The sequence below is a fragment of the Kitasatospora sp. NPDC058478 genome (genome assembly GCF_042720345.1).
In the GTDB taxonomy this organism is placed as follows: domain Bacteria; phylum Actinomycetota; class Actinomycetes; order Streptomycetales; family Streptomycetaceae; genus Kitasatospora.
The window spans coordinates 1-56,818 of the sequence record NZ_JBHXML010000073.1 but is presented as its reverse complement, the minus strand read 5'-3'; the positions used below and the strand labels follow the sequence as shown (position 1 = coordinate 56,818).

The 56,818-nt window shown below is 72.6% G+C and carries 32 protein-coding genes; 16 read left to right on the top strand and 16 right to left on the bottom strand.

Going from position 1 to position 56,818, the window contains the following annotated elements; all coding sequences use genetic code 11:
• Positions 1-75: 75 nt before the first annotated feature.
• The gene (locus ACFWPT_RS32700; protein WP_380486205.1) at positions 76-714 is read right to left on the bottom strand and encodes a hypothetical protein; all 639 of its coding nucleotides are present in this window, start codon (positions 712-714) and stop codon (positions 76-78) included.
• Positions 715-1,270: 556 nt separating this feature from the next.
• Between ACFWPT_RS32700 and ACFWPT_RS32695 the strand changes: the two genes are divergently transcribed.
• Positions 1,271-2,014, top strand: a complete 744-nt coding sequence (locus tag ACFWPT_RS32695; RefSeq protein ID WP_380486203.1) for a TNT domain-containing protein — start codon at positions 1,271-1,273, stop codon at positions 2,012-2,014.
• A 129-nt stretch (positions 2,015-2,143) separates the two neighbouring features.
• On the opposite strand, the gene ACFWPT_RS32690 is transcribed toward ACFWPT_RS32695, so the two are convergent.
• The 9 genes from ACFWPT_RS32690 to ACFWPT_RS32650 form a co-directional block, all read right to left on the bottom strand.
• Complete coding sequence (locus ACFWPT_RS32690; RefSeq protein ID WP_380486201.1) at positions 2,144-3,349, bottom strand: hypothetical protein; 1,206 nt, start codon at positions 3,347-3,349, stop codon at positions 2,144-2,146.
• 124 nt (positions 3,350-3,473) lie between these two features.
• Positions 3,474-4,838, bottom strand: a complete 1,365-nt coding sequence (locus ACFWPT_RS32685) for a sugar porter family MFS transporter (protein WP_380380410.1) — start codon at positions 4,836-4,838, stop codon at positions 3,474-3,476.
• A gap of 255 nt (positions 4,839-5,093) precedes the next feature.
• Positions 5,094-6,446, bottom strand: a complete 1,353-nt coding sequence (locus tag ACFWPT_RS32680; protein WP_380486198.1) for a phosphomannomutase/phosphoglucomutase — start codon at positions 6,444-6,446, stop codon at positions 5,094-5,096.
• A 10-nt stretch (positions 6,447-6,456) separates the two neighbouring features.
• Positions 6,457-7,653 (bottom strand): glycosyltransferase family 4 protein, encoded by a 1,197-nt coding sequence (locus ACFWPT_RS32675; RefSeq protein WP_380486195.1) that lies wholly within the window; start codon positions 7,651-7,653, stop codon positions 6,457-6,459.
• Positions 7,654-7,661: 8 nt separating this feature from the next.
• Entirely contained in the window at positions 7,662-8,393 is a 732-nt protein-coding gene (locus ACFWPT_RS32670; protein WP_380486193.1) for an NDP-sugar synthase, read from the bottom strand.
• An 11-nt stretch (positions 8,394-8,404) separates the two neighbouring features.
• Positions 8,405-9,415 carry an NAD-dependent epimerase/dehydratase family protein gene (locus ACFWPT_RS32665; RefSeq protein WP_380486191.1) on the bottom strand — a complete coding sequence of 337 codons (1,011 nt, stop codon included), beginning with the start codon at positions 9,413-9,415 and terminating at the stop codon, positions 8,405-8,407.
• Between the two features lie 270 nt (positions 9,416-9,685).
• A complete protein-coding gene (locus ACFWPT_RS32660; RefSeq protein WP_380486189.1) occupies positions 9,686-10,888 on the bottom strand; it encodes a hypothetical protein in 1,203 nt (400 codons plus the stop codon).
• A gap of 357 nt (positions 10,889-11,245) precedes the next feature.
• Positions 11,246-12,646, bottom strand: coding sequence for a TolB family protein (locus ACFWPT_RS32655; protein ID WP_380486187.1), 1,401 nt, complete (start codon positions 12,644-12,646; stop codon positions 11,246-11,248).
• 188 nt (positions 12,647-12,834) lie between these two features.
• A complete protein-coding gene (locus tag ACFWPT_RS32650) occupies positions 12,835-15,090 on the bottom strand; it encodes an RICIN domain-containing protein (RefSeq protein ID WP_380486185.1) in 2,256 nt (751 codons plus the stop codon).
• Between the two features lie 242 nt (positions 15,091-15,332).
• On the opposite strand from ACFWPT_RS32650, the gene ACFWPT_RS32645 reads away from it, so the two are divergent.
• The 8 genes from ACFWPT_RS32645 to ACFWPT_RS32610 all read left to right on the top strand — a co-directional run bounded on the left by ACFWPT_RS32645 (position 15,333) and on the right by ACFWPT_RS32610 (position 24,670).
• Positions 15,333-16,220 carry an SIS domain-containing protein gene (locus ACFWPT_RS32645; RefSeq protein ID WP_063345963.1) on the top strand — a complete coding sequence of 296 codons (888 nt, stop codon included), beginning with the start codon at positions 15,333-15,335 and terminating at the stop codon, positions 16,218-16,220.
• Positions 16,221-16,321: 101 nt separating this feature from the next.
• Complete coding sequence (locus ACFWPT_RS32640) at positions 16,322-17,272, top strand: ROK family protein (RefSeq protein ID WP_380486182.1); 951 nt, start codon at positions 16,322-16,324, stop codon at positions 17,270-17,272.
• The gene (locus ACFWPT_RS32635; protein ID WP_380486180.1) at positions 17,269-18,219 is read left to right on the top strand and encodes a 1-phosphofructokinase family hexose kinase; all 951 of its coding nucleotides are present in this window, start codon (positions 17,269-17,271) and stop codon (positions 18,217-18,219) included. Before ACFWPT_RS32640 ends, ACFWPT_RS32635 begins: the two co-directional genes overlap by 4 nt.
• A 25-nt stretch (positions 18,220-18,244) precedes the next feature.
• On the top strand, positions 18,245-19,105 hold the full coding sequence (locus tag ACFWPT_RS32630; protein WP_380486179.1) for a ketose-bisphosphate aldolase: 861 nt from the start codon (positions 18,245-18,247) through the stop codon (positions 19,103-19,105).
• A gap of 50 nt (positions 19,106-19,155) precedes the next feature.
• Complete coding sequence (locus ACFWPT_RS32625; protein WP_380486177.1) at positions 19,156-20,937, top strand: beta-galactosidase family protein; 1,782 nt, start codon at positions 19,156-19,158, stop codon at positions 20,935-20,937.
• Between the two features lie 460 nt (positions 20,938-21,397).
• Entirely contained in the window at positions 21,398-22,711 is a 1,314-nt protein-coding gene (locus tag ACFWPT_RS32620; protein ID WP_063345958.1) for an extracellular solute-binding protein, read from the top strand.
• Between the two features lie 94 nt (positions 22,712-22,805).
• A complete protein-coding gene (locus tag ACFWPT_RS32615; protein ID WP_079135325.1) occupies positions 22,806-23,762 on the top strand; it encodes a carbohydrate ABC transporter permease in 957 nt (318 codons plus the stop codon).
• Positions 23,759-24,670 carry a carbohydrate ABC transporter permease gene (locus tag ACFWPT_RS32610; protein ID WP_380486174.1) on the top strand — a complete coding sequence of 304 codons (912 nt, stop codon included), beginning with the start codon at positions 23,759-23,761 and terminating at the stop codon, positions 24,668-24,670. The genes ACFWPT_RS32615 and ACFWPT_RS32610 overlap by 4 nt, the downstream gene beginning before the upstream one ends.
• A 77-nt stretch (positions 24,671-24,747) precedes the next feature.
• Here ACFWPT_RS32610 and ACFWPT_RS32605 read toward each other — a convergent pair whose 3' ends face one another.
• A complete protein-coding gene (locus ACFWPT_RS32605; RefSeq protein WP_363378426.1) occupies positions 24,748-25,506 on the bottom strand; it encodes a DeoR/GlpR family DNA-binding transcription regulator in 759 nt (252 codons plus the stop codon).
• A 187-nt stretch (positions 25,507-25,693) separates the two neighbouring features.
• On the opposite strand from ACFWPT_RS32605, the gene nagA reads away from it, so the two are divergent.
• Positions 25,694-26,848, top strand: coding sequence for an N-acetylglucosamine-6-phosphate deacetylase (nagA, locus tag ACFWPT_RS32600; protein ID WP_380486207.1), 1,155 nt, complete (start codon positions 25,694-25,696; stop codon positions 26,846-26,848).
• Here the strand turns inward: nagA and ACFWPT_RS32595 are convergent.
• The 4 genes from ACFWPT_RS32595 to ACFWPT_RS32580 are packed head-to-tail and all read right to left on the bottom strand — an operon-like array spanning position 26,790 to position 31,262.
• On the bottom strand, positions 26,790-28,607 hold the full coding sequence (locus tag ACFWPT_RS32595; RefSeq protein WP_380486172.1) for an ABC transporter ATP-binding protein: 1,818 nt from the start codon (positions 28,605-28,607) through the stop codon (positions 26,790-26,792). The two genes, nagA and ACFWPT_RS32595, sit on opposite strands and share 59 nt — an antisense overlap.
• A 38-nt stretch (positions 28,608-28,645) precedes the next feature.
• Positions 28,646-28,906: a lasso peptide biosynthesis PqqD family chaperone gene (locus tag ACFWPT_RS32590; RefSeq protein WP_380486170.1), complete on the bottom strand. Its 261-nt coding sequence runs from the start codon at positions 28,904-28,906 to the stop codon at positions 28,646-28,648.
• A gap of 38 nt (positions 28,907-28,944) precedes the next feature.
• Positions 28,945-29,379 (bottom strand): lasso peptide biosynthesis B2 protein, encoded by a 435-nt coding sequence (locus ACFWPT_RS32585; protein WP_371515516.1) that lies wholly within the window; start codon positions 29,377-29,379, stop codon positions 28,945-28,947.
• Entirely contained in the window at positions 29,376-31,262 is a 1,887-nt protein-coding gene (locus ACFWPT_RS32580; protein WP_380486167.1) for an asparagine synthase-related protein, read from the bottom strand. Before ACFWPT_RS32580 ends, ACFWPT_RS32585 begins: the two co-directional genes overlap by 4 nt.
• A 401-nt stretch (positions 31,263-31,663) precedes the next feature.
• Here ACFWPT_RS32580 and ACFWPT_RS32575 point away from each other — a divergent pair, with 401 nt between their 5' ends.
• Entirely contained in the window at positions 31,664-31,837 is a 174-nt protein-coding gene (locus ACFWPT_RS32575) for a hypothetical protein (RefSeq protein WP_380486165.1), read from the top strand.
• 172 nt (positions 31,838-32,009) lie between these two features.
• Here the strand turns inward: ACFWPT_RS32575 and ACFWPT_RS32570 are convergent, their stop codons facing one another.
• Positions 32,010-32,588 (bottom strand): MarR family winged helix-turn-helix transcriptional regulator, encoded by a 579-nt coding sequence (locus ACFWPT_RS32570; RefSeq protein ID WP_380379068.1) that lies wholly within the window; start codon positions 32,586-32,588, stop codon positions 32,010-32,012.
• 752 nt (positions 32,589-33,340) lie between these two features.
• Here ACFWPT_RS32570 and ACFWPT_RS32565 point away from each other — a divergent pair.
• From ACFWPT_RS32565 to ACFWPT_RS32545, 5 genes are read left to right on the top strand one after another with little or no spacing between them, the layout of a single operon-like run.
• Positions 33,341-34,348, top strand: a complete 1,008-nt coding sequence (locus ACFWPT_RS32565) for a LysR family transcriptional regulator (RefSeq protein WP_380486163.1) — start codon at positions 33,341-33,343, stop codon at positions 34,346-34,348.
• 9 nt (positions 34,349-34,357) lie between these two features.
• On the top strand, positions 34,358-35,203 hold the full coding sequence (fabD, locus tag ACFWPT_RS32560) for an ACP S-malonyltransferase (protein WP_380486161.1): 846 nt from the start codon (positions 34,358-34,360) through the stop codon (positions 35,201-35,203).
• Positions 35,204-35,206: 3 nt separating this feature from the next.
• Positions 35,207-35,458, top strand: coding sequence for a phosphopantetheine-binding protein (locus ACFWPT_RS32555; RefSeq protein WP_063345952.1), 252 nt, complete (start codon positions 35,207-35,209; stop codon positions 35,456-35,458).
• Between the two features lie 11 nt (positions 35,459-35,469).
• Positions 35,470-37,464: an asparagine synthase (glutamine-hydrolyzing) gene (gene asnB / locus ACFWPT_RS32550; protein ID WP_380486159.1), complete on the top strand. Its 1,995-nt coding sequence runs from the start codon at positions 35,470-35,472 to the stop codon at positions 37,462-37,464.
• The gene (locus ACFWPT_RS32545; protein ID WP_380486157.1) at positions 37,461-56,768 is read left to right on the top strand and encodes an SDR family NAD(P)-dependent oxidoreductase; all 19,308 of its coding nucleotides are present in this window, start codon (positions 37,461-37,463) and stop codon (positions 56,766-56,768) included. The genes asnB and ACFWPT_RS32545 overlap by 4 nt, the downstream gene beginning before the upstream one ends.
• The last annotated feature ends 50 nt before the right edge of the window (positions 56,769-56,818 follow it).

Here is a 56,818-nt window from a genome sequence, read left to right as displayed (position 1 = left end):
CCCGTGCACCGGTGCACGGGAAGCCGGCGGGACGTCGGGCGTTGCCCGGTCGGGGTGTGCTCAGGAGCGCTGGGCTCAGTAGCGCTGGGCCTTCACCACGACCGGGACCAGGGCCAGATCGGCCGGCTGGCGGCTGAAGGCGATCGGACTGGCCTTCCCGCCCGGGGCCAGGTTCTCGGCGCCGACGATCGCCGAGTCGACGGCGTGGCCCGACGCGTCGGTGAAGTCCACCTGGACCGCGTAGGAAGCGGCCTCGCGGGTGCTGTTGACGATGGTCACGACGGCGGCGTGGAGGCCGCCGGTGGTGGATCGCGGCACGCCGGTCAGGGTGATGTCGGCGGTGGCGTTGCCGGGGCCCTCCACGGTCTTGAGCACCTCGGTCGCCTTCGCCCGGTTCTGCGCGGCCTGCGCGTTCGCCGATGCCTCGAACGCCGAGGCGGCGGCCGCCGCCGAGGCCGAGCGTGCGGCTACCGAGGCCGAGGCCGACTCCAGCGCGGAGGCGAAGGCGGAGGGCGGCTCCCCGGAGAAGCTCGACGGGTTGGGTGCCTCCGACAGCGTCGCCCCCGCCGCGTTCGTCGGCGTCGCGGGCCCGGAGGAGCTCCCGGATGAGCACGACGCCACGAGGAGGACGGCCGTTCCTGCTGCCGCGGCCAGGGCGGCCACTCTCCGCGGCAGCCGGGAGCCGTTGCCCTGGCTGGTGTACAGCGTACGCATCACGCACAACCCTCCGGTCATCCCGCTCATCCGTTCGGCCGTCGGCGGGCACGTGAATGCCCGCAGCCGCCCGGTTCGTGCTCTCCATGCTTTGTTCTGCACGCCCGGACCACGAGCGGTGCTGGGCCGTCCGGACGGCACGGAGCACTTTCGGCGGGCGGTGGCGGCCGGGCGACCCGCCGGGCCGTCGCCTGCCGCCACCGGCAGCAGCCGCCCGGGTGCCCCGCCGCCGAGGAAGGGGACCGCCAGGCCGTCCGCCCGGATGTAGCCCGGTCGGGTTGAGCGGGGAATCGGCCGGTTCCGGGGAGGGTACGGAGTAGCGGACTTCGAAGCGGCGCCGGACACGGCGGAGAAGTCAGGAGAACGCGGACGAGGGCGAGAACGCCGGATTCCGCATGAATTACCCGTAGTTGACGTTCCGTCCTACCGTCGGCGGCCATCGCGCACGGTGTGGGCGGCTGCTGTGTGCCGTCCCTCTCGCGGCCTGTGTCGTGTGCCTGTTTCCCCTTCCCCGCCGTGGCGCCCTCTCCCCCTCCCCACGAAACCGGAGTACTGCATGCGTATACGAACGATGCTCGCCGCCTCCCTGGCCTGCGCCCTCCCGATCACCGCACTGACCGCCGCAGGCGGCGCCGCTGCTGCACAGTCGGGGAACGTGCGGCCGGTGAACGCGCAGTCCGCGCGGGCCGCGGCGGTCATTCCCGACGACTGCCCGCCGCCGCCCGAGGTCACCGAGTCGCCGATCACCGGGGTGTACTACTGCGACCAGGAGAGATTCGGGCCGGCCGCCATCCCGAACGACGAGCCGGCCGCCATGCTGCTGAGGGGGTATCAGCGCTTCGGCGGGCTCAGCGCCAGCCACTTCGTCCAGCTGTACTACGACGCGAAGGACAAGCGGTGGGCGTACGCGCCCGACCGTGGCTTCCAGAGGCTCGACGGCGTGCTCGACCAGACGGTGTACGCGGTGCCGATCGGGACCAAGCTGATCCGGTTCGGCGACATCCTCAACGGCGGCGGATACCTCGCCGATCCCGGAACGCCCTTCGTCCAGATGGCGGTGACACCCGACGCCCTCAACGGCGGCTACCACTGCCTGCGAGCCGAGGCGGTGTTCAAGGTGCAGAAGGGGCACGTGGCCGCCTTCTACGGGATGCCCGGCGGAGGCGTGCAGGAGTGGCTCGACCCGAACCTCGCGCCCGCAGGGCTCGAGGGCGGCTACAAGGTCAACAACCTCATCGCCAAGGGCTACCTCAGCGAACTCCCGGCAGAGCGGTGCAACGTCACCCCCACCGGTTCCTGACCGGCAGCAAGCAGAGCGCCGACGGCGGCCTGCGGAGAGGCTGACGGCAACCTCTGGATCGCCCCTGCCCCCGCTGCTGCTGGGGGGTAGGGGCGACTCCGCCGTCCCCGTCGGAGCGGGGAGGTGCGGTCAGAGCAGCCGGTCGCGGTGGCGGGCGGCGGTTTCGCGGACGAGGCGGGCGAAGTTCTCGCGGCTCTGGCGCCGGTGCTGTGCGGCCCGTTCGTCGTCCAGGTCCGCGTCGTGCAGGTCCGCGTCGTCCGGGCCTGCGTCGTCCGGTCCTGCGTCGTCGGTGCCGAGGTGCTCTTCGTCGAGGTCGTCGTACTCGGTGTGGAGGACCCAGCAGCCGTGGATGCCGGCGAGGAGGTCTTCGAGGAGGTCGCGGGCGGGGCGCCTGGGGTCGAGGGGGGTGAGGCGCAGGCCGGTGTCCTCCGGGTCGGTCTCCTCGTCGTCGGTGTAGTCCTCGGTGTAGTCGTCGAGGGCCCCGTCGAGGTCTTCGAGTTGTTCGCGCAGGCCGGCGGGGTCGGGGAGGAGGCCGTCGGCGATGTGGAGGGCGTGGCGGACGAGGCCGGTGACGGCGTCGTGGGGGGTGTGGCCGGCGTCGAGGAGTTCGAGGACGAGGGTGGGGGTCTGGTGCGGGAGGTCCTCGATGTTGTCGGCTTCGAGCAGGACGGCGGTGGCGTCGTGGCCGGAGGCGTCGGCGGCGACCTCGGCCGCGGCGGCGAGCCAGTGCGCGGCCGCGACGGCGGCGGCGGTCGGGTCGATGTCGGAGAAGAGGGCGAGGGAGCCGAAGGGGTTCTGCTCCAGCAGGTGGTCGGCGGCGGCGACCTGGACGGGGGAGGCGTCCTCGCGGCTGAGCAGGACGGCCTGCTGGGCGCGGCCGGTGAGGTTGCCGAGTTCGGCGCTCTCGACGGCGGTGAGTTCGGCGACGGTCTCGGCGAGGACGGCCTTCGTCAACTCGGGTTCGTCGAGGGCGTGCAGGGCGCGGCCGGCCTGGTGGGCGGATTCCAGCAGGGGACTGTAGGAGACGGTGAGCAGGCCGCCGTGGGGCAGGTTCGGCGCGGCCACGGCTTCGGCGACGTCGCTGAAGGTGTCGCGTTCCTGTTCGCGGCGCCAGCCTTCGGTGTCGGGTTCGAGGGAGCCGGCGGCGCTGGCGGGGTGCGTGTAGGTGCGCCAGGCCGCTTCCGACAGGCGGGTCAGTACGCCGGCCAGGCGCAGGAGCGTGGCGCTGGGTGCGTCGGCCGGGAGGGCGGTGATCCGGGTGGCGAGGTCGCCTTCGCCGGTTCCCCAGGTGGCGATGAGCTCGTGCCGGTTCGGGTCGACGCTGTAGCGGGTCATGATGCCTACCTTCGGGGACGCGCGGCTGATTGCTCGGCTGACGGCAATTCTGGCGCATCGTCAGGTGGCGGCGGGCGAAGCCCAGCCCGGGCGCGAGCGCGGGAGCCTCGCGCCCGGTCCCGTTTCACAGCAGCAATCGGCCACGGGTCTCGGGCATCCAGCGGGCCAGGGCCAGGGCGGACGCCGCGCTGATCGCCGCGTACACACCGAACGCCCCGCCGAGCGACAGCTCCTGCACGAGGGGGAGGAACGTGGTCGCCACGACGAAGTCGGTTGCCCAGTGGGCCGCGGTGGCCAGGCTCATCAGGACCCCGCGGGCACCTGCCGGGTAGATCTCGGCGATGTAGACCCAGAAGACGGCGGCAGGGCCCACTGCTCCCGCCATGATGAAGACGCACAGCAGCGCCGCGGTCGGCGCCCCCGTGTGCCCGAGTGGCTGCGCGACCGCGATGCCGACGGCCGCGACCGCCATGACCAGCAGTCCTCCGATCATCGTCTTCCGGCGGCCGACCCGGTCGAGCAGGGCGATGGTGACGACGGTGGCGGCCACGTTGCACAGCCCGACCAGGACGGCTCCCCGGATGCCTCCGGCAGCGGTCATGCCGCTGCCCCCCAGGATGGTCGGCACGTAGTAGATCGCGGTGTTCAGACCGGTCAGATGGACCAGGACGGCGATCGCCAGTCCCAGTGCGACCCAGCGGGGACCGGCCAGCGCGCAGGCCTGCCGGAGGCTCGCGGCGGGGGCGGCGACGGGCCGGGCGACGGTTGCGGTCGCGGAGCCGGCGGTGGGCCGGGTGGCGGTCGCCGTCGCGGGGCGGCCACCGGGTCGGGCGGCTGCGCCGCCAGGGTCGGGCGGAGACAGGCGCCGGGCGGCGCTGGCCGCCCGGGCGGTGTCTCCCCTGGCGTGCAGCCAGTCCGGCGATTCGGGCACCAGGCACATGCCGACCAGCAGCACGCAGGCGGGCAGGAGCCCGAGAGCGAGCATCCAGCGCCAGGCTCCCGCGGGTTCCAGGAGATAGGCCACCACGTAGGACAGCAGGAGCCCGATCGTGATCATGAGTTGGTTCAGTGTGACGAGCGCGCCGCGCCGGGCGGGCGGAGAGATCTCGGAGATGTACAGCGGGACCGCGAACGAGACGGCCCCCAGGGCGAGTCCGACGAGGAACCGCCCGATGAGGAGCGTGGTGGAGCCCGAGGCCGCCGCCGAGGCCGCCGTTCCGAGGGCGTACACGGCCGCGGCGGCGCCGATGACCGGCCGGCGTCCGAACCTGTCCGCCAGCCGCCCGCTGGTGAGGGCGGTGAGCGCCGCGCCGAGGAGGGCGGCCGACACGACCGCCCCCTGCTGCCACGACGACAGGGTGAAGATGTCGGCGACCAGCCGCAGGACTCCGGCGATCACCCCGATTCCGTAGCCGAACAGCAGCCCTCCGACGGAGGCGACGCACACGGTCAACAGCCGTGCGGCGCCCGGGGGGACGGGCGCCGTCATGGCGACACCCCTGCGCCGCCGTCGACATGGTCGCAGGACGGGGCCAAGCCCATGGGATGCCCTTCTTCGAAGTGCCGTAGGCAGGGGTGGGGCGAGGCCGGGTCAGGCCGCTGGGAATCCGCCGCCCACGCGGATGACCGACCCCGGACGCCGCGCCGAGGCGATCACCGGCTTCGCAATCCGGGAGCAGACTACCGGCGTCACCGGCCGACCCGGCGCAACCCGGACACCCCCCGACGCACCGTCAGAAACGGCTTACGGTCGGATCAATGCGAGGACCTCGTCCCGGAGGTGTTCCATGGTCTCCTGGTCGTGCGCCTCCACGTTGACCCGAAGGACCGGTTCGGTGTTCGAGGGGCGCAGGTTGAACCGAATTCCGCCCGGCAGGCCGACCGTCAGACCGTCGAGCCGGTCCGTGGTCACCCCGGCCCGGTGCCGGTATCGCTCCTCCACTTCCCGGATCGTGGTCGCGACGTCGGCGACGACGCAGTTGAGTTCGCCGGACAGCGCGAACCGGCTGTGCGCGGCGATCACGGCGGACAGCGGCCGGTCCTGTCCACCGAGGGCGGCCAGCACGTGGAGCGCGGCGAGCATGCCGCTGTCGGCACGCCAGAAGTCCCTGAAGAAGTAGTGTCCGGAGTGTTCTCCGCCGAACACCGCGTCGTGCTGCGCCATGAGCGCCTTGACGTGGGAGTGCCCCACGCGGGACCGGAACGGGCGTCCGCCGTGGCGGCGGATGCTCCGCACCGTGGCCTCGGCGGTGATCAGGTTGTACACGACGGCCGAGCCGGGGTGCCGTGCCAGCTCCCGGCCTGCGATCAGGCTGATGACGGCGGACGGTGAGATCGGCTGACCGCCTTCGTCGACGAAGAAGCAGCGGTCGGCGTCACCGTCGAAGGCGAGCCCGATGTCGGCCCCCTGCCTGCGGACCTCGGCCTGGAGGTCGACGAGGTTCCTGGGGTCGATGGGGTTGGCCTCGTGGTGGGGGAACGTGCCGTCGAGTTCGAAGTAGAGCGGGACGAGGTCGACGGGCAGGCCCGCGAAGACCTCCGGGGCGGTCAGGCCGGCCATGCCGTTCCCCGCGTCGGCGACGACCTTGAGGGGCCGGATCCCGGTGAGGTCGACGAGCTGCCGCAGGTGTGCCGCGTACTCCTGGAGGAGTGGTCTTTCCGTACGGGCGCCGCGGGACGCGGCGGGTGTGGCGTGTTCCCCCGCCACGAGCCAGTCGCGGATCCGGCCGAGGCCCGTGTTCTCCCCGAGGGGGGCCGCGCCGCTCAGGCACAGCTTGATGCCGTTGTCCTTCGCGGGGTTGTGGCTGGCGGTGATCATGGCGCCGGGAAGTCCGAGCGATCCACTGGCGTAGTAGAGGTAGTCGGTGGAGCCGAGCCCGGCGTCGATGACGTCGGCACCGGCCCGGCGGGCGCCGTCGCTGAACGCCCGCACCAGCATGGCGGAGGACGGGCGCATGTCTCTGGCCACCACCACCTGCGGGGCGTTGGTGAACCGGATGAACAGGCCGCCGATGCGTTCCGCGACCTCGCCGTCGAGTTCGGCGGGGACTTCCCCGCGGATGTCGTAGGCCTTGACCAGCCGCGCGTAGTCGGACACGGTCACCCCTTCACGAGGCCGAGGTCGGGGCTGCGGACGCCGACCGCCGACGGCGTGCCACGGCCACCCGGTAGCCGTCCAGGGTGTCCGCGACCATCTTCCGGCTGCTGAACTCCCGTTCCGCCGTGGTGCTCGCGTTGGCCGCCAGCTCGGCGGCCAACGCCTGGTCGGTGAGCACCCGCAGTATCCCTGCGGCCAGTGCGGGCGGGTCGGCCGCCGGCACGAGCAGGCCGTCGACGCCGTCGGTGATGACGTCGCTGATGCCGATGACGCGGGTGCCGACGACGGGCTTGCCGGCGCGCATCGCCTCGACCACGCTGAACGGCAGTCCCTCCGCCAGGGAGGGCTGGACCACCAGATCCGCCGCGGCGTAGACGGCAGGCATCGCCTCGGCGCCGAAGTCCTGGCGGAGAGTGACCAGTTCTGCCACACCCTCGTGTTCGAGCCGGCCCCACACGCTCTTCTCGTACGCGTAGTCCGAGACCCTCCCCGCCAGGAGCACCCGCACCTCGGGCAACTCCGCCGTGACCAGGGGCAGTGCCGCGGCCAGGTCGAGCTGGGCCTTGCGGGCGGACATCCGGCCCGGGAGGACGATCAGCCGCTGGTCGGGGGTGACGCCGAGTTCGGTGCGCAGTGCGGAGCGCAGGTTCCGGGCCACGTCGTCCGGCGGCGCGTCGGGAACGCCGTTGTGGACGAGCCTGATGCGGTCGGCGGGGGCGCCGAAGCGGGCGGCGCGCTCGGCGAAGAAGCGGCTGGGGACGAAGTGCATGTCGACGGGGAGGGTCTGGTACGACAGGCGGCACCGGCCGCGGCCGAACCGCTCCAGGTCGGGGTTCTGCTCGTGCAGCGAGCACACCAGTGCGGCGTCCGTTTCGAGCGCCACGATGCTCGCGAGGATGAGCGTCTCATGGCTGTTGGCGTGGACGACGTCGAAGCTCTCGCCCTGGAGCACGGCCCCCAGTTCGTCGAGGACGGAGTACTGCATCTGTCGCCATCTCACCTTGTCCCGGGCGTCCACGCGGTCCGCGAAGTCGCGCAGCCGCACGACCCGCCCCGCGTCCTCCTCGCGCTCCCCGGGCAGGTCGTCCAGCCATGACCCGTCGGTCGCGATGACGACGTCGTGGCCGTCGGCCACCAGCCCTTCGCACAACAGCCGCGCATAGGTCTCGGCCCCGCCGTGCAGGGGCTCGTAACTGGAGGTCAGCATCAGGACTTTCATCGGTCCGCCCTTTCGGTGAGCCAGGGAATGAGCCCACGGCCGGCGTCCTCGCCGGCCTCGCGCAGCGAATCGGGAGTGCCCACGTCCCGCCAGTAGCCGGTGAGCCGGTGCGCCCCCACGCGTTCGCCGGCGGCCATCAGTGCGGGGGCGAGTTCCCTGGCGTAGTCGTAGACGACGCCTTCGGGGATGTGCGCGATGATGCGGGGGTCCAGGCAGTACACCCCGGCGCTGATCCAGTGCGTCTCGTCGTCGGGGACGTCGGGCTTCTCCCGGGCGCTGCGGATCCGACCATCGGGGTCGATGTCCAGCACGCCGTAGCGGCGGGCCTGCCGGATCCGCGTACAGGCGAACGTCAGGGCGTAGCCTCCGTGCGTGTGCGCGTCGACGAGCCGTTGGAGCGGCTCGCCCATGATGACGTCGCAGGACGTGACGAGCACGGCGTCGAAGGCGGCGAGTTCCTCGTGGAACAGCCGTAGCGCCCCGGCGGGCCCGGTGAGGCGGGGCTCGGTCCGGGCGTGGACGGGCACCTTCACCGTGGTGCCGTCGAGGAAGCGAAGGACCTGCTCGGCCTGGTAGTGCAGATTGAGGTAGACGTCCGTGACGTCGGTCTCGGCACACCGGTCCAGCAGGTGTCCCAGCAACGGCCTGCCCGCCAGGGGCAGGAGCGGCTTGGGCGTCTGGGCGGTGAGTGCTCCCATCCGGCTGCCGCGCCCGGCTGCCAGGATCATCCCCGCCAGCCTCATCCCGTCTGCCCCGTCTGCCCGGTCTGACCGGTCTGCCCCGCCTCGGGCGAGGCCTCCGTCGGCAGGGGGCGTGCGGCCAGCCAGGACACGACGGAGTCGACCCCGTCCTCCAGCGTCGTCCGGGCGGTCCAGCCCAGTTGGGCCTGGGCGCGGGAGGGATCCAGGCACCCCCTGCGCACTTCTCCCGCCAGCGGCGGCCCGAAGCGGGGCGGCAGCGAACGGCCGGTCCGCTTCTCGACCGCCTGGTGGATGTCCAGGACCGAACTCTCCCCACCCTTACCGATGTTGATCAGACCGTTCCCCTGGTCCATGGCCCGCACGAACGCATCGGCCACATCGCTCACATGCACGTAGTCGCGCGTCTGCAGGCCGTCCCCGTTGATGACACAGGTCTGCCCGGAGAGCATGCGCTGCGCGAAGATGGAGACGACTCCCGCCTCACCGAACGGGGTCTGGCGGGGGCCGAAGACGTTGCCGAGGGCGAGCGCGACGTAGTCCAGGCCGTAGGTCTCGTGGTAGAGGCGCAGATAGTCGACGGCGACGGACTTGGTCAGTCCGTAGAAGGAGCTGGGCACACGGCCCGCGGATTCCTTGATGGGCACCCCGTCCTCACCGGCGGGCCCGTAGATCGTCCCGCCGCTGGAGGCGAACACGACCTTGCGGCTGCGGCTGCGCCGCGCCGCTTCGAGCATCCGGACCAGGCCGATGACGTTGACCTGGGCGTCCAGCAGGGGATCCCGCATCGACACCTTCACGCTGAACTGCGCGGCCAGCAGCAGCAGCACCTCGGGCGCGAAGTCCTCCACCGCGGCCGCGGTGGACTCGTCGACCACGTCGGCCGTGAGAATGCTCAACTCGGGCCAACGGGCCTCGCTCTCGGCGAGATTGGCCCGATCGCCCGTGGAGAAGTCGTCCACCACCAGGACGCGGTGTCCCTGGGCGCACAACCGGTCGACGATGTGCGAGCCGATGAACCCGCCGCCACCCGTGACGACAACCTTGCTCATGCCTTGGTCCCCTCTCGTGGTTCGCGAATGTGTGTCACACCCGGAGCGGCCTGGCCACGCGGCGGATCCGCGTGGCCACGCCGCAGCCGGACGTCGTCCTGGAGGATGCGCGGGCCGTCGGCTGCCGGGGACACGACCAGGAGCGCCGCGGTGGCGGCGGCCGTGTCCCCGGTCCGCACGACACGGTCGAGGAAGTGGCCGGGGCGCAACGCCCGAGTGGCCGTGAGTTCCTGTCCCGATGTCTTTTCCGATTTCCGGCCCTCCAGGCCCTTACGCGGCGCCCTTCTTGATGCGGTATCCGACCGCCGTCACGGGGTTGTCGACGAACATGCGGTGAACCGCCGTGTCGTCGAATCCGATGGAGAGAATGTTCTGCCGCTGCTGCTCATAACCGCTCGAACCCGCCGCCACGGCCCCGTCGTCACGCAGCCACAGCGGATTGTGGTCACTCCGGGTCAGTGGTTCCTGGGCCATCGTGGCGACCTCGGTGTGGTCGGTCAGCGCGATGAGGCGGTCCACGCCCAGGTATTCGACGGTGCGCCGGCAGATTTCGAGGTCGACGTGGTACCCGTCGAAGTTGATGCACGGGTACAGGAGGGACTCGCGTGCGGAGCGCAGCATTTCGGCCGGAACAGGGCCGAGCAGTTCCCGGAGGTCGGTCTTGTCCCAGTCGGGATCGAGCACCCGCCGCAGTTCGACTTCGCGGTCGACCCGTTCCTGCGGCGTGCGCCAGGAATGCGTGAAGTTCCGCGGGGTGTCGTTGTACAGATGGTCGGTCAGGACCAGGTACGGGGAGGAGTCGTAGCGGCTGTGCAGGAATTCGAGCACTTCCCGCAGTCGGACGGCACTGCGCTCGGGCGCCTCCCGGTGGAAGTGCCCCACGGCGATCCGGAGCCCCTGCTCGTAGAAGCTGGTGAGCAGGTCGGCGAAGGTGGGGCCGGCGTCGATGCGCTCGTCCAGGGCCATGGCGTCGGGCGCCATCACGATGTAGCGCAGGCCGAGCGGGCCGAGGGACGCGATGACGTCCCACTCCTTCGCCGACGGGAACCACCGTCCGGCCCGCGGTATCCCGCCCTGCGGCCCGAGCAGCGGGCCCTCGATCGCGAAACCGGCGATGTTGGGAACCGCGTTCGCCTGTTCGAGCCGGTGGTACTCCTGGAGGACCTCCACCAGGCGGGGGAGATTCTCCCGGCGCAGGTAGACGGTCGGCAGAATTCCGTACTCACGGGATTCCGCAGCCTTCTGAACCTCGGGGAGGTCCTCGGGCGAGATGGTCGAGAAATCGAAGTCATCGATTCCGTGGAAGTGGTAGAGAAGGGCCTTCACTTTTACCCTCGTTCCGTCTCGGACTATTCCTTGGACGGTTGGATCGGGTGCCGTCTCGACAGATACGGCTATCGACTTCCTGAGGCTTTTCTCATTGTCACGATCGACCTCACGAGTCGTCGCCGGGAGCAGCACGTCCTGCTGCAAACTCCGTGGACTGGCCTGCGGATAGCACGGCAGCGCCAAAAGAACGGAGACTGTACGTACAAGCATCCGTCGCCCGAGGGATGTTGAAAACCAAATCCTCGACAGTGTCCTGAAAGTCACTGCGGCCTGGCGCACCTTGGCGCCTTGACAGTGGTCGTACAATTCGGGGTAAGTATGTGGTGATTGTGTGCTGGCGACGCCGGGCGGCGCGGTTTTCGCCCGAACGCTGTTACGGGTGTTGCCATTGTTCCTCCCCGCCGGATCATGCTTTTCGTGGCCGGGATGACCGGTGGTCCCGCCCTTCGCCGGCGGATTCCGGAACCCGCCTGGTCAGCACCCGTAACAGCCCGTCCGCCGTCAGTGCGCGAGGAGCCGGCGGAGGAAGACGTCCGAGGCGTGGTTGGTGTCGCCGGGGACGAGGGTGCCGTCCTCGGAGGTGAACAGCACGGCGCTGCCGGAGGCGTCGGTGTACGGGTTGTCCGAGGTGCCGGTGCTCGCCGTGCCGTCCTCGGCCGCGCCGGCGAGTTCGACGGCTCCGGTGGCGAGGTCGCGGCGGAACACGTTCTGCCGCCCGCCGTCGACGCCGGGGACGAGGTTGCCGGCGTCGGAGACGAAGTAGACCCAGCGGTCGTCGTAGGACATGGTGCCGCGACCGGCGGAGCCGACCGTGGTGGTGCCGGGCAGCGGGGTGGTCACCCTGGCCACGGTGCCGGTGCGCAGGTCGCGGGTGTAGAGCTCCTGGTGGCGGTTGAGGATCGGCCCGCCGGGCGCGTCGAGGGTGTAGACGGCGTACTGCCCGTCGGGGCTGAGGGTGGCGTCCAGGCCGGTGTTGGCGAGCTGGCCGGCGGGGTCGGTGCTCGCGCCGCTGATCACCCCGGTGTGCTGGTCGAACACGTAGAAGGGGTAGGAGGCGTGCCCGAGGATCGCGGGGGAGTCGCCGTGGTCCGCGTGGTCCCCAGGGGCTGCGGGGGCTGCGGGGGTCTGGGTGGGAGCCGGGAGCAGGTTGTACGCGCGGGACTTGAAGCCGATGACGCGGCCGTCGGCGCTGATCGAGGGCAGGTAGGAGTCGCCGTTGCCCGGCTTGCCGTTCACCCCGAGGGTGACCAGGCGGGTGGTGCCCTCCCGGCGGTCGGTGACGTAGATGTTCTCCTTGCTGAACGTGCCGACCGGCGCGAGGTCGGTCCGGGAGGAGGAGAAGGCCACGAAGCGGCCGTCCCAACTGGCCACCGCGTCACGGGAGATGCGGCCGTCCTGGCCGGTGGCGGCCGGGTCGCCGGCGGTGATCAGCTCGGTGACGCCGTCCCGGAGGTCGCGCAGGTAGACCTCCCCGCCGCTGTTGGCCTTGTGGCCGGGCAGCACGTTGGTGGCCTTGGTGTTGAACGTGACGAAGCGGCCGTCGCCGCTGATCGACGCCTGGGTGGTGGGGGCGTCGAGCTGGGCGCCGTCCGCGCCGACGCTGACGCGTTGGGTGCGGCCGGTGTGCAGGTCCCGGACGAAGACGTCCGTCGCCCCGTTGGTGTCGCCGGGCACCAGGTTGGTCGCGTCCGAGGAGAACAGGGCGTAGCGGCCGTCGGCGCTCAGCCCCAGGGCGGCGGACGCGCCGTCCGGCTGCGCGCCGTCGAGGCCGACGCTCACCCGGGTGATCCCGCCCGTGCGCGGATGCGCTTCGGCCGCTGGTGCGACGAGGCCGGCCAGTGCGGCGGCGAGCAGGGCGCAGCCGCCGCGCAGCAGCCCGCGCCGGGGGTGTGTGGTGGTCATGAGGTGGGTCCTCCCCTTGGTGAGTGACGACGGCGCGGGCGGCGCCACCCTGGTGGGTGGCACCGCCCGCGCAACTGGCTGGGGAGAGCCAAACGCCCAGCGGACCGGAGGTCAACGGGCCCGCTTCCGCACTGGCAGATTCTCGCCAACTGACCGAGGGGGAAGGGAGGTTGGATACTGCCGGATGGTCAGTCGACCGCCCAGACCTGGAGGGGTGATCCGGTGTCGGGCTGCTGGGTGGTCCGGGCGCCGTCGGCGGTGGACGCGGTGGTGAGGAGCAGGCCGCTCTTCTGGGAGGTGATCCGGTAGCCGCCGGCGGCCGGGGTGAGCTGCCAGCGCTGGTTGCCGCCGCCGGTGCAGGCCCACTGGATCACCTTGGCGCCGGCGGAGGTGGAGCCGCCGTCGACGTCCATGCACAGGTGGGACTCGCCGTTGGCGATCTGGTAGCCGCCGTCCGCCTGCCGGGTGAGCACCCAGGTCTGGTTCGGGCCGCCGTTGGGGGCCCAGGTGACCAGTTGGGTGCCCTGGGCGGTGGAGTGGCCGGGGTCGTCGAGGGCCTTGCCGGCGGTGGTCAGGGTGTGGGTGCCGTCCAGCGGGGGGTTGGGCACGGTGCCGGTGGCGGTCAGGGTGAGGGTCTGCTCGCCGGGGCCGCGGGTGCCGCCGACGGGGTTGCCGGTGGTGTCGGCCCAACTGCGGGTGGGGGTGGTCTCGGTGGACCGGCTGTTGGTGGAGGAGAGGCCGAGGACGAGTCCGCTGTAGCGGTTGACCAGCTTGAACGCGCCGGTGGCGGTTCCGTCGGCGGACTTCCCGGGGATGACGAACCACTGCTGGCCGACGGTGGGCCCGCCCGGGCCGGCGGCGGTGGCGGTGGGGCGGGCGCCCCAGGCGCGGCCGGCGGTGGCGGTGGAGTCGACGCCGAGCAGGCGGCCGGTGGCGGCGTTGGCGATCCGGTAGGAGCCGTCGCCGTTGGTGGTGAAGCTCCAGGCCTCCAGGGCGGAGCCGGTGCCGTCGGCCAGCGAGGTGGTGGCGGGGCCGCCGGCGACCTGGGCGAGGACCCGGCCGTCGGCGTTGCCGATCCGGTAGGTCTTGCCGGGGTCGACGGGGGGAGCGGCGGGCGCGGTGCCGTCGATCGTCACGTCCACGTACTCGCCGGACGCGCCGTTGGAGCAGCCGAAGGCGCAGTACGAGCGGAAGGTCTTGCCGACGATCGTGGTGTTGGTGCGGTTCGCGCTGTCGAGGAACCAGCGGTACCAGGACGCGGTGTGGTAGCCGCCGGTGTCGCCGATCGGCACCCACTTCTGGCTGGCGAGGTCGGTGGTGGCGTAGTACTGCTGGGGCGCGGAGCCGCTCTGGTCGACGGCCTGCGGTTCGGCGATGTACAGCCCGAGGTAGGCGTTGTAGGTGATGTCCATGACGAACAGCGGTGAGGTGGGGGGCATCGTGCCGGCCGCGACCTGCTGGGCCACGGTGCCGGTGTTCGCCGGGTCGTACTCGTCGGCGACCGGGGTGTAGCCGGTGGGGTGGGCGGAGTCGGCGGGCACCAGGTTGCTCTCCTGGCCGCCGGTGCCGGGCTGCGACCACGCGCCGTCGTACCACTTCTGCCACGAGTCGGGTGCCATCTTGGCGGCGATCGGGGCGCGGGCGACGTGTTCGTGGAAGGCCTTCCAGCTGCCGCCCTTGTCGACGATCCGCGAGCCGTAGTAGACGTAGAAGTAGCCCGAGGCGGTGTCGACGAACAGGCGTTGGTCGCCGTCACCGTAGTCGAAGGTCTGGTTCGGGAAGGCCGCGGTGTCGCCCCGCTGGGTGCTGTACGGCGAGGTGATGGCGTGGTCCTTGATGGTCCACGTCCGGCCCTGGTCGCTGGAGACGGCGTAGTCGATGGCGTCGAAGTGGAGGCCGTCGCCGAAGGGTTGCGGGGTGAACTCGTTGTGCACCAGCCCGTACCAGTCGCCGGTGTCCGGGTCGACCCAGATGCCGGAGAGGTCGCAGTAGTTCTTCTGGGCGTAGCCCGACCCGGCGGGCGCGGAGGTCGAGGTCAGGCCGGTGGGGCTGTTGTTGCAGCGCCAGGTGGTGTCGTTGTTGCGGTCCTGGGGGTTGGCGGGGTTGACGGCGTTGCTGAGTGCGCTGGACCGGGTGGCGGAGTCGAAGTCCTTGCCGGTGAAGAAGTCCCAGTACCGCGGGTCGTTCGCGCCGTAGAGCGCGGCGGACTGCTGGAAGTAGAAGGTGCCGTCCTTGTCGGTGTACGGGACGGCGGGGGTGTCGGTGGGGTGGGCGTAGCCGACCGGCTTGCCGACGCTCACGGTGTACGGGGCGGTTGACGGGCCGCCGGCCGGGGCGGCTGACGGTTCGGGGGCGGCCGACGCGGCCGGGGCGAGGCCCGCGCTCAGCGCCAGGAGCGCGGGGGCGAGGACGGCGGCGAGTGCTCTGCGGGGTGGGGCGGACACGAGGTCTCCTTCGGTGCTGCACCGTCGGGGCGGGGGTGGGCGGTGCTGCTCGGGCCCGCCGGTCGTCGTTGGGGGCGCGACCGCCGAGCCCGGCGATGGCATGCAGTATCCGGCCTTCTTGCGCGCAACTGTCAACACCTCTGAGCAACAAATTGCGCAGACGGGTTCCATGGAGTGCTTGAAGATGCTTGAATCTGGCCAGAAAGAAGCAGGTATCAGCAACAATCAAGTGGAGGTGGCCGATGGCGACCCATGTCGAGGCCGAGATCGCCAGCCAGCCGGACTGCTGGCGCCGCGCGGCGGAAGTCGCCGCGGCGGAGTGCACGGCGCTGCCGGAGGCCGGTGAACGGGTCGCGGTGATCGGCTGCGGGACGTCGCTGTTCATGGGCCAGGCGTACGCCGCCATGCGGGAGTCGAGCGGACAGGGCGTCACGGACGCCTTCGCCGCCTCCGAGTTCCCGGGCGTCCGCTCGTACGACCGCGTGATCGCGCTGACCCGCTCCGGCACCACGACCGAGGTCCTGGCCCTGCTGGAGCGGGTGCGCGGAAAGGTCCGCACCGCGGCCGTCACCGCAGACCCGCGGACCCCGGTGATGACCGCGGCCGACGACATCGCCGTGCTGGACTTCGCCGACGAGCGGTCCGTGGTGCAGACCAGGTTCGCCACCACGGCGCTCACCCTGCTGCGGGCCCACCTGGGCCTGCACACCGAGGCGGTGGAGGCCGACGGCCGGGCGGCCCTGGCGGAGCCGCTGCCCGAAGGCCTGGTGGACTGCACCCAGTTCACCTTCCTCGGCACCGGCTGGACGGTCGGCCTGGCGAACGAGGCCGGCCTCAAACTGCGCGAGGCCGCGCTCGCCTGGAGCGAGGCGTACCCGGCGATGGAGTACCGGCACGGCCCGATCAGCATCGCCGCGCCGTCCACCGCCACCTGGATGCTGGGCGCCGCACCGGTGGGCCTGGCCGAGCAGGTCCGGGGCACCGGCGCCCGCTGGATCGAGGGCCGGCTCGACCCGCTCGCGGAACTGGTGCGCGTCCACCGGCTGGCCGCCGCGCTGGCCGCCGCGAAGGGCCTGGACCCGGACCAGCCGCGCAACCTGACCCGGTCCGTGGTGCTCGCCGACTCATGACCGACCAGCCTCGGCTCACGACCGACCAGCCTCGGACCACGACCGACCGACCTCGGCCCACGACCGGCCGGCGTCAGCCCGTGCCCGACCGGCGTCAGCCCATGACCGGGCAGCGCCTGGTCGTCGCCGTGGACGTCGGCGGCACCGGTATCAAGGCCGCCCTGCTGGACCGGGAGGCGGCCGTCCGGCACCAGGAGTGGCGCGCCACCGGCCGCGAACGGGGGCCGGAGGCCGTCGTGGCCACCGTCGTCGACCTGGTCGCGGACGTGCGGCGGGAGGCCGGGCGGCAGGGCACGGAGGTCGACGCCGTCGGCCTGGCCGTTCCCGGCATCGTCGACGAGGCCACGGGGACGGGCGTCTACTCCGCCACGATCGGCTGGCGGGACGTCCCGTTCCGGGAGCTCGTCGCCGAGCGCACCGGCCTGCCCGTGGCCGTCACCCACGACGTGCGCGCCGGCGGCGTGGCCGAGGCCCGGCTCGGAGCCGGGCGCGGCGAGGAGCGCTTCCTGTTCGTCCCGGTCGGTACGAGCATCGCCGCCGCCGTCATGACCGGCGGCCGCGCCATGCCCGGCGCGCACCACCGGGCCGGGGAGATCGGCCACCTCGTGGTGCGCCCGGGCGGGGAACCGTGCGCCTGCGGGGCCCGGGGCTGCGCCGAGACCTACGCCTCGGCGGCCGCCGTGGCGCGGCGCTACACCGAGGCCACCGGCCGGCCGGCCCTCGCACCGGAGGTGGCGCGGCTGGCCGCCGAGGGGGACGGGGCGGCCGGCGCCGTCTGGCAGGAGGCGGTCGACGCCCTGGCCGACGCCCTGCTGACGGCCGCCCTGGTGCTGGACCCGCCGCTGGTCGTGCTGGGCGGGGGCCTCGCCGAGTCCGGCGACCTGCTGCTCGCCCCGCTGGCCGCCGCGCTGGCCGCCCGCGCCCGGATCCAGGTCGCGCCGCGCCTGGCGCCCGCCGCGCTCGGGGCCCGGGCCGGCTGCCTGGGCGCCGGGCTGTGTGCCCTGGACGCGGCGGCCGGTCGCGCGGCCCCGGAAGGGAGCCCGGCGCCGTGATCGTCACCGTGACCCCGAACCCCGCCCTGGACATCACCTACGGCGTGCCGGCGCTGCGCCCGCACACCAGCCACCGGGTGGCCTCCGTCCACGAACAGGCCGGCGGCAAGGGCGTGAACGTGGCCCGGGTCCTGCACGGCCTCGGCCGACCCACCACCGCCGTCCTGCCGCTCGGCGGGCCCACCGGTGCGGTGCTGCGGGCCGACCTCGACCGGGCCGGCATCGCCTGCCTGGGCGTCCCGCTCGCCGCCGGCACGTCGACCCGGCGCACCGTCGCCGTGGTCGACGCCGTCGACGCCACCGTGCTGAACGAGCCCGGACCGGAGCTCTCCGCCGAGGACTGGACGGCCCTGCGCACCGCCGTCCGCAGCCTGCTCCCCACCGCCCGGGCCCTGGTGCTGTCCGGGAGCCTGCCGCCGGGCCTGCCGGGCGACGCCTACGCGGACCTGGTCCGCCTCGCCCACGACCAGGGCGTGCCGGTCGTCCTGGATGCCGACGGCGCCGCGCTCACTGGGGCACTGGCGGCCGGGCCCACGGCCGTCAAGCCGAACGCGGTCGAACTGCGCCGCGCCACCGGCATCGCCGACCCGCTCCGCGCGGCACACGCCCTCGTCGACGCCGGCGCCCGGGCGGTGGTCGCCTCGCTCGGCCCCGACGGGCTCCTCGCCGTCACCCCGGACGGCAGCTGGCGGGCCCGCCTGCCCCCGGAGGCCGTCGTGCGGGGGAACCCGACCGGCGCGGGGGACGCGGCGGTCGCGGCGCTGGCCGAGGCCCTCGCCGACCGCACGCCGTGGCCGGCGGCGCTGGCCCACGCGGTGGCCCTGTCGGCCGCCGCCGTCCAGGCCCCGTACGCCGGCCGGTTCGACCCGCAGGCCTACCGCGGCCACCTCCCGCTGGTCCTGGTCACCCCGGCCACGCCCTTCGCCGGCTCAGCTCCTTCCGACTGAACAGCCCCACCCGACAGGAGAGTTCATGCCCCTGGCAGCCACCGGCGGCCTCGTCGCCCGGGCCGCGGCCCGGCACGGCGCCGTCGCCGCCTTCAACGTCATCACCCTGGAGCACGTCGAGGCCGTCGTCTCCGCCGCCGAGACCGCCGGCACCGCGGTGATCCTCCAGGTGAGCGAGAACGCGGTGCGGTTCCACGGCGGGCGGCTGGCCCCGCTCGCCGCGGCCGCCGTGCGCTGCGCCGAGCCGAGCACCGTCCCGGTGGCGCTGCACCTGGACCACGTGAAGACCGGCGTCCTGCTCCGCCAGGCCGCCGAATGCGGGTTCAGCTCGGTGATGTACGACGCCGCGCACCTGCCCTACGCGGAGAACGTCGCCGCCACCCGCGAGGCCGCCGTCTGGGCGCACGGCGCCGGGCTCTGGCTGGAGGCCGAACTCGGCGAGGTCGGCGGCAAGGACGGCCGGGGGCCGCTGGACGCCCACGCGCCGGGGGCCCGCACCGACCCCGCAGAGGCGCGGCGCTTCGTCGAGGAGACCGGCGTGGACGCCCTCGCCGTCGCCGTCGGCAGCTCCCACGCGATGACCTCCCGCGACGCCAGGCTCGACCACGGCCTGCTCGCCGCCCTGCACGCGGCCCTCGACGTCCCGCTCGTCCTGCACGGCTCCTCCGGAGTCCCCGACGACGAACTGCGCCGCGCCGTCCACGGCGGCATAGCCAAGGTCAACATCGGCACCGCCCTGAGCATCGCCATGACGACCGCCGTCCGGTCCCACCTGGCGGCGGACGAGCGGGGCGTCGACCCCCGCGCGTACCTGGCCGCGGGCCGCGGGGCGATCACCGAGGCCGTCGGCCGGCTCCTGCCCGTCGTCGCAGGCACTGCCGGATGACCCGGCCCCGGCCGACACCGTCCCCCGAACCGCCCCCTCAAGGACCACTCATGCTCCAGATCTCCCGGACCGGGTTCACGCTCGACGGGCGCCCCCTGCGCCTGCTCTCCGGCGCCCTGCACTACTTCCGCAGCCTGCCCGGGCAGTGGCCGCGCCACCTGCGGATGCTGCGGGCGATGGGGCTCAACACCGTGGAGACGTACGTCCCCTGGAACCTGCACGAGCCCCGCCCCGGCACGTACGACTTCACCGGCATCGCCGACCTGGAGGCCTTCCTGCGGGCCGCCGCGGACGCCGGACTGCACGCGATCGTCCGCCCGAGCCCCTATATCTGCGCCGAATGGGAGAACGGCGGCCTGCCCTGGTGGCTCCTGGCCGAACCGGGCAGGGCGGGCCGAGGCCTGCCGCTGCGCACCGGCGACCCGCGCTTCCTGGCCCACGTCGACCGCTGGTACGACACGCTGATCCCGATCCTGGCGGCGCACCAGACCACCCGCGGCGGAAACGTCCTGATGGTCCAGATCGAGAACGAGTACGGCTCCTACGGCACCGACCGGGCCTACCTCGCCCACCTCGCCGACGGCCTGCGCGCCCGCGGCATCGACGTCCCGCTCTGCACCTCCGACGGGCCGGAGGACTTCTTCCTCACCGGCGGCGCCCTTCCGGGCCACCTCGCCACCGTCAACTTCGGCAGCCGCGCCACCGAGGCCTTCGCCGAGCTGCGCCGCCACCGCCCCCAGGACCCGCCGATGTGCATGGAGTTCTGGAACGGCTGGTTCGACCACTGGGGGGAGCCGCACACCACCCGCCCGGCCGAGGACGCCGCCGAGGCCCTGCGCGAGATCCTGGCGGCCGGGGCCGCCGTCAACCTCTACATGGCCCACGGCGGCACCAACTTCGGCACCTGGGCCGGCGCCAACACCGCCGACCCGCGCACCGGCCGGGGCTACCAGCCGACCGTCACCTCCTACGACTACGACGCCCCGCTGGACGAACGAGGCGCCCCCACGGCCAAGTTCCGGGCCTTCCGCGAGGTCCTGGCGGCGTACGCGGACGGCCCGGTGCCGGAGCCCGAGGAGCTCCCGGCCACGCTGCCGGCGTGCCGGGTGGAGCTCGACAGGGCCCTGCCGCTGGCGGACGTGGTGGACCACCTGTCCACCGGCGAGGTCCGCTCCGCCGTCCCGCTCTCCTTCGAGGAACTCGGCCTCCCGCACGGCCTCGTCCGCTACCGGACCACCATCCCCGGCCCGCGCACGGCGTACCCGCTGACCGTCGAGGGGCTCGCCGACCGGGCCCACGTCCGCGTCGACGGCACCCACCTCGCCACCCTGGAACGCGACGTCGAGCACGAGCCCCTGCTCCTCCCGGTGCCCGGCACGGGTGCCCGGCTGGAACTGCTGGTCGAGTCGATGGGCCGGGTCAACTACGGCGCCGGGATCGGCGACCGCAAGGGGATCGCCGGGGCCCTGCACACCCAGCAGTACCTGCACGGGTGGACGGCCGACCCGATGCCGCTGGCCGACGGGACACCGGACCGGCTCCCCTGGGACGCGGCCGTCGCTCCGGCGGCCGGCCCCGGAGCGGCCTTCCACCGCGGCGCCTTCGAGGTCGGGGAGCCCGCCGACGGCTACCTGGCGCTGCCGGGCTGGGGCAAGGGCTACGTCTGGGTCAACGGCTTCCTGCTGGGCCGCTACTGGGACCGCGGACCGCAGTGCACGCTCTTCCTGCCCTGGCCGGTTCTGCGCAGCGGGACGAACGAGATCACCGTCCTCGAACTCGACCGCTCCGGCGAACCCGCCGTGCACCTGGTGGCCGGGCCCGACCTGGGCTGACACCCCGTGCACCCGGCCCGTCGCCGGGCTCTCCGCCCGGCTCTCCGCGCGACGGGCCGTGTCGAAACCGAGACCGCTTCGTGCTCCGAAGCCCTAGGAACCTGCTCGATATTGAGCAATACTCATCCGAACTGCGCACCATAGAGCAGGGGGTGGTCCGATGGGCACGCGACCACCGATACCCGGACCGGGCCCGGACCAGGATCCGGCCCCGGAGCCGGACCCGGCCCGGTGAGGAAGCCGCCGACGCGCGGCGGCACTCCCGGCCGGCCCCAGAACCTCCGGAACCCGGGCACCCTGCCGACCCCCACCGCACCCGCACCCCCACTGCACCCCCACCCGCACCCTCACCGCACCGCACCGCACCCTCACCGCACCGCACCCGCTCGCGCCGGCCGCCGTCCACCCGACACCGCGCCGCGACGGCCGAGGGCCAGTACACGTAAAGGACGAGATCCTCATGGCGAAGACACGAATCCGCACCCGCCTGCTGGCCGCCGCCGCCACGCTGCCGCTGCTCGCCGGCATCGCGGCCTGCGGATCGGGCGGTGACGGCGCCTCGGGCGCCGGAGGCTCTGCCGAGGTCACGTTCTGGGGCTGGGCGCCGGGCTACGAGGAGGCGGTGGCCCAGTACAACGCGGCCCACCCGGACGCCAAGGTCAAGTTCGAGAAGATCGTGTCGGGCAGCAAGGGCGGCTACGCCAAGATCTTCGCGGCCGTCAAGGCCGGCAACGCCCCCTGCCTGGCCCAGGTCGGCTACGAGTCGCTGCCCAGCTTCGTGGTGGAGGGCGCCGTCCAGGACGTCAGCGGCGAGGCCGGGCAGTACCAGTCGCAGTACGGGGACGGCGCCTGGAACGCGGTGAAGGTCGGCGGCCAGGTGTACGGCATCCCGGTCGACGTGGGCCCGATGGCGCTCTACTACCGCACCGACCTGTACGCCCAGTACGGCCTGAAGCCGCAGGCCACCTGGGAGGAGTTCGCCGCCGACGCCGCCAAGGTGCACGCCACCAACCCCAACGGGTACCTGAGCGTGTTCAACCCGGACGACCCGTGGTGGTTCGCCGGCATGTCCGCCCAGGCCGGCGGCAGTTGGTTCGGCACCGACAGCAAGGGCTGGAAGGTCTCGCTCGCGAGCGACCCGGCCACCACCAAGGTCGCGAAGTACTGGCAGGGCCTGATCGACCAGGGCCAGGTCAAGTCCGAGCAGGGCTTCAGCCCCGACCTGTACAAGGACCTCCAGGACGGCACGCTCGCCGCCTACCCCGGCCCGGTCTGGTTCTCCTCCATCCTCGAACAGAACGCGGCGCAGGCGTCCGGCAAGTGGGCGGTCGCCCCGATGCCGCAGTGGCAGGGCGGCGCCAAGTCGGTCGGCAACGACGGCGGTTCGTCCACCGCGGTGGTCAAGGGCTGCAAGAACACCGCCGCGGCGCTGCGCTTCGCCAACTGGATGAGCACGGACGCCGCCGCCGTCGGCACCCTCGTGGACAAGGCCGGCATCTACCCCGCCTCCACCAGCGGCACGTCGGCGCCGGCGCTGGCGAAGCCGAGCGCCTACTTCGGCAACCAGCCGATCTTCGACGTCTTCAAGCAGGCGACGGCGCAGGCCCCCAAGTGGAGCTGGGGCCCGACCATGACCCAGACCTCCAGCGACCTCACCGACGCCTTCGGCGCGGCCGTCGCCGCCCACGGCGACCTGACGGCGGCGCTGGGCACGGTGCAGAACAAGACCGTCGACGCGATGAAGTCCAAGGGGCTGACGGTCACCGCCGGCTGACCGGCTCGCCGGCGGACCCCGCGCGGTCCGCCGGCCCGGGCGCGCCCGACACGCCCGAGGGACCGACCACCGCCCGCACGAGAGAGAACCCCAGATGAGCGCAGCAACCCCGGCGGTGCCGGGCCGCACCGCCCCGAAGGCCGCCACCGCACGACGGAAGACGTCCCGCAACCGCGCGGCCCTAGGCTTCCTGGCCCCCTTCGGCCTGCTGTTCACCGTCCTGTTCCTGCTGCCCATCGGGTACGCGCTCTGGCAGAGCCTGTACCGAGTGGAGCGCTCCGGCCTGGGCTTCGGCCCGGCCAGAACGGTCTTCGCGGGGCTCGACAACTACACCGCGGCCCTGGGCGACGGCTCGTTCCTCGCGGGCGTCGGCCGGGTGCTGCTCTTCGGCGTGGTCCAGGTCCCGGTGATGCTCGGACTGGCCCTCGGCCTCGCCCTGCTGATCGACGCCAAGGGCACCCGGTTGCGGAAGTTCTTCCGGCTCGCCTACTTCCTGCCGTACGCGATCCCGGGCGTCGTGGCCACCATCCTCTGGGCGTTCCTCTACCTGCCCGGGACCAGCCCGCTCGTCGCCGGGCTGAGGGACATCGGCATCGACGCCGACTTCCTCTCCTCCGGCACCGTCCTGTGGTCGATGGCCAACATCGTCACCTGGACCTGGACCGGCTACAACATGCTGGTCATCCTCTCCGCCCTCCAGGCCATCCCCAGCGAGCTCTACGAGGCCGCCGACCTCGACGGCGCCGGCCCCTGGCGGACCGCCTGGCACATCAAGATCCCGCTGGTGGCCCCCGCCCTGGTGCTGACCGGGATCTTCTCCATCATCGGCACCCTCCAGCTCTTCACCGAGCCGATGGTCCTGCACTCGCTGGCCTCGACCGTCTCCGCCGACTACACGCCCAACATGGCGGCGTACAACGCGGCGTTCGGCACCAACGACTACGGCAAGGCGGCGGCCATCGCCGTCCTGCTGGCCCTGGCCACCTGCGTCCTGTCCTTCACCTTCCTGCGCCTCTCGGTGCGCATCACCGGAAACCGGGTGACCGCATGAGCACCGCCGACCTCCGCCGCCGCCCCGAGACCGCCCGCCCGGCGCGCCGCCGCCCCGCCCACCCGGGTGCTCCCGGCCGCCGGCCGCGCCCCAACGTCCTCGGCACGGCCGTCCTGTTCGTGCTCTCCGCCTACTTCCTGCTGCCCGCCTGGTGGCTGCTGGTGGCCTCCACCAAGAGCAGCAGCGACCTGTTCGGCAGCGGCGGCTTCTGGTTCTCCACCCTCCACCTCGGCGACAACCTGCACGACCTGGCCACCGCCAACAACGGGCTCTACTTCCGCTGGCTCCTCAACACCGTGCTGTACGCGGGTGTCGGCGCCGCGGCCGCCACCCTGCTCGCGGCGATGGCCGGTTACGCGCTCACCAAGTACCGGTTCCGGGGCCGCGAGGCGGTGTTCAACACGATCCTCGCCGCGGTGCTCGTCCCCGCGCCGCTCCTCGCCCTGCCGGTCTACCTGCTGCTGTCCAAGGCCCATCTGGTCAACACCGTCTGGGCGGTCCTGCTGCCCAGCATGGTCAGCCCGTTCGGCGTCTACCTCAGCCGGATCTACGCCGCCGCGTCCGTCCCGGACGAGATCCTGGAGGCCGCCCGGATGGACGGCGCGGGGGAGTTCCGGATCTTCTTCACGGTGGTCCTGCGGATCTTCTCGCCGGCGCTGGTGACCATCTTCCTGTTCCAGTTCACCACCATCTGGAACAACTTCTTCCTGCCGCTGGTCACGCTCTCCGACCAGAAGCTCTGGCCGGTCAACCTCGGCCTCTACTACTGGAACGGTCTGCGGGACCACACCCCGTACAACCTGGTCGTCACGGGCTCGCTGGTCTCGGTCGTCCCGCTGGTCGTGGCCTTCCTGCTGCTGCAGCGGTTCTGGCGCACCGACCTGACGGCGGGCGGCGTCAAGGCCTGAGGCGGAGCCGCCGGGCCTGAACCGGGGCCTCGGGGCGTGGCCGGTGGATCAGGCCGCGCCCCGGGGCCCGTCGGCGGTCAGGCCCGCCGGACCCGGACGCCACAGCCGGTGACGGCCCGCTGCTGCGCGTCCGTCAGGCCGTCGTCCGTCACCAGGTCATGGACGTCGGAGAGCGGGCAGATCCGGGCGAAGGTGACCTTTCCGACCTTGGTGCTGTCGGCCAGCACGACCGAGCGCGCGCTGCTGCGCAGGAACGCCCGGTCGGTCTGGGCCTCCATCTCGTCGTGCGTGGTGCAGCCCTCCTGCGCCGTCAGGCCGTCCACCCCGATGAAGGAGATGTCCAGGTGGTACTGCGAGAGCATCCGGTCGGCGGCCGGGCCGACCAGTTCGTAGCTGGCCGTGCGGGCGATGCCGCCGATCACCACGAGGCGCACCTCGGGGCGGACGATCAGGTCGGCGGCGATGTTCACCGCGTTGGTCACGACGGTGATGCCGGTGCGTTCGGCGAGCACCCGGGCGAGCTCGCTGGTGGTGGTGCCGCCGCTGAGGCCCACCACCGCTCCCTCCGGCACGAGTTCGGCCGCCGCCAGGGCGATCCGGCGCTTCTCCTCCCGCTGCTTCTCGCCGCGGTGGCGCAGCGGCAGTTCGAGGTTGACCGAGCCGGTCACCGCGCCGCCCCGGGTGCGGTGCAGCAGTCCCTGCTCGTGGAGCTCCTGGAGATCGCGGCGCACGGTCGCGGTCGAGACGTCCAGGAGTTCGGCGAGCGCGTGCACATCGGCGCTCCCCGCTTCGGTGACGTGCGAGAGGATCCGGGTGGCGCGATCAGCTTTGAGCATGACGCGATTCTAGCCCGGTCGGGAGCCAAACCCCTGGGTGGCGCCGGGTCGGGCTGATTTCGGCGAACAGGTCGCAGGTCTGGTCGTCCGCTCGAATCTGACTATCATGGCTATGAAACAAGCAACTTCACTCAGTTCTGCGACTGCCTGGAGCAGCGCCGGAGGTGACCGCGTGACAGCGGACCGCATGTCCCTGGCCGGCGCCCGGCTGGTCCTGCCCGGCGGCGTCGTCGAGGGCGGCCGCCTCGCCGTCGAGGGCGACCGGATCGCCGGCCTCGGAGGCGAGAGCGGGCCCGGCGACCTCGACCTGACCGGGTACACCGTCGTGCCCGGCTTCGTCGACCTGCACGTGCACGGCGGCGGCGGCGCCTCCTACGCCTCCGGCATCGCCGAGGAGGCCCTGCTCGCCGCCCGTACGCACCTGGAGCACGGCACCACCACCACGGTCGCGTCCACCGTCACCGGGGAGATCGACGAGGTCGCCCGCCAGGCGTCCGTGCTGTCCGAGCTGGTCGAGGACGGCGTGCTGGCCGGCATCCACTTCGAGGGCCCGTTCATCTCGCACAACCGCTGCGGCGCCCACCGCCCCGACCTGCTGCGCGACCCGGACCCGGCGCTGGTGCGCAAGCTGGTCGACGCCGCCCGGGGCCACGCGAAGATGGTGACCTTGGCCCCCGAACTGCCCGGCGGCCTGGACTCGGTGCGGATGCTCGCCGACCTCGGCGTGATCGCCGCCGTCGGCCACACCGACTCCGACTACGCCACCACGCTGGAGGCGATCGACGCCGGCGCGAGCGTCGCCACCCACCTCTTCAACGCCATGCCGGGCATCGCCCACCGCGCCCCGGGCCCGATCGTGGCGCTGCTGGAGGACGAGCGGGTCACCGTCGAGCTGATCAACGACGGCGTGCACCTGCACCCGTCCGTGCTCGACCTCGCCTACGGCACCGCCGGGGCGTCCCGGGTCGCCCTGATCACCGACGCGATGGGCGCGGCCGGTATGGGCGACGGCCTCTACCCGCTCGGTCCGCTCCAGGTCGAGGTCAAGGACGGCGTCGCGATGCTCCCGGACGGCAGCTCCATCGCGGGTTCCACGCTCACCCTGGACGTCGCGTTCAAGCGTTCGCTCACCGTCGACGGCCTGACGCTGAACCAGACCGTCGAGTCGCTGTCCGCCACCCCGGCCCGCCTGCTGGGCCTCGCCGACTCGATCGGCTCGCTGGAGGCCGGCAAGCAGGCCGACCTGGTCGTGCTCGACTCCGAGGGCTACGACCTGGTCGCCGTCATGCGCCGCGGCCGCTGGATCGCCGGAGCCCAGCGGCTGGCGCGCCGGGCCGGCTGACCGGCGGTGTGGCGGAGCCGCGCTCCGTGGTCCGCCGGTGTCCGCAGAGCTGCTGGAATCCCGGGTCGGTGCGGAGGAGCTCGGCGTACGTGCCGGTGGCGGCGGCCGTGCCGTCGGAGAGCATGACGACGGTGTCCGCCGCTTCGATGGTGGACATCCGGTGGGCGATCACGAGTAGGGCGCACTCCTTGCGGAGGCTGTGCAGGTTGACCGTCAGGGCGGCTTCGTTGGCGGGGTCGAGGTGGGCGGTCGGTTCGTCCATCAGCAGCAGGCGGGGGCGGGCCAGCACCGCGCGGGCGATGGCGATCCGCTGGCGTTCGCCGCTGGACAGGCGCACCCCGCGTTCCCCGACCTCGGTGTCGAGGCCCGCCGTCAGGCCGTGCACCTTCCCGGTGAGGTTGACGAGGTCGAGGACCTCCCAGAGCCGGTCGTCGGTGACGTCCGGGGCGGCGTAGCAGAGGTTGTCCCGCAGGGTGCCGTGCAGGATCGGGCAGTCCTGTTCGACCCAGCCGAGGTGTGAGCGCCATTCCCCGAGGCCGAGGTCCGTGGCGGGCCGCCCGTCGATGCGGATGCTGCCGCTCCACGGCTCGTAGAAGCGGTTGATCAGGGCGAAGGCGGTCGACTTTCCGGCCCCGGACGGGCCGACCAGGGCGACGAGCGCGTGCGCGGGAACGGTGAGCGACAACCCCCGCAGGACCGGTGCGTCGGGGCTGTAGCCGAACCGCAGGTCGCGGATCTCCAGCGAGGGCGCCGATGGCGGGCCCTGGTCCGGTTTCGGTCGGGAGGCGCTGCGGACGGCCGCCGTCGCGCCGGTGCCGTCCTCGGTGGGGAGCGCGTAGACCTCCTGGATGCGTTCGTCGGAGCCCTTGGCCCTGTTCACCGAGGCGATGCCCGCCATCAGTTCGGTGACGGGCCCGGTGAGCTGGGTGGCGTACAGCAGCATCGCCACGAGGGCGCCGAGCGAGAGGGCCCCTTGGTCGATGCGGGCCGCACCGACCAGCAGGACCAGCACGAAGGCGGCGTTGATGGCCAGTTGGGCGGTGGGGGCGATCACGGCGGTGAGCCGGGCTCCGCGCAGCGCGGCGTCGTAGGCGCGGTGGGCCAGCGTGTCGAGGTGGTCGATCTCCCGTTGTTCGGCGCGGTTGGCCCGGACGGTCCGTAGGGCCGAGAGGGCTCGTTCCAGTCCGGCCGAGATCGCGCCGACGGCGGTCTGCAACTCCGTCGACGAGCGGCCGACCTCCGCCGACAGCCGGTCGATCACGATGCCGCACCCGAGGAGCACGCCGAGGACGAGCAGCATCAGGACGGGATCGAGCACGAACATGGCGACGACGCTCCCCAGCGCGACGCACAGGTTGGTGGCGATCTGGACGGAGACGTGCGTCAGCGCCTCGCGCAGGACGACCACGTCCGTCGAGGCGCGTGCCATGAGGTCGCCGACGCGCAGGCGGTCGAAGGCGTGCAGCCGGACCCGCAGCAGGTGCGAGCTCAGCCGGGTGCGCATGCCCAGGACGAACCGCTCGCCCGTGCGCTCCAGCAGGAAGACGGCGACGGCACCGATCGACGCCTGGGCCAGCAGCAGCACGACGAGGACGGTGACGGGGCGGAGGAGGGGCCGGTGCGCGGTGAGCGCGTCGACCACTCCCTTGGCGGCCAGGGGCTGCGCGACGCCCACGATGGCTGCGATCAGGGTGAGGAGCAGGGCGACGCCCAGGGGGCGCCGCTGCCCCCGGGTCAGGGTCCACAGCTGTCGAAGCATCGTGTGTGCGGCTCCGTCTCGTCCCCGTCGCCCGGGGGTCAGCCGGCCTCGACCAGCCCGGACGACCGGAGTTGTCCGGTCATCGCCGTGAGGTCCTGCTGGGCCTGGGCCGGTTCGATGCCGAAGTGGGCCGAGAACTCCTCGGCCACGTGGTCCAGGGTGGAGCCGTCCAGGAGGCGTTGCAGCGCGTAGGCGCCGGTCTGGTTGAGCTGCCAGTAGTGCCCGGTGCGCTGGTTCAGCAGCACGGCGCCGTCGTCCGTGTCGGTGGACACCGTGTGGGTGGTCAGGCGGAGCGTCATGGGGCCCTCCGGGCGGGGTCGTGGTGTCGGGTCGGGGTTCAGGCCGTACGCGCGGGCTGCTTGGGGGCGACGGTGACCAGGGGCCGGAAGTAGCCGTCGGGGTACGGTTCGTCGATCACCCGGCCCTCGGCCTCGACCCAGGCGTGCGCGGCGAACGGCGTCGTCCGCACACCGGCCTGCCAGGTGGGCCACACGCCCTTGAACCGGCACAGCACGGCGGTGGCGATGGAGCGTTGCAGGCAGTTGTGGACGGCGCAGCGCAGGCTGACCGCGACGACCGCGGTGCGGGCCGCGGACGCCTGGGCCGCGGTGCCCGCACGGGCCCCGGTGCTCAGCGCCCCGAGGACGGCGCGCAGGTGCCGGGGCGGCAGTTTGGCCAGTGGCCGGGCCACGGCCACGGCCGTCAGGGGCAGCAGGCGCCGGTGCAGGGGCAGCCGGGTGCGGGGCTGGAGCGCGCAGGGCGGGCTGGTCACGGCGTCTCCTCGGACTCGGGTGTGCGGCGCGGCCGGCCGACGCGGCCGGGGGCGGGTCCGGCGAGGGCCGCCGGGACGGTGGGGCGGGCTGCGATCTCGCGCAGCCACAGTTCGGCGCCGATCGTCGCCTCCAGTTGGGCGGACCAGACGTCCCCGGTGCGCGGCGGGGTGATCAGCGTGGTCCGCATCCGGTCGACGTCGATCAGGCCGCGGCGGGCCAGCAGCGAGTCCGCGAACAGGTCCAGCAGGTCGGGTACGTGCTCTCGCAGGGCGCGGTCGACGGGCTCCTCGCAGTCGCCCTTGGTGGTCCGGTTCAGGATCACCTCGGGTACCAGGCCGTCCATGGCGGCGGCCAGTACCGGCTTGTAGCGCCAGGGGTCGTAGCGCTCGTGGGGGAGGATCTCCAGCACCGCCTCGACCACCCGGTCGTCCAGGTAGGGCAGTTCGAGGGGGAGCCCCTCGGCGGTGTACTCGCGGCAGAGCAGCCGGAGTACGGGGCCCGCGCTGCGCAGGGCGGTCAGGGCCTCGTGCTGTCCCCGGTCCGGTGCCAGCGGCGCGACCTGCTCCGCCACGGCGCGGAAGACCGTCCTGGTGGTCCGGATCGCGTCCCGGGTGGCCCAGGGCGTCGCCGGGATCCGCTCGCCCCAGCCGAGGGAGGGAGTCCGGGGCAGGGGTGTGGTGCGGGCGAGGTCGTCGGCGCACTGCCGCCACCACGTGCCGAGGTCGCTGCCGTGCAGCAGTCCGGCCAGGCTGGGTAGCAGCGGCCAGCAGTGCAGCGCCCGGTGGGCGCGCAACTGCCGCCAGGCGGTGATCGGGTGGCGGCGGAAGAGCGTGTGCAGGTAGGCGGCGCCTCCGGTGAACAGCTCGTCCGCCCCGTGCCCGGCCAGGTGCCGGGTGGCGCCGTGTTCGACCAGGTGCCGGATCCCGAACCGGATCGCGTTCATCCCCCGGGTGGCGGCCCGCGGGGCCTCCGTGTCGACCGCCCAGTACGGGGGGGAGAACACCGGTGGGGCGTCGGTGTCCGGCACGGTCAGGTGTTCGGCGCGGGCCAGCAGGCGTGCGGCCCGGCCGGCGTACAGCGGATCGTCGTTGATCGCGCTGCCGCCGGTCCAGCAGAAGGTCAGCAGGTCGGGGCTGTGCTCGGCGGCGAGGAAGCAGAGCGAGGTGGAATCCATGCCGCCCGACAGGTCGGCCGAGAGCCTGCCCTGCTGCGGTTGCCGCTGGGCCACCGCCTCCCGTAGCCGCTCGCGCACCCCGGCCGCCCCCTGCGACAGGGGGAGGTGCGGCTCCGGCGGTTGCCACCAGCGCACCGATCGGGCGGCGCCGTCGGCGGGCAGCACGAGGCAGGAGTCCGCAGCCACCTGGTGCACGCCGCGCCACCAACTGCGCTCGCTCAGCGGGGCGAAGAGCATCCCGTAGGTGACGCTCGTGGCGATCAGGTCCTCATCCGGCTCCGCACCGGTCACGACGGCCAGCACGTCGGCCCGGTCGGCGGCGATCGGGACGTCGCCGAGGCGGGCGGTGAAGACGCAGCGGGTCCCGGTGACGGTGCCCTGGAACCGCACCTGTCCGTGGATCGAGGCCACCACATGGGTGTTGCCGGGCAGGCCGCGGGCCAGCGCGTCCAGGTCGGGCAGGACGCGCACGGAGGAGACCAGCGACCCGAGCCGGTCCGGCGTGACCGGGCTGGGGCCGAACACCGCCACGCGTACCGGGCCCGCCGCCGACACCACCAGGTCCTCGGGTGCCCACGAGCCGGCCAGCCAGGGCCGCCCGGAGGCGTGGGCCACCAGCTGAAGTGCTTCGCTGCCGATCTGACGGTGGGCCCGGGCACCGCCCGGGGAATCCGGAAAGACCACAAGGTGGTCGTTGAGTGACTGCACCTGCTCCACCCCCAGGAATCACGGCGGCATCCGCACCGCCGGTGTTTCGACCACGCCGCACCACGCACCGCTCCCGGCGCCGTGCTTCACCCTAGAACCGTGGAGGACGAGGGAGGAGCGCACAACCGGTCGGCGCCGGATCCTTTCGGATCACGCCATGTCGGTGGCGGTATGATCAGGTCACATCCACCGTGATGATATGGAGAGTTCGGGGGCGTCTCACCTGGTTTCGATCACTCCTGCTCGGACTTCTCCCGGTCGTGACCGATGTCCACCCGACCCCGCCGAACAACATTTCGTCTGCGATGCGTCCGTGTGGATGCCAAGTCGGCGCGTAATGACCGAAGTCGGGTTGTCCCAGTGGACGCTCCGGGCGGGAACCGGCTCAATGGTGTGACGCCATGCCAGGCTTCGACCTCGATGCATTGGAGAGCACCGTGATCAAGAACCAGCAGCTGCCCAAGCGCTACACGCCGCCGGCGGCCGCCAAGGTCGGCTCCTTCACCAAGGACACGGACGGCACCATCTACACCCTGAAGGACGCGACGACGCTGGGCTTCAAGAAGCCGCGCTAGCCTCGGTCCTGCACGACAGCGATCCTGTCCGACAGCCCGCCAGCTCTGCTGGTGGGCTGTTCTGCATGAGCCGGCGGCCGCCGGGCGCCGCTTCGGCGTCGAGGATCGCGATCGCCGCCGGGCCCGAAGTTCAAGTGTTGTCGGCTGAGTTGGGTCGCCGGCGCTGCGCCGCTCAAAGCTCCGTCGGGTAGCCGCTCCGGGGATGCTTGGCGTTGGCGAGCTGCCGCCGGGGCGCCCGCGGGGGGCGGGACGGGGACTCGCGTGACGGTGAACGCGGCGGAGTCCAGGCCGGGGTGGTGACGGGGGCCTCCGGGTCGGTGGGCCGACCGCGCAGGGCCTGGGCCTCGACGGCTTCGGCGAGACATCGCAGGGCGATCCGGACCTGCGCGCTCTGTTTGTCGCTGAGTGCCCCGAGGACCTGCTGCTCGATGGCCAGGCGCTTGGGCATGACGTCGTCGACGGCGGCCGCGCCCGCGTCGGTGATGAAGACCAGTGCCGCGCGCCGGTCCGCGGGGTTGACCGTCCGGACCACGAGGGCGCGTCGTTCCAGCTTGGCCAGCGCCTTGCTCAGCGCGGCCGGCGACCGCCCCATCGAGGCGGCGAGGCGGCGTGCGATCGTCGGCTCGGTCGAGTGGCGGAGGTGGTAGAGCACGTCGAACTCCGATGAGCTGACGGCTGCCGATTCGAACACCGGTTCAAGGAGGAACTCCAGCATCGCGTGGGCGTGTCGGAGGCCGCCGATGATCTCCATCGACGAAAGGTCGAGGTCAGGACGGCTCTGTACCCACAGCTGCCATACCGCCTGCGTTTCATCCATTCGTGCACATGCTCCAACTTGTTAACCGGTAACCTTTCAGTTACCGTATGACACGTGGCCCGCTTCCAGCTGGGCGACCTGGGCACGCTCATCGGAGACTTGTCCGCTTTTTTGCGCTCTGTGTAGTTGATCTGCTCATGTCATATGAGCCTGGACCGCGACATCCCGCCCGATAGCTTCTCGTCTGTGACCGGAGCTGAGGAAAGTGTCACCATGGTCATCGCACATGTCCCCGTCATCCCGTTCCCTGGAACGATTCCGGGATCGGGCTACCTCCGGCAGATAGTACTGGACCGGAATAGCTTGGTGTCCAGCCATTTGCGCGCGTCGGCGTCAAGCAGATCGGACCGGCAGCTTGCCGGGCCCGCATCGCCCGGCGGCGCGCCGAGAAAGTCGAGTTGACGCTGCGGCGGGTATGAACTCGCCGTACTGCTCGAACACTTCGAACGGCCCGAAGCGGAACGCGTCGGCGTGACCGGCTCCGCACGGGCGGCCCGCCGTGGTCGCCACGGGCCGTCGTCACCCTGTGTGCCGAGGTCGGTCACCGCGCCCCGGCGCGCCTTTCACGGATCCGCCGCGGGCTGACCGCCCGTGGTTCGTCACCGAATTCAGAATTTCTCCGGCGGTCGCACCGCCGACCCCGAAAATCCGCATGGCCAGATTCCGGGAAAAGGATTCCGCGCGCTATGACCGATCGCTTGGGATTCAGTCTCACTCAATTGCGCTACTTCGTCGTCTCCGCCGAGATCGGCAACATCTCGGAGGCGGCGGAGAAGCTGTGCGCCTCGCAGTCGACGGTATCGTCGGCCATCATGCGGCTGGAACGCCAGCTCGGTGTTCAGCTGCTGCTCCGTCACCACGCCCGTGGGGTCTCCCTGACGCCGAGCGGTCGCCACCTGCTGCGGGAGGCGCGCGCGCTGCTGGGGCAGGCCAGGAGCCTCAAGGCGCAGGGCGACGCCCTGGCGGGCGACACCGCCGGCCAGCTCGACGTCGGGTTCTTCTTCCCGATCGCCCCGTTCCTGCTGCCGCTGGTCCACCGTTTGGCCGGGGAGCGGCACGGGGCGCTGAAGCTGAACTTCCACGAGGCGTCCGCCGACCGGCTGTTGGAGTTCCTCCGGGACGGCCGGTGCGAACTGGCGGTGACGTACGACTTCCTGGCGGGGGAGTCCAGGTTCCACCCGCTGGTCGACCTGCCGGTGCACGCCCTGCTGGCGGATGACGACCCGTTGGGCCTGGTCGGGCCGCTCTCCCTGGACGAGTTGGCCGGTCGACCGCTGGTCGCCCTGAACGCCCCGAGCGTGCTCCGCCACGCCGAGCGGATGTTCTCCCGCGCGGGCGTCCGCATGCCGCGGGTGGTGACGACGACGAGCATCGAGACGCTGCGCGGCCTGGTGGCCGCCGGCGCCGGGTTCGCCTTGATGTATCAACAGGCCCGGACCGCAACGACATTGGACGGGGGAAGGGTCCGCGAGGTCGAACTGGTCGGAGACCTGCCGCCCGCGACCCTGGGCGCGGCCATGATGCCCGACCTGGCCATGAGCAGCCGCGGCAGGGCGTTCCTGGACGTGCTCAGATCCGCGGTCGCGGTCGGGGCGCGTCCGGCGCAGGTCGGTGCAGGTCAGCAGGTCAGTACGGGTCGGCAGGTCAGTGCGGGTCGGCAGGTCAGTGCAGGTCAGCAGGTCGTCGTGGGTTGAAGGAGTGTCGTGCTGGCAGTCATCTTCGCTGGTCAGGGAAGTCAGGAAAAGGGAATGGGGGCAGAGGTCTTCGAACGGTACCCAGGGCTGGTCCAGTACGCCTCGGACGTGCTGGGGTACGACCTGGTCTCCTTGTGCAGGGAGGACCCGGACGGTCTGCTGGGCCGCACGGAGTACACCCAGCCGGCGCTGTTCGTCGTCAACGCGCTGCGGACCTTCGAGCGGGTCCACCGCGGGGACCGGGCGGCGGACGTCTACCTGGGGCACAGCCTGGGCGAGTACAACGCGCTGCTCGCGGCCGGGGCCTTCGCCTTCGAGACGGGGCTGCGGCTGGTCGCCAAGCGCGGCGAGCTGATGGCGGCGGCCTCAGAGGGCGGCATGACCGCCGTCATGAACACACCGCCCGAGCGACTGCTGGAGATCCTCGCGGAGGACGGCGTCGACGGCGTCGACATCGCCGGCCTCAACACCGGCTCGCAGGTGGTCATCGCGGGCACCCCGCCGGTCCTGGAGGCGGCGCACGCCTGCCTGGAGAAGCGGGAGATCCGCTTCGTACGGCTCAAGGTGAGCGCGCCCTTCCACTCCCGGTACATGGAGCCGGCCAGGGTGCGGTTCGCCGAGTTCCTGACGGAGTTCGAGTTCGCCGACCCCGACACCCCCGTCATCTCCAACGTCACGGGCCGGCCGTACGAGCCGGGACAGGTGACGCACATGCTCACGGAGCAGCTGGTCGCCCCGGTGCGCTGGACCGACAGCGTCCGCGGGCTGCTCGACGGCGACGCCGAGCCGGAATTCACCGAAATCGGGGGCCTGGCCCTCACCCACATGGTGTTCAAAATCAGGGCTGGAGTGTGACACATGGCAACCACGACGGACACGATCAGGCTGTACCTGGAAGACCGTTTCCTCTTCGAGTTCGACGACGTGATCACCCCGGACACCGACCTGTTCAAGGCGGGGGTCATCGACTCGTTCGGCTACGTCAGGATGATGAAGTTCCTGGAGTCCGAGTTCTCCGTCGAGATCTCCCCGGAGGACATCCTCGTGAACGTCTTCGTCTCGCTCACCGCGATCGACGAATTCGTCACCAAGAAGACCTCCGCGAAGTAGAAGGACGGATCATGTGCGGGCTGGCTGGTTTCCTCTCGACCTCGCTGCACCCCGGTGCCACCGCCGAGGTCATCACCTCGATGCTGTCGAACATCCACCACCGCGGGCCGGACGAGGCGGGCTACTACCTCGACGACGGCATGGCCATGGGGACGGTGCGGCTGGCCATCGTCGACCTCGCCGGTGGCTCGCAACCCATGTCGGACCCCTCCGGGCGCTACTGGATCTGCTTCAACGGCGAGATCTACAACCACATCGAACTCCGCGCGGAACTGGAGCGCCTCGGCCGCCCGTTCCGCACCGACCACTCCGACACCGAGGTCGTGCTCCAGGCCTGGATCCAGTGGGGGTCGGACTGCTTCACCCGGTTCAACGGCGCCTTCGCGGTCGCCATCAGGGACGCGGCGACCGGTGACCTGGTGCTGGCCCGCGACCGCTACGGCAAGCGCCCGCTGTTCTACGCCGACGCGGGCGGGGACTTCCTGTTCGCGTCCGAGATGAAGGCGTTCCGCGCCTTCCCCGGCTTCCGCTTCGAGTTCGACCCGAGGGAGCTGGCCACCACCTACGCCGCGTGGACGCCGCTGCCCGACCGCACGCCGTTCCGGGGCGTGCGCCAGCTGCCGATGGGCTCCGTGCTGACCATCAGCGCGGGCCGCCGCTCGCTGCGCCCCTACGAGGACCTCGACTTCGACGTGCCCGGCTTCGACGGCACCGAGGCCGAGGCGATCGACATGCTCCGGCAGACCCTGCGCACCAGCGTGGAGCTGCGGCTGCGCTCCGACGTCGAGGTCGGCGTCTACCTCAGCGGCGGCCTGGACTCCTCGATCGTGACGAGGCTGGCCACCCAGCTCTCCCCGTACGAGGTCCGCACCTTCTCGGTGGCGTTCCAGGACAAGTCCTTCGACGAGTCCGACAGCCAGCGCCTGGTCGCCGAGCACCTGGGCACCCTGCACACCGCCGTCCCGATCACCAGCGAGGACATCACCGAGCACTTCCCGACCGCCGTGTACCACGCGGAGGTTCCGACCTTCCGCACCTCGTTCGTGCCGATGTTCCTGCTGTCCCGGCACGTCCGCGACGCCGGGATCAAGACCATCCTCAGTGGCGAGGGTGCCGACGAGGCCTTCCTCGGCTACTCGCTGTTCCGCGAGACCCTGCTGCGCGCGCGGTGGAACGAGCTGACCGACGGCGAGCGCCGCACCCGGCTGGCCGGCCTGCACCCGGAGCTGGAGCACTTCGGCTCCGCCCACCAGGCCCATCTGCTCGGCCTGTACCAGCAGTTCTCGGTGGAACGGCTGCCGGGCCTGTTCTCCCACGAGATGCGGTACCAGAACGGGAGGTTCGCGGCCCGGCTGCTCGCCGACCGGATGGACCCGTTCGCCGACCTGCTCGACCTCGTCGCCGGGACACCCGGCTACCCGGACATGCCCGCGATGCACAAGGCGCAGTGGCTGGAGTACAAGACGCTGCTGCCCGGATTCCTGCTGTCCACGCAGGGGGAGCGGGCCGCGCTGGCGCACAGCGTGGAGAACCGCTGCCCGTTCCTGGACCCCGCGGTGGTGCGCGCGGCCGCGTCGGTGAACCTGCGCTACGACGACGGCCAGGTCGAGAAGGCCATCCTGAAGAAGGCGTTCCGCGCCGAGCTCCCGGAGTGGACCACCAGCCGCCCCAAGCAGCCCTACCGCGCGCCGGGCAGCGCCGCCTTCAAGGACAGTCGCCCGGACTACCTGGAACTGCTGCTGTCCGACCGCGAGTTGGCCGGGATCGGCTGCCTGGACGCGAAGTTCACCCGGCGCCTGGTCGACAAGATCATGACCTCGCCGGTGGAGGAGGTCAGCACCAAGGAGGACCAGACCTTCCTCTACCTGCTGACGACCGCCGTGCTCCACCAGCAGTTCGTGCGGGACGGCGGTACGGCGCCGACCGGAGCGTCGAGCGCCGCGCTGAACCTGCGGACGACCGTGGACAACCGCCGTGCCGTGCAGCGAGTGGGGGAGAGCCGATGAGCACCGACGACATCGCGATCATCGGCCTGGCCCTGCGGTTCCCCGGCTCCGACACCCTGGTCGAGCTGTTCGACCACCTCGCGGCCGGACGCTCGCTGATCACCGAGGTGCCCGCCGAACGCTGGTCCAAGGAACGCTACTTCGGCGATCCGCGCAGCGGCGAGGAGAAGACGTACAGCGTCTGGGCCGGGTTCGTCGAGGACGCCGACCGCTTCGACGCCGCCTTCTTCAACATCTCCCCGCGCGAGGCGGAGACGATGGACCCGCAGCAGCGGTTCGCGCTGGAACTGGCCTGGAAGGCCATCGAGGACGCGGGCTACCGGGCCGGCGAACTCGCGGGCAGCCGCACCGGCGTCTTCATGGGCCTGTGCCACGGCGACTACGCCGAGCTGATCGAACGCGACGACGTGCCGACCGACGCCTACTTCCCGACCGGCACGGCCTACTCGATCGTCGCCAACCGGCTGTCCTACTACTTCGACTTCCACGGCCCCAGCATTGCCAACGACACCGCCTGCTCCAGCTCCCTGGTCTCGCTCTACGAGGCCGTCGCCGCCCTGCACAACGGCGACTGCGACCTGGCGCTGGCCGGCGGCGTGAACCTGTGCTGGTCGCCGAAGCTGTTCGTGGCGTTCAGCAAGGCGAGCATGCTCTCGCCCACCGGCCGCTCGCACGCCTTCGACCAGGACGCGGACGGCTTCGTCCGGGGCGAGGGCGGCGCCGTCCTGCTGCTCAAGCCGCTGGCCAGGGCGCTGGCGGACGGCGACCCCGTGCACGCGGTGATCAAGGGCGTCGGCACCAACCACGGCGGCAAGACCAACTCGCTGACCGTCACCAACCCGGTCGCGCAGGCCGCGCTGATCGAGGACGTCTACACCCGCGCCGGTGTGACGCCCGAGACGGTGAGCTACATCGAGGCCCACGGGCCCGGCACGCCGGTCGGCGACCCGATCGAGATCGTCGGCCTCAAGCGCGCCTTCCAGAGCCTGCACGACGCCCACGGGACGTCACCGCGGCCGGACAGCACCGGCATCGGCTCCATCAAGACCAACATCGGCCACCTGGAATCGGCCGCGGGCGTGGCCGGCGTGGTCAAGGTGATCGGCGCGATGGCCGCCGGGACCCTCCCGGCGACGGTCAACTTCCGGACCAGGAACCAGCTGATCGACCTGGACGGCAGCCCGTTCTACATCGTCGGCGACACCCGGCCGTGGCCGGGCGGCGACGGGGCGCCGCGCCGGGCCGGCGTCAGTTCGTTCGGGTTCGGCGGGACCAACGCCCACGTGCTGCTGGAGGAGCACGTCGGCGGGCCGGCGGAGCGCGCCACCGAGCCTGCGGGCCCGTACGCCGTCCCGCTGTCGGCGAAGAACCTGGAGCGGCTGCGGGTGCTGGCCGCCGGCCTGCGGGACCACCTGTTGGCACCGGAGACCGCGCTGCGGCCGCGCCAGGCGCTGGCCGACATCGCGCACACGCTCCAGGTCGGCCGCGAAGCGATGCGGGTCAGGACCGTGTTCCTGGTCTCGGACCGGGAGCAGCTCGCGGCCGCGCTGGAGTCCGTCGCGGACGGCGAGGTGCGCAACCCCGCCGGAGCAGGGACCGAACTGGTCACGGCGGCGCAGGACTGGGCGAACGGGGGCGGCGCCGACTGGCCCGGGCATCCCGGGGCGCGTCGCGTGCGGCTGCCGACCTACCCGTTCGCCCGGGACCGGCACTGGTACGTCACACCGCCCGCCGAGGCGCCGGGCGCCGCGCTGCTGCACCCGCTCGTCCACCGCAACACCTCCGACCTGGCGCAGCAGCGCTACACCTCCACGTTCACCGGGGCCGAGCCCTTCCTGGCCTCGCACCTGGTCCGCGGCCGGCGGGTGCTGCCCGCGGTCGCGTACCTGGAGATGGCGCGGGCCGCGGTGGAGCGCGCGGCGGCCCGGGAGGGGGCCGTCCGGCTGCGCGACCTCGCGTGGCTGCGGCCGATCGTCGTCGGCGAACCCGTCGACGTCGACCTCGCGCTGACGCCGCGCGGGGACGCGATCGCGTTCGAGTTCCGGCAGGATGAGACGGTCCACAGCACCGGCTCTGCCGAACTGGTCACCCTGCCGGACCCGTCACCGCTGGACCTGGACGCCCTGCGCGCCGCCTGCCGCACCACCCGTAGCACCGACGAGGTCTACGCCGCCTTCCGCGCCCAGGGCCTGGAGTACGGCCCGGCCATGCGCGCGCTGCGCGGGCTCCGGCTGGGCCGCGACGAGGCGATCGCCCGCATCCGGACCACCGGCGCCGACGGCTGCGTGCTGCCGCCGAGCGTCCTGGACGCCGCCTTCCAGACCTCCGTGGTCCTGACGGGCGCCGCCGCCGGCCCGACCCTGCCCTTCACCCTCGACGAGCTCCAGGTGTACCGGCCCTGCCCGGCCGAGACCTGGGCCTGGGTGCGCCGCAGCGCCGGCTCCGGGGCGCTCACCACCTTCGACATCGACCTGTGCGACGGCGACGGCGTGATCAGCGCCAGCCTGCGGGGGCTCGCCCAGCGCACCACCGACGCCGGCCCGCGCGTCGTCACGGCGACCACCCGGTGGACCGACCGGCCGCTGGACGCGGACGGCGGCGCCACCCGCACCGCGCACCCCCTGACCCTGCCGGAGATCACCCGGGCGAGCCCGGCCGACGGCGTCGACGCCGCGACCGAGCAGGCGTTCGCCGAGGTCCAGCAGGTGCTCGCGTCCTCTCCTCGGACCGGGCACCGCTTCGTGGCCCTGGTCGACGCCCGGGTGCCGGCCCACTTCCACGCACCGCTGGCGGGCCTGTTCCGCACCGCCGCCCTGGAGAACCCGCTCGTCTCCGGTCGGGTCGTCCGGGTCGCCGGCCTGGACGCGGCCTCCACCGAGCAGCTCGCGCGGATCGTGCGGGAGGAGTGCGCCGACGACTCCGCCGACACCGAGGTCCGCTACACCGCCGACGGCACCCGGCAGGTCCTGGAACCCGTCGAGACGCGGCTCGACGCCGGACCGCAGGTGCCCGCGCTGCGGGCCGGCGGCGTCTACTGGGTCACCGGCGGCCTGGGCGGCATCGGCCGGCACCTCGCCCGCTACCTGGGCCGCGCGGGGGCGACGGTCGTCCTGAGCGGACGCTCCCCGGCGGGCTCGGTGGACGCCCTGCGCGCGGACGGGGTCGACGCGCACTACCTGCCGGTCGACGTCGCCGACGCCGCAGGCGTGCGCGCCGCGGTCGACACGATCGTGCGCGAGCACGGGTCGCTCGACGGCGTCGTGCACGCGGCAGGCCTGCTGCGCGACCAGTACCTGCTGCGCAAGGACCTCGCCGACGTTCGCCTGGTGACGGCGCCGAAGGTCCGCGGCACGCTCAACCTCGACGCCGCCACCCGCCACCTCGACCTGGACTTCTTCGCGCTCTTCTCCTCGGTCGCCGGCGTCTACGGCAGCCCGGGGCAGTCCGACTACTCGGCGGCCAACGCCTTCCTGGACGCCTTCGCCCGGCACCGCCGGACGCTGGTCGACGCGGGCGAGCGCAGCGGCCGGACCGTCGCGATCAGCTGGCCGCTGTGGGCCGACGGCGGCATGACGCTGGACGAGGTCACCCGCGACTCCCTGCGCCGCGAGCGCGGCTGGGAGGACCTGCCCACCGAGGACGGGCTGCGCGCCTTCGGCCGGGCCCTGCTCGCCGACGCCCCCGCGCACCTCGTCGTCGCCTACGGCTCCAAGGCCACCCTGGCCGCGCAACGCCGGGCGGCACCGGCCCCCGCGGCCCCGGCCACCGCCTCGTCCGCCACCGCTGCGCCGTCAGGCGGCGCGGGCGAGGGTGACCTGCTGCGGCGCACCGAGGAACTGCTCAGGGGGGTCGTCGCCGAGGTCCTGCGGCACGCCCCGGAGCACATCGAGTCGACCACCAACCTCATCGAGTACGGCATCGACTCGCTGAGCATCCTCGGGGTGACCGCCCAACTGGAGAAGGTGTTCGGGCCGCTGTCCAAGACGATCTTCTTCGAGTACCTGAACATCGCCGAGGTGGCCGCGCACTTCGTGGAGACCCGGCGGGCGCAGCTGGAGGCGGTGCTGGGGGAGTCGGGGAAGGCCGAAACCCCGGAAGCCTTGGAAGAGCCGGTCGTACGGCCCGAAGCCCCGGCGGTCCAGCCCGAGGCCCCGGCCGCGTCCGCCGTCACCGAGGTCCGTGAACCCGCGCGCGACGACCGGCACGACATCGCGATCATCGGAGTGTCCGGCCGCTACCCCGGCGCCGACACGATGGACGAGCTGTGGGAGCTGCTGGAGAACGGCCGGCACACCTTCGAGGAGGTCCCCGCCGACCGCTGGGGCCACGAGGCCATCTACGACAGCGACCGGTCCGTCCACGGCAAGAGCGTGATCCGGACCGGGACGTTCCTGCGCGACCTCGACAAGTTCGACCCCCGCTACTTCCGCATCTCCAAGCGCGAGGCCGAGCAGATGTCCCCGGAGGTGCGGCTGTTCCTCCAGTCGGGCGTGGAGGCGCTGGAGGACGCCGGCTACTCGCGGCAGACCATCCAGCGCCGCTACCAGGGCGACGTCGGCGTGCTCGTGGGGACCATGAGCAACCACTACAACCTGTACGGCTTCCAGAACAGCCTGACCAGGGGCGCGCCGCAGAGCGGCAGTTACACCGGGACGCTGCCCAACATGCTGTCCTACTTCTACGGCCTGACCGGTCCGTCGATCTTCCTGGACACCATGTGCTCGGCCTCGTCGACGTGCGTGCACCAGGCCGTGCAGATGCTGCGGGCCGGCGAGTGCCGGATGGTCGTCGCGGGCGGCGTCAACCTGATGCTGCACCCGTACAACCTGATCACCTCCTCGGAGGAGCACTTCACCACCGGCACCTCCGACGTGATCCGCAGCTTCGGCCACGGCGTGGACGGCACCATCCTCGGCGAGGGCGTCGGCGCGGTCGTACTGAAGCCGCTGGTCGACGCCGAGCGCGACGGCGACCACGTGTACGCCGTGATCAAGGGCACCGCCCTGTCCAACGCCGGGACGCGCAACGGCTTCACCGTGCCGAACCCGGGCATGCAGGCGCACGCGATCCAGAAGGCGATCGAGGACGCCGGCGTCGACCCGAGGACGATCGGCTACGTCGAGGGACACGGCTCGGGCACCGCGCTGGGCGACCCGATCGAGGTCCGCGCCCTGACGTCGGCGTTCCGCAAGTACACCGAGGACCGCCAGTTCTGCGCCCTCGGCTCCGTCAAGGCCAACATGGGGCACCTGCTCGCGGCGGCCGGCATGATCGGCCTGGCCAAGGTGCTGCTCCAACTGCGGCACGGCAAGCTGGCGCCGTCCCTGCACAGCACGGAGCTCAACCCGGACATCGACTTCGCCGACACCCCCTTCCAGGTGCAGCAGACGCTCGCCGACTGGCAGCCGATGGTCACCGAGGTGGACGGCCGCCAGGTCACCCACCCCCGGCGGGCCGGCATCACCTCGATCGGCGCCGGCGGCATGAACTCGCACATCATCCTTGAGGAGTATCCCGAACGGCCGGTACGCCAAGAGCCCTTCGGCGAGCAGCTGTTCGTGTTCTCGGCGATGAACGAGGCCGCGCTCGGGCGCTACCTGGCCGTCTTCCGCGACCACCTCGCCGGGGCGCGGGAGGCCGACCTCCCCGACATCGCGTACACCCTGCGGGTCGGCAAGAACGAACTGCCGCACCGCTGGGCGTTCGTGGCGGGGGACCAGCGGTCCGCACTGGCGGCCGTCGACGGCTACCTGGCCGGGCGGCGGGAGCTGCCCGCGCACGACCTCGCCACCACCTGGGTCGGCGGCAAGACCGTCGACTGGGACCAACTGCCGACGGCACGCCGGGTTTCGCTGCCCGCCTACCCGTTCGAGAAGGTGCGCTGCTGGATCGAGCAGACCGACGGCGCGCCGTCCGTGCTGGCCCCGCTGGCGCTGCGCGAGCGGCTGCACCCCTTCCTGGGGCGCAACGAATCCGACGTCCGGGGCCTGCGCTACGCCCTGGACGTCCACCTCGCCGACCTGCTCGACTACGGCTACCGCCTGGCCAAGACGCCGACCATCGTGCCCACCTTCGTGGTGGACCTCGCGCTGGCCGCCGCGAAGGTCAGCGGGTTCGCCGCCGAGGCGTCGGTCCACGACCTGCGCGTCCTGCGGCCGATCGACTGGTCCACGACCACGCGGCTCGTCACGGAGTTCGCCGACGGCCACGGCACCGTCCGGACCGGGGACGGGACGGCGGCGGTCGAGTTCACCGTGCGGGGGGCGGCCACGGCGCCCTCCGGCCGGGTCGAGCCGGCGGGGCTGCGGGAGGTCCTCAGCCGGGAGCAGTTCCTGGCCGAACTGGCCGAGGGCGGGCTGGACTACAAGCCGGCCTCGTGCGCGGTCGAGGGCGTGTTCCGCGCGCCGGACGGCCGGACGGTGCTGACCATCGGCAGTCCCGCGTTCCAGCAGGACCACGTCCGGCGCAACGTCACCGTCGAGCCGTTCGTGCTCGCGGCGATCGCCCAGGGCGTGCAGTGGGAGGCCAAGCGCGTCGGGGCGCCGGACTGGACCCTGGTCGCGCTCAACCAGGTCGCGGAGATCCGGGTGCGGGCCGGTTCGCCGGTCACGCACGTGGTCCTCGGCGACGACCGGATCCTGCTGCTCGGGGGCGCGGGCGAGGTCGTCGGGGAGCTGGCCGGGGTGCGGCGCGGTACCGGAGGAGTGGCGCCGGGCGATCGTCCGGCGCCGCAGGCCCGTTCGGTCCGAGAGCGGGAGCCGGCCGTACCGGCTGAGCAGGCTGTACCAGTGGTGTCGGCGGTGTCGGGTGTCGTGGACGTCCTGCGCGCCATCGCCGCCGAGATCCTCAAGTTCGAGCCGGAGGAACTCGACCCCGGCACCGGACTGGACGCGTTCGGCTTCGACTCCATCTCGCTGGTGACCTTCGCGAAGGAGATCCACGAACGGTTCGGGGTCGTGGTCAGCCCGGCGGTGTTCTTCGACGTCAGCACCCTGGAGGCGCTGGGCGCCCACCTGGTCGACGAGCACGGTGCCACGGTGAAGGCCGAGGCCAAGATCAAGGCCGAGGCTGAGGCGGAGGTCAAGATCAAGGCCGAACCCCAGCCCCAACCCCAACCCCAGCCGGAGCCGGAGCCGGTTCGCACCGGGCCCGACCCGCGCCGGCCGGTCGCCGTCATCGGCGCGGCCGGGCGCTTCCCGGGCGCCCGCGACCTGGACGAGTACTGGGCGAACCTGCTGGCGGGCAAGGACTCCGTCACCGCGTTCCCGCTGCACCGCTACGACGAGCAGCAGCGCAAGGCCATCGAGGCCCAGGACTTCCCCCAACGGATCGGAGCCCTGGACGACGTCGACGCCTTTGACGCCGGCTTCTTCCGCATCCTGCCGCGCGAGGCCGAACTGATGGACCCGCAGCACCGCCTCGTCCTGGAGACGGTCTGGCAGGCGCTGGAGGACAGCGCGTACCGGCCCGCCGACCTGCCGACCAACACGGGCGTGTTCATCGGCGTCACCGGCAACGACTACGCGACGCTGCTCGCCACGCTCGGCGTGCGACCGGACGCCTTCACCTCGACCGGCACCACCCACTCGATCCTGGCCAACCGCATCTCGTACCTGCTCGACGTGCGCGGCCCGAGCGAACCGATCGACACGGCCTGCTCCAGCTCGCTGGTGGCGGTGCACCGCGCGATCGAGGCGATCCGCTCCGGCACCTGCGACCTGGCCGTCGCGGGCGGGGTCAACGTGCTGCTCAGTACGGACACCTTCGTCAGCGCGCACCGCGCGGGCATGCTCAGCCCGGACGGCCTCTGCAAGACCTTCGACGCGGGCGCGAACGGCTACGTCCGCGGCGAGGGCGTCGGGGTGGTGGTGCTCAAGTCGCTGGCGGCGGCGGAGCGCGACGGTGACGCGATCCTCGGGGTGCTCCGGGGCAGCGCGTACAACCACGGCGGCCGGGCCAACTCGCTGACCGCGCCGAACGCCGACGCCCAGGCCGAGCTGGTGGCGGCCGCCGTCGGCGACCTCGACCCGGACACCATCGGCTACATCGAGACCCACGGCACCGGCACGGCCCTCGGCGATCCGGTGGAGGTCCGGGCGCTGCGCACCGCGTTCCGCCGGCTGGGCCGCAGCGACGACGGGGCGTGCGGCCTCGGCTCGGTCAAGACCAACATCGGCCACCTGGAGTCGGCCGCGGGCATCGCCGGGCTGCTGAAGGTGCTGCTCGCGCTCAAGCACGGCGTGCTGCCCGCGACCCAGCACCTCCAGGAGGTCAACCCGTACATCGAGCTGGCCGGCGGCCCGTTCCACATCGTGCGGGACAACGAGGCCTGGCCGCGCCCCCGCAGTGGTGACGGCGGCTCCGCGCCGAGGCGTGCCGGGGTGAGCAGCTTCGGGTTCGGCGGCGTCAACGCCCATGTGGTCGTCGAGGAGTACGTGCGCGGCGACCGGGGCGGGGAGGGCGACGGCGGGCCGGTCGCGGTGCCGCTGTCGGCCCGCACCGCCCGGCAGCTGACCGACCGGGCCCGGGGCCTGCTCGCCCACCTGGAGTCCTCGGAGTCGGAGCAGGTCTCGCTGCGGTCCCTCGCGTGGAGCCTCCAGGTCGGCCGCGAGGAGATGGCGGAACGGGTCGGCTGGGTCGTCTCGTCCCGTGCCGAACTCGTCGACGCGCTCAGGGCGTTCGTCGCCACCGGCGAGCGCGGAGCCGAGCCGGAGCCGATCGGGCGGTGGGTCGGCGGGGGCGCCGTCGACTGGCGTTCGCTGCTCGGCGACGGCACGCCCCGGCGTGCGCACCTGCCCGGATATCCGTTCGCCCGGGACCGCTTCTGGGCCCCCGGCACCCGGCAGGAGAGCGGCACGACCCTGCTGACCGCCTGCTGGACGCCGACGCCCGCCGCCGCGACCGCCCGGTACGACCGGCACGTCGTCGTGCTGTGCGGGGTCGACGGGGAGGTGCCCGAGGCGATCCGCCTCGACACGGCCGAGCAGCGGCCGGGGAGCCGGTTCCGCGACCTGTCGTGGCAGCTGCTGGAGACCGTCCGCGGCCTCGACGCCCGGGACGGCACCACGCTCGTCCAGGTCGTCACGGCGGACCTCGCCCTCGCGGGCCTGCTGCGGACCGTCACCAAGGAGAACCCGCGGATCGTCGGCCAGGTCATCGGCATCGACGGCGTCCAAGGCACTGACCTGGCCGCCGTCGTCGCGGAGAACGCCCGCGCCGCCGACGACCTGGTGCTCTACCGCGACGGCGTCCGGCACACGCGCAGCTGGACCCCGGCCGAACTCCCGGGCACGGGTACGGGAACGGCCTCCGGCAAGCCCTGGCGGGACGGCGGCGTCTACCTGATCACCGGCGGGGCCGGCGGGATCGGCGCCTCGACGGCCCGGCGCATCGCCGCCGACGTCCGGCGGCCGACCGTCGTGCTGGCCGGTCGCTCGCCGCAGGACGGCCGGATCGAGCGCCTGCTCGCCGAGTTGCGGCAGGCCGGTGCGGACGCGCGGTACGTGCGCGCCGACGTCTCCCGCTGGGAGGAGGTGCGGCACCTGATCGCCGAGGCGGGCGCCGTCACCGGCATCGTGCACGCCGCCGGCGTGGTGCGGGACTCGCTGCTCGCGGACAAGACCGCCGAGCAGTGGGACGAGGTCCTCGCGACCAAGGTGGACGCTCTCGTGCACCTCGACCGGGCCACCGGGCACTGCCCGCTGGAGTTCGTGCTGACCTTCTCCTCGGGCGCCGCGATCACCGGCAACCCGGGGCAGTCCGACTACGCGACCGCCAACGCCTTCCTCGACGAGTTCGCCGCCGTGCGCAACGTGCGGGTCGCCGAGGGGCTGCGCCGCGGGCGCACCCTGTCCATCGCCTGGCCGCTGTGGGAGGACGGCGGCATGCAGGTCGGCGAGCGGACCCGGGCCTATCTGTGGGAGGACCGGGGGCTGGCGCCGATGCCCACGGAAGCCGGGCTCACGGCGCTGGTCGACGCCTGGAACGCGGGGGCGGACCAGGTGTGGGTGCACCACGGCGACCCGGCGCGGGTGCCGACCGGAACGCCGGCCCCGGCCGCCGCGCCGACAACTCCTGCGTCGACAACTCCTGCGTCGACAACTCCTGCGTCGACAACTCCCGTTCCGACGGCTCCCGTTCGTAGCGCCGATCCGAACGTCCTCGGCCACCTCCTCGCCCTGTTCGCCGAGGTCAGCGGGCTCGCCCCGGGCGCGGTCGACCCCGACCGCCCGCTGGTCGACATCGGCCTGGACTCGGTGATGGTCATCCAGCTCAACCGGGAGCTGGTGAGGACGTACCCCGAGGTCTCGTCGACGATCTTCTACGAGCACCCGACCCTGCGGGCCGTGGCCGGTCAACTCGCCGGCCTCCGGAGGGAACCGGCGCACCAGCAGGCGGTCACGGCCGACCGGCCGGTGACGGGCGACCAGCCGGCGGCGGCAGCCGAACAGCGGGCCACCATCACGCAGCCGACCGCCGTCCCCGACCAGCCGGCGCCCGGCGCCGACGACCCGATCGCGGTGATCGGGCTGAGCGGCCGCTACCCGGGCGCCGCCGACCTGGACGAGTTCTGGGAGAACCTCACGGCGGGCCGCGACTGCGTCCGCGAGGTGGACCGCTGGCCGCTGGACGGCTTCTTCGAGCCGGACCGCAACACGGCGGTGGCCACCGGCCGCAGCTACAGCAAGTGGGGCGGCTTCCTGGACGACTTCGCCGCGTTCGATCCCCGGTTCTTCGGCATCGCCCCGCGCGACGCCTACGCCATGGACCCGCAGGAGCGGCTGTTCGTGCAGGCGGCGTGGGAGGTGCTGGAGGACGCCGGGTACACGAGGGCGCGCCTCGCCGAGCGCCACGGCCACGGTGTCGGGGTGTTCGCGGGCGTCACCAAGGTCGGCCACGCCCGGCACGAGGTGGGCCGGCTGCCCTCGGGCGAACTCGTGGTGCCCGGCCTGTCGTTCGCCTCGCTGAGCGCCCGCGCCTCCTACCTGCTCGACCTGCGCGGGCCGAGCCTGACGATCGACACCATGTGCTCGGCGTCGCTGACCGCGATCCACGAGGCCTGCGAGCAACTCCGGCGCGGCGCCTGCGAGGTGGCGATCGCCGGCGGCGTGAACCTCTACGCGCACCCGCTGGACTACGTCGAGCTGTGCCGCTCCGGGATGCTCTCGCCCGACCAGCACTGCCGCAGCTTCGGCACCGGCGGCCACGGGTTCGTGCCCGGTGAGGGCGTCGGGTGCGTGCTGCTCAAGCCGCTGTCCCGCGCGGTGGCCGACGGAGACCGCGTGCTCGCGGTGATCCGGGGCTCCAGCGTCAACCACGGGGGCCGTTCCACCGGTTACACCGTGCCGAGCCCGGTCGCCCAGGCCGATGTCGTCCGGCGGGCGCTGGACCAGGCCGGGGTCTCCGCCCGGCAGGTCGGCTACGTCGAGGCGCACGGCACCGGCACCGAACTGGGCGACCCGATCGAGATCACGGGCCTGACCAAGGCCTTCGAACAGGACACCGTGGAGCGGCAGTTCTGCGCGATCGGCTCGGTGAAGTCCGGCATCGGCCATCTGGAGGCCGCGGCCGGGGTGGCCGGTCTGACAAAGGTCCTGCTCCAGCTCAAGCACCGGCAGCTCGTACCGAGCCTGCACGCCGAACAGCTCAACCCGAACATCAGCTTCGAACGGACCCCGTTCCGGGTCCAGCGCGAACTGAGCCCGTGGCACTGCGACGGCCCGCGGATCGCGGCGGTGTCCTCCTTCGGTGCCGGTGGCTCGAACGCGCACGTGATCGTCGAGGAGTATTCCGTGCAGCCCACCGACGGCGCGATCAACGGCGCCGAACAAGCCCGACACGTCGAACAATCCCCACACGTCGTCGTCCTCTCCGCGAGGACTCCCGACCAGCTCACCGCGTCCGTCGACCGGCTGGCCGGGTTCCTCGACCGCAACCCGGACACCGCCCTCGCCGACCTGGCCTTCACGCTCCAGGTCGGGCGGGAGGCGATGGCCGAGCGGTACGCGGTCGCGGTCTCGTCGACGGCGGAGCTGAGGGCCGCCCTGCGGGCCGGCCGGGGGCACCGGGGCACCGCCGGGGAATCCGGCGGACTGCTCGCCGAGATCACCGGTGACGACGACCTCCAGGAACTGCTGGTCCGGCAGTGGATCGCGTCCGGCAAGCTGTCCAAGCTCGCGGCGCTGTGGGCGGCCGGCGCCGAGGTGGACTGGGAGCGCCTGCACCAGGGCGCGCCGCGCCGGGTGGTGTCGCTGCCGACGTACCCGTTCGCCAAGGAGCGGTTCTGGATCGGCGACCTGACCCGGCAGGAACCGGCACCCGTGGCCGCACCTGCACCCGTGGCCGCACCTGCGCCCGCTCCGCTGCTCGCGCCGGTCGCGGCGCCGATCGTCCAACCCGCGGTCGTACACAGGGGATTGGACGAGATCGTGCCCGCCGTGGTGCGGGAGAAGATCGCCCGCGCGCTGGCGATGGAGGTCGAGGAGGTCGAGGGCGGGCTGGCGTTCGCCGACTACGGCCTGGACTCGATCCTGGCGATCCGCGTGGTGGACCAGCTCAACGGCGCGCTGACGCTGGACCTGCCGACCAGCGTGGTCTTCGACTTCAGCACGGCCGACCGGCTGGCCGAGCACCTGCTCGCCGAGTACCGGGGCGTCATCGTCCACACGGAGGGCGCGACGGAGCCGGCGGACGCACGGGAGAGCGCCCCGCCACCGGTCGTGCAGCCCGCACGGCCCGTGGCGGTCGGGCAGCCGCACAGCGCCACCGTGAGCGTGGAGCGCGGGCCGATCGCGGTGATCGGCATGAGCGGCCGCTTCGCCGGCGCCGACTCGCTGGACGAACTCTGGACGCACCTGGCCGACGGCGACGACCTGGTCACCGAGGCGACCCGGTTCGACCTCGACGGCCTGAGCGCCTGCACCCGGGGCGGCTTCCTCGACCGCATCGACGAGTTCGACGCGATGTTCTTCAACATCTCCGGCACCGAGGCCGCGGTGATGGACCCGCAGCAGCGGCTGCTGCTCGAAGAGTCCTGGAAGGCCCTGGAGGACGCCGGCTACGCGGGCCGGATGGGCCGGGCGCGCTGCGGCGTCTACGTCGGGGCGTGGGCCGGCGACTACCAGGGGCTGCTGGATCCGGAGGCGCCGGCGCAGACCCTGTGGGGCAACATGACCTCGGTCATCCCGAGCCGGGTGTCGTACTTCCTCGACCTCAAGGGCCAGGCGATCGCCGTCGACACGTCGTGCTCCAGCTCGCTGGTGGCGATCGACCTGGCGTGCAAGGACCTGTGGTCCGGTGAGACCTCGATGGCGCTGGCGGGCGGGGTGTTCCTCCAGTCCACGCCGCGGCTGTACCGGCTCGCGGGCCGCGCCGGGATGCTGTCGCCGACCGGCCGCTGCCACACCTTCGACCACCGCGCCGACGGCTTCGTGCCCGGCGAGGGCGTCGGAGTCGTGGTGCTCAAGCGGCTCGCGGACGCGCTGGCCGACGGCGACCACATCCACGGCGTGATCAAGGCCAGCGGCGTCAACCAGGACGGCGCCACCAACGGGATCACCGCGCCGAGTTCGGTGTCGCAGGAGAGCCTGCTCGGCGAGGTGTACGAGCGGTTCGGCGTCGACGTGGAGCGGATCGGACTCGTCGAGGCGCACGGCACCGGCACCAAGCTCGGCGACCCGATCGAGTTCCAGGCGCTGAACCGGGCGTTCCGCGCCCGCACCGACCGGACGGAGTACTGCGCGGTCGGCTCGCTGAAGACCAACATCGGCCACACCCAGTTCGCGGCGGGCATCGCGGGCGTGCTGAAGGTGCTGCTGGCGATCAAGCACCGGAAGATCCCCGCCTCGCTGCACTTCGAGACCGCCAACGAGGCGATCCCGCTGGCGGGGAGCCCGTTCTACCTGAGCACCCGCACCCACGACTGGGAGAGCCCCGCCGGGGTGCCGCGCTGCGGGGTGGTGAGCTCCTTCGGCGCCAGCGGCACCAATGCGCACCTGGTGATCGAGGAGGCCCCGGCCGTCGCGAACACCGCCGCACGCACCGCCGCCGCGCCGCGGACGGACCACGTGGTGGTCCTCTCGGCGCGGACGGAGGAGCAACTCCTCGAACAGCGGCGCCGATTGGCGCTCCACGTCCGCGCCCACGCGTCGATCGACCTCGGCGACCTCGCCTACACCCTGGCCGTCGGCCGGCAGCGCTTCGCCCACCGCTTCGCCTGCGTGGTCCGCGACCGCGACGAGCTGATCCAGGTGCTGGACGGCACCGCCCCGGCGCGGCTGCCCGACGACGACCGGGCTCCGGCCGAGGGCCGACGCATCCCGCTGCCGACCTACCCGTTCGCCCGGGACCGCCACTGGGCCCCGACCGGCGGCAGCAGTGACAGTGGCATCAGCGGTGACGGCAACAACGTCACGCTGACCCGCACGGACGGCCTGCTGCGCGACCACGTGGTGCAGGGCCGCCACCTCCTGCCCGCGGTCGCCTACCTCGAACTCGCCCGCAAGGCGCTGGGCGCCACCCGGGTGCGGATGCGCAACGTCACGTGGGTGCAGCCGCTGGAGGTCGCGGACACCCCGGTCGACGTCCGGGTCGAGGTCCGCGCGAGCGAGCAGGGCGGGCACCGGTTCGAGATCGGCACCGGCTCCACCGTGTGCTGCGAGGGCGGCATCGCGCCGTCCGACGCCTCGCGCCCGGCACCGGTCGACCTCGCCGCGCTGCGCGCGGACTGCCGGGAGAGCGTGTCCGGTGAGCGGATCCACGAGGCCCTGGTGGCGATGGGCATCGACCACGGCCCGAGCCTGCGGGCGATCCGGCAGGCGCACGTCGGCTCCGGTCTCGTCCTCGCCGAACTGGTCCTGCCCGACTCGGCGGAGCCCGGACCGCTGGCGCCCGCGATGCTGGACTCGGCGATCCAGGCGGCCGTCGCGCCGCACCTCACCGGCATGCGGGACACCGCCGTGCCGTTCGCCCTGGACCGGCTCGACCTGTTCGCCCCGTGCCGGGCGGCGATGTGGGCCGTGGTGCGCGGCGGCGCCGCCGGGCCGCTCGACAAGCTCGACATCGACCTGGTCGACGCCGACGGCGCGGTCTGCGTGCGGCTGACCGGCTACACCTCGCGCCGCACCGTCCGCAGCGAGCCCGCGCTGTACGCGCCCGTCTGGGACCCGACCACCGCGACCGAAGCGCCTGTGCCCGCCCGTACCGACCGGGTCCTGGTCGTCGGCGGACCGGCACCGCTCGACGGCGCGCTGACCTGGCCGCTGCCGCCGTCCGCCTCCGTCGAGGAGGTGACCGCCGCACTGCGCGACCTCGGACCGGTCGACCACCTGGTCTGGACGGCGCCCGAGCCCAAGCTCGACCCCGTCGACGCCGCCGGGTACACGGCCGCCCAGAACGACGGCGTCGTCGCCGCGTTCCGCCTGATCAAGGCGCTGATCGGAGCCGGGTACGACGCCCGGCCGCTGGGGATCACGCTGATCACCACCCGCGCGCTCGCCACCCACGCCGACGACCCCGTCCAGCCGGCGCACGCCGGGCTGCACGGCCTGTTCGGCTCCCTGGGGCGCGAGTACGAGCAGTGGAGCGTCCGGCGCGTCGACCTCGACGGCCCCGACTGGCCCGCCGACCTCACCGCCCTGCCCGCCCGCTCGTCCGAGGACGCCTGGGTCCGACGGGCCGGCCAGTGGCTGGCCCGGCACTGGGCGCCGTGCGAGGCGCCCGCGCGACCGGTCTACCGCGAGGGCGGCGTCTACGTGGTGATCGGCGGCGCCGGCGGCCTGGGCACCGCCTGGACCCAGCACGTGGTGCGGCAGTACGGCGCACACGTCACCTGGATCGGCCGCAGCGCACCCGACGCGGCCATCGAGGAACGGCTCCGCTCCGTCCAGGGGCGCGGCACCGTCCGCTACCTCAGCGCCGACGCCGGGGACCCGGCCGCGCTGCGCCGGGCCGTCGGCGAGGTCAAGGAGCGCCACCCGCGGATCGACGGGGTCGTGCAGGCCGCGCTCGTCCTGCGGGACAGCACCTTCGCCCGGATGGACGAGGCCACCCTGCGCGCGGGGCTGACGGCCAAGGTCGACGTCACGACGGCGATGGCCGAGGTCTTCGACGGCGAGCACCTGGACTTCGCCGTGCTGCTGTCGTCGATGCAGTCCTTCACCACGGCGGCCGGCCAGGGCAACTACGCGGCCGGCTGCACCTTCAGCGACGCCTACGCCCACGCGCTCGGACAGCACTGGGACACCCCCGTCAGGGTCATGAACTGGGGGTGGTGGGGCAACCTCGGGAGCGTCACCTCCGAGTTCTACCGGGAACGGCTGAGCCGGGTCGGCCTGGTGTCGATCGAGCCGCGCGAGGGGCTCGCCGCCCTGGACGCCCTGCTCGGCGGGGACCAGCGGCAGCTGGCCTTCGTGAAGACCAACCAGCACAACACCCTGGCGAACTTCGACCGCGCCACCCAGGTCACCGTGCACGGCCGGACGCCCTCCCGGGTGCGCGGCGAGCTGCTGCTCGCGCCGGAGAGCGTGGACGGCCTGATGGACGAGGTCGTGCGGTGGCGCCGGACCGAGCGGGACCCGTGGCTGGCGAAGGTCCTGGCGGCCCAGCTGGCGACCGTCGACCACACCGCGATCCTGCCGGTGTACGCCGACTGGCTGGAACACGCCCGACGGGCCACCGTGCCGGCCGGGCCGACGGAGGCCGTGTCCACGGCGGGCGTGCTCGCGGAGGCCGTGCTCGCGCAGTGGGACCGGCAGTGCGAGTCCTGGTCGGCCGACGCCGACCGCAAGGCCGAACTGCGGCTCGCCTCCGCCATGCTCCGGGCGCTGCCGGACATCGTGACCGGCCGGACCAGGCCCACCGACGTCATGTTCCCGCGCGGTTCGGTGGAGCTGGTCGAGGGCTGCTACCGCAACAACCACGTCGCGGACGTGTTCAACCGCGCCATGGTCGGCGCCGCCGTCGCCGTCGTGTCGGAGCGGCTGCGCCGCGAACCGGGCGCGCGGCTGCGGATCCTGGAGATCGGCGCCGGCACCGGCGGCACCAGCGCCGGGATGTTCGCCGCGCTCAAGCCGTACCAGGAGAGCATCGAGACGTACGTCTACACGGACCTCTCCAAGGCCTTCCTCAACCACGCCCGCGCCACCTACGGGCCGGGCGTGCCCTACCTGGACTGCCGGCTGCTCAACATCGAACGGCCGCTGGCCGGGCAGGACGTCGGCGAGGGCGGGTTCGACCTGGTGATCGCCGCCAACGTGCTGCACGCGACCAAGGACACCCGCAACACCCTGCGCAACGCCAAGGCCGCGATGCGGGCCGGCGGGTGGCTGCTGCTGAACGAGCTGTCGGCCTTCGACCTGTTCAGCCACGTCACCTTCGGGCTGCTGGAAGGCTGGTGGCTGTTCGACGACCGCTCGCTGCGGATCCCGGGCTCGCCGGCGCTGTCGCCGGAGAACTGGCGGGACGTGCTGGCGGGGGAGGGCTTCGGGACGGTGGTGTTCCCGCTGCCGCAGGCGTTGCCGCTGGGGCAGCAGGTCATCGCGGCGGAGAGCGACGGGGTGGCCCGGCAGGCGGTCGGGACCAGGCCGAAGGGCGTCACCCGGCCGGTGCCTGCTGCGGCGCCAGTTGTCGCGCCTGCCGCGGTGCCGACTGTGCTGCCTGCTGCGGCGCCGACTGCGCTGCCGACTGCGGTGCCGACGCCCCGGCCGGAGCCCGCGCCCGCCCCGGCGGCCGTGAGCCCCGCCCCCGCCCCCGCCCCCTCCACCGCGCCGTCGTCGCGCTCCGACCTGTCCGCGCTCATCCTCGACAAGGCCGCGGCCGTGCTCGGCATCCCGGCCGAGCGGATCGACACCGCGGCCCCGCTCACCCACTACGGCCTGGACTCGATCCTGGTCCTCCAGCTCACCAACGCCCTGCGCGAGGAGTTCGGTGACGACGTCCCGGCCACCCTGCTCTTCGACGTCGAGACCGTCGACGGCCTGTGCGCCCACTTCGCCGGTGCAGGGGCCGCCGCGACGGCCACGGCGGATGCCCAGGCCGGCCCGGCGGGCGAGCGGTGGAACCTCTCGTGCGGCCAGCTGACCATGTACCGCGACCAGCAGCGCTCGCCGGAGTCGACCGCCTACAACCTCCCGCTCCTCTTCGAGATCCACGGCGACCTGGACGAAGCCGCCCTGGAGCGGGCGATCCGCGCCCAGAGCGGCATCCACCCGGTGCTGAGCGCCGTCTTCGGCGAGCGGGACGGCGCGCCGTTCATGGACATCGACCCGGGCCGGGCGCCGTCCTTCGAACGGGTCGACCTCACGGCCACCAAGCGCGCCGCCCAACTGGCCGGGCTGCGGGACTTGGTGAACCTCCCGTTCGACCTGGCGACGGGCCCGCTGCTCCGCGCGCACCTGGTCTCCCTCGCAGGGGGGCGGCGCCTGCTGCTGATCACCGCGCACCACATCCTGCTGGACGGCACGTCCACGGCGGTCCTGATCCGCACGCTCAAGGAGGCCTACCAGGGCCGGGGGAGTATGAGCCGCACGAGCTACGGCGACTTCGTCGCCTGGGAGGAGGCGCTGCTCGCCGGCCCGCGCGCGCGGCAGCACCGGGACTACTGGCTGCGGGAGCTGGCAGGTCATCGACCGGCGCTCGCACTGCCCTACGACCGGCCGTACGACCCCAAGCGGATGCCCCGGGTGGACGTGGAGACGGTCAAGCTGCCGCCGCCGCTGGCCGCCGCGCTGGCGGACTCGGCGCGCGAGCACCGGGTCAGCGTCGCCACCGTGCTGTTCGCGACGTACGTGCGGTTCCTGCACCGGCTGACCGGGCAGGACGACCTGGTCCTCGGCATGACGGCGGCTGCCCGCTACGAGGAGCGGTTCCAGGACGTCGTCGGCCAGTTCGCGAACTGCCTGCCGATCCGCTGCACGGCCGTCGGCGGCTTCCCCGAGCTGCTGAAGTCCCTGCAGCGCAAGGTGGTCGGCGGCATCGAGCACGGCGGCTACCCGCTGCTGGAGATCGCCCGCGCCGTGGGCGCGGACGACGAACCGCTGGTCCTGACCAACTTCCTGTTCCAGAACTTCGACGGCGCCGACCTGCTGACCAACGCGGCCCCGGCCGCGTCCGGCGAGTTGGACCTGCGGCTGTTCGACGACCTGCCCTACGCCGGGGAGTACGTCCTGTCCGCCGAGTCCTACCGGGACGGCGAGGGGTTCAAGGTCTTCCTCAAGTACGACGCGAACGTCTTCGACGAGGCCACCGCGCGGAGCATGACGGAGGAGTGGTACGCGGTCATCCGCAAGGAGCTGGGCCTGCGGTAGGCCCTTCCACAGACCGCCCCCGAAACCCGGAAGCCGGGCCGCGACCGAGG

What these genes read in the sequence shown, in the direction of transcription:
- ACFWPT_RS32700 (WP_380486205.1), bottom strand. Translation starts at nt 714, where the DNA reads ATGCGTACGCTGTACACCAGCCAGGGCAACGGCTCCCGGCTGCCGCGG.
- ACFWPT_RS32695 (WP_380486203.1), top strand. Translation starts at nt 1,271, where the DNA reads ATGCGTATACGAACGATGCTCGCCGCCTCCCTGGCCTGCGCCCTCCCG.
- ACFWPT_RS32690 (WP_380486201.1), bottom strand. Translation starts at nt 3,349, where the DNA reads ATGACCCGCTACAGCGTCGACCCGAACCGGCACGAGCTCATCGCCACC.
- ACFWPT_RS32685 (WP_380380410.1), bottom strand. Translation starts at nt 4,838, where the DNA reads ATGACGGCGCCCGTCCCCCCGGGCGCCGCACGGCTGTTGACCGTGTGC.
- ACFWPT_RS32675 (WP_380486195.1), bottom strand. Translation starts at nt 7,653, where the DNA reads ATGCTGACCTCCAGTTACGAGCCCCTGCACGGCGGGGCCGAGACCTAT.
- ACFWPT_RS32670 (WP_380486193.1), bottom strand. Translation starts at nt 8,393, where the DNA reads ATGATCCTGGCAGCCGGGCGCGGCAGCCGGATGGGAGCACTCACCGCC.
- ACFWPT_RS32665 (WP_380486191.1), bottom strand. Translation starts at nt 9,415, where the DNA reads ATGAGCAAGGTTGTCGTCACGGGTGGCGGCGGGTTCATCGGCTCGCAC.
- ACFWPT_RS32655 (WP_380486187.1), bottom strand. Translation starts at nt 12,646, where the DNA reads ATGACCACCACACACCCCCGGCGCGGGCTGCTGCGCGGCGGCTGCGCC.
- ACFWPT_RS32645 (WP_063345963.1), top strand. Translation starts at nt 15,333, where the DNA reads ATGGCGACCCATGTCGAGGCCGAGATCGCCAGCCAGCCGGACTGCTGG.
- ACFWPT_RS32640 (WP_380486182.1), top strand. Translation starts at nt 16,322, where the DNA reads ATGACCGGGCAGCGCCTGGTCGTCGCCGTGGACGTCGGCGGCACCGGT.
- ACFWPT_RS32630 (WP_380486179.1), top strand. Translation starts at nt 18,245, where the DNA reads ATGCCCCTGGCAGCCACCGGCGGCCTCGTCGCCCGGGCCGCGGCCCGG.
- ACFWPT_RS32625 (WP_380486177.1), top strand. Translation starts at nt 19,156, where the DNA reads ATGCTCCAGATCTCCCGGACCGGGTTCACGCTCGACGGGCGCCCCCTG.
- ACFWPT_RS32620 (WP_063345958.1), top strand. Translation starts at nt 21,398, where the DNA reads ATGGCGAAGACACGAATCCGCACCCGCCTGCTGGCCGCCGCCGCCACG.
- ACFWPT_RS32615 (WP_079135325.1), top strand. Translation starts at nt 22,806, where the DNA reads ATGAGCGCAGCAACCCCGGCGGTGCCGGGCCGCACCGCCCCGAAGGCC.
- ACFWPT_RS32610 (WP_380486174.1), top strand. Translation starts at nt 23,759, where the DNA reads ATGAGCACCGCCGACCTCCGCCGCCGCCCCGAGACCGCCCGCCCGGCG.
- ACFWPT_RS32605 (WP_363378426.1), bottom strand. Translation starts at nt 25,506, where the DNA reads ATGCTCAAAGCTGATCGCGCCACCCGGATCCTCTCGCACGTCACCGAA.
- nagA (WP_380486207.1), top strand. Translation starts at nt 25,694, where the DNA reads ATGTCCCTGGCCGGCGCCCGGCTGGTCCTGCCCGGCGGCGTCGTCGAG.
- ACFWPT_RS32595 (WP_380486172.1), bottom strand. Translation starts at nt 28,607, where the DNA reads ATGCTTCGACAGCTGTGGACCCTGACCCGGGGGCAGCGGCGCCCCCTG.
- ACFWPT_RS32590 (WP_380486170.1), bottom strand. Translation starts at nt 28,906, where the DNA reads ATGACGCTCCGCCTGACCACCCACACGGTGTCCACCGACACGGACGAC.
- ACFWPT_RS32575 (WP_380486165.1), top strand. Translation starts at nt 31,664, where the DNA reads ATGCCAGGCTTCGACCTCGATGCATTGGAGAGCACCGTGATCAAGAAC.
- ACFWPT_RS32570 (WP_380379068.1), bottom strand. Translation starts at nt 32,588, where the DNA reads ATGGAGATCATCGGCGGCCTCCGACACGCCCACGCGATGCTGGAGTTC.
- ACFWPT_RS32565 (WP_380486163.1), top strand. Translation starts at nt 33,341, where the DNA reads ATGACCGATCGCTTGGGATTCAGTCTCACTCAATTGCGCTACTTCGTC.
- ACFWPT_RS32555 (WP_063345952.1), top strand. Translation starts at nt 35,207, where the DNA reads ATGGCAACCACGACGGACACGATCAGGCTGTACCTGGAAGACCGTTTC.
- asnB (WP_380486159.1), top strand. Translation starts at nt 35,470, where the DNA reads ATGTGCGGGCTGGCTGGTTTCCTCTCGACCTCGCTGCACCCCGGTGCC.
- ACFWPT_RS32545 (WP_380486157.1), top strand. Translation starts at nt 37,461, where the DNA reads ATGAGCACCGACGACATCGCGATCATCGGCCTGGCCCTGCGGTTCCCC.